The 56603-nt window shown below is 64.6% G+C and carries 53 protein-coding genes, 1 tRNA gene and 1 pseudogene (1 of these 55 running past the window's edge); 40 read left to right on the forward strand and 15 right to left on the reverse strand.

Annotated features, from left to right (window positions below; translation table 11 throughout):
• The first annotated feature begins 374 nt into the window (after nucleotides 1–374).
• From HU735_RS15030 to HU735_RS15145, 24 genes are all read left to right on the forward strand, one after another.
• Nucleotides 375–2096, forward strand: a complete 1722-nt coding sequence (locus HU735_RS15030) for a tetratricopeptide repeat protein (protein ID WP_186714149.1) — start codon at nucleotides 375–377, stop codon at nucleotides 2094–2096.
• A gap of 3 nt (nucleotides 2097–2099) precedes the next feature.
• Nucleotides 2100–2717, forward strand: a complete 618-nt coding sequence (gene lolB, locus HU735_RS15035) for a lipoprotein insertase outer membrane protein LolB (protein WP_028691147.1) — start codon at nucleotides 2100–2102, stop codon at nucleotides 2715–2717.
• 4 nt (nucleotides 2718–2721) lie between these two features.
• On the forward strand, nucleotides 2722–3582 hold the full coding sequence (gene ispE / locus HU735_RS15040) for a 4-(cytidine 5'-diphospho)-2-C-methyl-D-erythritol kinase (protein ID WP_186714150.1): 861 nt from the start codon (nucleotides 2722–2724) through the stop codon (nucleotides 3580–3582).
• Between the two features lie 20 nt (nucleotides 3583–3602).
• Nucleotides 3603–3677 (forward strand) — tRNA-Gln (locus HU735_RS15045).
• A gap of 45 nt (nucleotides 3678–3722) precedes the next feature.
• Nucleotides 3723–4664, forward strand: a complete 942-nt coding sequence (locus HU735_RS15050) for a ribose-phosphate pyrophosphokinase (protein WP_016391678.1) — start codon at nucleotides 3723–3725, stop codon at nucleotides 4662–4664.
• 123 nt (nucleotides 4665–4787) lie between these two features.
• Nucleotides 4788–5384, forward strand: a complete 597-nt coding sequence (locus HU735_RS15055) for a 50S ribosomal protein L25/general stress protein Ctc (protein ID WP_011532196.1) — start codon at nucleotides 4788–4790, stop codon at nucleotides 5382–5384.
• 79 nt (nucleotides 5385–5463) lie between these two features.
• Nucleotides 5464–6048, forward strand: a complete 585-nt coding sequence (gene pth / locus HU735_RS15060) for an aminoacyl-tRNA hydrolase (protein WP_023629555.1) — start codon at nucleotides 5464–5466, stop codon at nucleotides 6046–6048.
• Between the two features lie 23 nt (nucleotides 6049–6071).
• Nucleotides 6072–7172, forward strand: coding sequence for a redox-regulated ATPase YchF (ychF, locus tag HU735_RS15065; RefSeq protein ID WP_028691150.1), 1101 nt, complete (start codon nucleotides 6072–6074; stop codon nucleotides 7170–7172).
• A gap of 505 nt (nucleotides 7173–7677) precedes the next feature.
• Nucleotides 7678–8142 carry a phage tail protein gene (locus HU735_RS15070; RefSeq protein ID WP_186714151.1) on the forward strand — a complete coding sequence of 155 codons (465 nt, stop codon included), beginning with the start codon at nucleotides 7678–7680 and terminating at the stop codon, nucleotides 8140–8142.
• A 93-nt stretch (nucleotides 8143–8235) separates the two neighbouring features.
• Nucleotides 8236–9351: a DUF2586 domain-containing protein gene (locus HU735_RS15075; protein WP_088852559.1), complete on the forward strand. Its 1116-nt coding sequence runs from the start codon at nucleotides 8236–8238 to the stop codon at nucleotides 9349–9351.
• Between the two features lie 3 nt (nucleotides 9352–9354).
• The gene (locus HU735_RS15080; protein WP_186714152.1) at nucleotides 9355–9804 is read left to right on the forward strand and encodes a phage protein; all 450 of its coding nucleotides are present in this window, start codon (nucleotides 9355–9357) and stop codon (nucleotides 9802–9804) included.
• Nucleotides 9804–10010 carry a TraR/DksA family transcriptional regulator gene (locus HU735_RS15085; RefSeq protein WP_050703721.1) on the forward strand — a complete coding sequence of 69 codons (207 nt, stop codon included), beginning with the start codon at nucleotides 9804–9806 and terminating at the stop codon, nucleotides 10008–10010. Before HU735_RS15080 ends, HU735_RS15085 begins: the two co-directional genes overlap by 1 nt.
• A gap of 55 nt (nucleotides 10011–10065) precedes the next feature.
• Nucleotides 10066–10353, forward strand: coding sequence for a putative phage tail assembly chaperone (locus HU735_RS15090; RefSeq protein WP_050703720.1), 288 nt, complete (start codon nucleotides 10066–10068; stop codon nucleotides 10351–10353).
• A 173-nt stretch (nucleotides 10354–10526) separates the two neighbouring features.
• Complete coding sequence (locus HU735_RS15095) at nucleotides 10527–12641, forward strand: phage tail tape measure protein (RefSeq protein ID WP_186714153.1); 2115 nt, start codon at nucleotides 10527–10529, stop codon at nucleotides 12639–12641.
• A complete protein-coding gene (locus tag HU735_RS15100) occupies nucleotides 12641–12958 on the forward strand; it encodes a DUF2590 family protein (protein WP_088852557.1) in 318 nt (105 codons plus the stop codon). Before HU735_RS15095 ends, HU735_RS15100 begins: the two co-directional genes overlap by 1 nt.
• Nucleotides 12955–14127, forward strand: a complete 1173-nt coding sequence (locus tag HU735_RS15105; RefSeq protein WP_050703717.1) for a baseplate J/gp47 family protein — start codon at nucleotides 12955–12957, stop codon at nucleotides 14125–14127. The genes HU735_RS15100 and HU735_RS15105 overlap by 4 nt, the downstream gene beginning before the upstream one ends.
• Entirely contained in the window at nucleotides 14124–14648 is a 525-nt protein-coding gene (locus HU735_RS15110) for a phage tail protein (RefSeq protein WP_050703716.1), read from the forward strand. The genes HU735_RS15105 and HU735_RS15110 overlap by 4 nt, the downstream gene beginning before the upstream one ends.
• 9 nt (nucleotides 14649–14657) lie before the next feature.
• Nucleotides 14658–16673, forward strand: a complete 2016-nt coding sequence (locus tag HU735_RS27395; RefSeq protein ID WP_186714154.1) for a phage tail protein — start codon at nucleotides 14658–14660, stop codon at nucleotides 16671–16673.
• 8 nt (nucleotides 16674–16681) lie between these two features.
• The gene (locus tag HU735_RS15120) at nucleotides 16682–17392 is read left to right on the forward strand and encodes a hypothetical protein (RefSeq protein ID WP_186714155.1); all 711 of its coding nucleotides are present in this window, start codon (nucleotides 16682–16684) and stop codon (nucleotides 17390–17392) included.
• Nucleotides 17389–18312, forward strand: coding sequence for a hypothetical protein (locus HU735_RS15125; RefSeq protein WP_186714156.1), 924 nt, complete (start codon nucleotides 17389–17391; stop codon nucleotides 18310–18312). The genes HU735_RS15120 and HU735_RS15125 overlap by 4 nt, the downstream gene beginning before the upstream one ends.
• Nucleotides 18309–18848, forward strand: a complete 540-nt coding sequence (locus HU735_RS15130) for a DNA-binding protein (RefSeq protein WP_186714157.1) — start codon at nucleotides 18309–18311, stop codon at nucleotides 18846–18848. Before HU735_RS15125 ends, HU735_RS15130 begins: the two co-directional genes overlap by 4 nt.
• On the forward strand, nucleotides 18845–19549 hold the full coding sequence (locus HU735_RS15135; protein WP_186714158.1) for a hypothetical protein: 705 nt from the start codon (nucleotides 18845–18847) through the stop codon (nucleotides 19547–19549). The genes HU735_RS15130 and HU735_RS15135 overlap by 4 nt, the downstream gene beginning before the upstream one ends.
• Nucleotides 19522–20493 carry a hypothetical protein gene (locus HU735_RS15140; RefSeq protein WP_186714159.1) on the forward strand — a complete coding sequence of 324 codons (972 nt, stop codon included), beginning with the start codon at nucleotides 19522–19524 and terminating at the stop codon, nucleotides 20491–20493. Before HU735_RS15135 ends, HU735_RS15140 begins: the two co-directional genes overlap by 28 nt.
• A 198-nt stretch (nucleotides 20494–20691) precedes the next feature.
• Nucleotides 20692–20988: a cupin domain-containing protein gene (locus HU735_RS15145; protein WP_186714160.1), complete on the forward strand. Its 297-nt coding sequence runs from the start codon at nucleotides 20692–20694 to the stop codon at nucleotides 20986–20988.
• 33 nt (nucleotides 20989–21021) lie between these two features.
• Here the strand turns inward: HU735_RS15145 and HU735_RS15150 are convergent, their stop codons facing one another.
• Entirely contained in the window at nucleotides 21022–24459 is a 3438-nt protein-coding gene (locus HU735_RS15150) for a hypothetical protein (RefSeq protein ID WP_186714161.1), read from the reverse strand.
• Between the two features lie 382 nt (nucleotides 24460–24841).
• On the opposite strand from HU735_RS15150, the gene HU735_RS15155 reads away from it, so the two are divergent.
• On the forward strand, nucleotides 24842–26011 hold the full coding sequence (locus HU735_RS15155) for an MFS transporter (protein ID WP_186714162.1): 1170 nt from the start codon (nucleotides 24842–24844) through the stop codon (nucleotides 26009–26011).
• On the opposite strand, the gene HU735_RS15160 is transcribed toward HU735_RS15155, so the two are convergent.
• The 7 genes from HU735_RS15160 to HU735_RS15190 all read right to left on the reverse strand — a co-directional run bounded on the left by HU735_RS15160 (nucleotide 25989) and on the right by HU735_RS15190 (nucleotide 32935).
• Complete coding sequence (locus tag HU735_RS15160) at nucleotides 25989–26915, reverse strand: LysR substrate-binding domain-containing protein (protein WP_186714163.1); 927 nt, start codon at nucleotides 26913–26915, stop codon at nucleotides 25989–25991. The genes HU735_RS15155 and HU735_RS15160 overlap by 23 nt on opposite strands.
• Before the next feature lie 38 nt (nucleotides 26916–26953).
• Nucleotides 26954–27898: a biotin/lipoyl-binding protein gene (locus tag HU735_RS15165; RefSeq protein WP_186714229.1), complete on the reverse strand. Its 945-nt coding sequence runs from the start codon at nucleotides 27896–27898 to the stop codon at nucleotides 26954–26956.
• 9 nt (nucleotides 27899–27907) lie between these two features.
• On the reverse strand, nucleotides 27908–28114 hold the full coding sequence (locus HU735_RS15170) for a DUF1656 domain-containing protein (protein WP_050703708.1): 207 nt from the start codon (nucleotides 28112–28114) through the stop codon (nucleotides 27908–27910).
• Complete coding sequence (locus HU735_RS15175; RefSeq protein WP_186714164.1) at nucleotides 28104–30260, reverse strand: FUSC family protein; 2157 nt, start codon at nucleotides 30258–30260, stop codon at nucleotides 28104–28106. Before HU735_RS15175 ends, HU735_RS15170 begins: the two co-directional genes overlap by 11 nt.
• Before the next feature lie 67 nt (nucleotides 30261–30327).
• Nucleotides 30328–30948, reverse strand: coding sequence for an isochorismate family cysteine hydrolase YcaC (gene ycaC, locus HU735_RS15180; RefSeq protein ID WP_186714165.1), 621 nt, complete (start codon nucleotides 30946–30948; stop codon nucleotides 30328–30330).
• A gap of 36 nt (nucleotides 30949–30984) precedes the next feature.
• Nucleotides 30985–31674 (reverse strand): hydrolase, encoded by a 690-nt coding sequence (locus HU735_RS15185; protein WP_186714166.1) that lies wholly within the window; start codon nucleotides 31672–31674, stop codon nucleotides 30985–30987.
• A 259-nt stretch (nucleotides 31675–31933) separates the two neighbouring features.
• Nucleotides 31934–32935 carry a Fic family protein gene (locus HU735_RS15190; RefSeq protein WP_186714167.1) on the reverse strand — a complete coding sequence of 334 codons (1002 nt, stop codon included), beginning with the start codon at nucleotides 32933–32935 and terminating at the stop codon, nucleotides 31934–31936.
• 220 nt (nucleotides 32936–33155) lie between these two features.
• Here HU735_RS15190 and HU735_RS15195 point away from each other — a divergent pair, with 220 nt between their 5' ends.
• The 4 genes from HU735_RS15195 to HU735_RS15210 all read left to right on the forward strand — a co-directional run bounded on the left by HU735_RS15195 (nucleotide 33156) and on the right by HU735_RS15210 (nucleotide 36912).
• The gene (locus tag HU735_RS15195) at nucleotides 33156–33545 is read left to right on the forward strand and encodes a nuclear transport factor 2 family protein (protein ID WP_186714168.1); all 390 of its coding nucleotides are present in this window, start codon (nucleotides 33156–33158) and stop codon (nucleotides 33543–33545) included.
• Nucleotides 33546–33632: 87 nt separating this feature from the next.
• On the forward strand, nucleotides 33633–35132 hold the full coding sequence (locus HU735_RS15200) for a cytosine permease (RefSeq protein ID WP_186714169.1): 1500 nt from the start codon (nucleotides 33633–33635) through the stop codon (nucleotides 35130–35132).
• A gap of 13 nt (nucleotides 35133–35145) precedes the next feature.
• Complete coding sequence (locus HU735_RS15205; protein WP_186714170.1) at nucleotides 35146–36576, forward strand: aldehyde dehydrogenase family protein; 1431 nt, start codon at nucleotides 35146–35148, stop codon at nucleotides 36574–36576.
• 90 nt (nucleotides 36577–36666) lie between these two features.
• Nucleotides 36667–36912 carry a DUF6429 family protein gene (locus tag HU735_RS15210; RefSeq protein WP_186714171.1) on the forward strand — a complete coding sequence of 82 codons (246 nt, stop codon included), beginning with the start codon at nucleotides 36667–36669 and terminating at the stop codon, nucleotides 36910–36912.
• A gap of 11 nt (nucleotides 36913–36923) precedes the next feature.
• On the opposite strand, the gene HU735_RS15215 is transcribed toward HU735_RS15210, so the two are convergent.
• Both HU735_RS15215 and HU735_RS15220 read right to left on the reverse strand, forming a co-directional pair.
• Nucleotides 36924–37445 carry a hypothetical protein gene (locus HU735_RS15215; RefSeq protein WP_230962643.1) on the reverse strand — a complete coding sequence of 174 codons (522 nt, stop codon included), beginning with the start codon at nucleotides 37443–37445 and terminating at the stop codon, nucleotides 36924–36926.
• Complete coding sequence (locus tag HU735_RS15220) at nucleotides 37403–37693, reverse strand: DUF1778 domain-containing protein (protein WP_186714172.1); 291 nt, start codon at nucleotides 37691–37693, stop codon at nucleotides 37403–37405. Before HU735_RS15220 ends, HU735_RS15215 begins: the two co-directional genes overlap by 43 nt.
• A 489-nt stretch (nucleotides 37694–38182) precedes the next feature.
• Between HU735_RS15220 and HU735_RS15225 the strand changes: the two genes are divergently transcribed.
• Both HU735_RS15225 and HU735_RS15230 read left to right on the forward strand, forming a co-directional pair.
• Entirely contained in the window at nucleotides 38183–38440 is a 258-nt protein-coding gene (locus HU735_RS15225) for a hypothetical protein (RefSeq protein ID WP_062572794.1), read from the forward strand.
• Between the two features lie 256 nt (nucleotides 38441–38696).
• Complete coding sequence (locus tag HU735_RS15230) at nucleotides 38697–39914, forward strand: DUF3422 domain-containing protein (protein ID WP_186714173.1); 1218 nt, start codon at nucleotides 38697–38699, stop codon at nucleotides 39912–39914.
• 26 nt (nucleotides 39915–39940) lie between these two features.
• On the opposite strand, the pseudogene HU735_RS15235 reads toward HU735_RS15230, so the two are convergent.
• The 3 genes and pseudogenes from HU735_RS15235 to HU735_RS15245 all read right to left on the reverse strand — a co-directional run.
• Nucleotides 39941–42313, reverse strand: a pseudogene (locus HU735_RS15235) (DUF3772 domain-containing protein); the annotation flags it as partial.
• Nucleotides 42314–42367: 54 nt separating this feature from the next.
• Complete coding sequence (gene ada / locus HU735_RS15240) at nucleotides 42368–43426, reverse strand: bifunctional DNA-binding transcriptional regulator/O6-methylguanine-DNA methyltransferase Ada (RefSeq protein WP_186714174.1); 1059 nt, start codon at nucleotides 43424–43426, stop codon at nucleotides 42368–42370.
• A 28-nt stretch (nucleotides 43427–43454) separates the two neighbouring features.
• Entirely contained in the window at nucleotides 43455–44150 is a 696-nt protein-coding gene (locus HU735_RS15245; protein ID WP_186714175.1) for a DNA-3-methyladenine glycosylase, read from the reverse strand.
• Nucleotides 44151–44318: 168 nt separating this feature from the next.
• Between HU735_RS15245 and HU735_RS15250 the strand changes: the two genes are divergently transcribed.
• The 3 genes from HU735_RS15250 (at nucleotide 44319) to HU735_RS15260 (ending at nucleotide 48349) form a co-directional block, all read left to right on the forward strand.
• Nucleotides 44319–44834, forward strand: coding sequence for a sigma-70 family RNA polymerase sigma factor (locus HU735_RS15250; protein ID WP_186714176.1), 516 nt, complete (start codon nucleotides 44319–44321; stop codon nucleotides 44832–44834).
• The gene (locus HU735_RS15255; RefSeq protein WP_186714177.1) at nucleotides 44827–45777 is read left to right on the forward strand and encodes a FecR domain-containing protein; all 951 of its coding nucleotides are present in this window, start codon (nucleotides 44827–44829) and stop codon (nucleotides 45775–45777) included. The genes HU735_RS15250 and HU735_RS15255 overlap by 8 nt, the downstream gene beginning before the upstream one ends.
• A gap of 97 nt (nucleotides 45778–45874) precedes the next feature.
• Nucleotides 45875–48349: a TonB-dependent receptor gene (locus tag HU735_RS15260; RefSeq protein ID WP_186714178.1), complete on the forward strand. Its 2475-nt coding sequence runs from the start codon at nucleotides 45875–45877 to the stop codon at nucleotides 48347–48349.
• 37 nt (nucleotides 48350–48386) lie between these two features.
• On the opposite strand, the gene metE is transcribed toward HU735_RS15260, so the two are convergent.
• A complete protein-coding gene (gene metE, locus HU735_RS15265; protein ID WP_186714179.1) occupies nucleotides 48387–50675 on the reverse strand; it encodes a 5-methyltetrahydropteroyltriglutamate--homocysteine S-methyltransferase in 2289 nt (762 codons plus the stop codon).
• A 382-nt stretch (nucleotides 50676–51057) separates the two neighbouring features.
• Between metE and HU735_RS15270 the strand changes: the two genes are divergently transcribed.
• The 3 genes from HU735_RS15270 to HU735_RS15280 all read left to right on the forward strand — a co-directional run bounded on the left by HU735_RS15270 (nucleotide 51058) and on the right by HU735_RS15280 (nucleotide 53157).
• Nucleotides 51058–52545 (forward strand): methylenetetrahydrofolate reductase C-terminal domain-containing protein, encoded by a 1488-nt coding sequence (locus HU735_RS15270; RefSeq protein WP_186714180.1) that lies wholly within the window; start codon nucleotides 51058–51060, stop codon nucleotides 52543–52545.
• Between the two features lie 92 nt (nucleotides 52546–52637).
• Nucleotides 52638–52877 (forward strand): type II toxin-antitoxin system RelB/DinJ family antitoxin, encoded by a 240-nt coding sequence (locus tag HU735_RS15275; protein WP_186714181.1) that lies wholly within the window; start codon nucleotides 52638–52640, stop codon nucleotides 52875–52877.
• On the forward strand, nucleotides 52867–53157 hold the full coding sequence (locus tag HU735_RS15280; RefSeq protein ID WP_186714182.1) for a type II toxin-antitoxin system RelE/ParE family toxin: 291 nt from the start codon (nucleotides 52867–52869) through the stop codon (nucleotides 53155–53157). The genes HU735_RS15275 and HU735_RS15280 overlap by 11 nt, the downstream gene beginning before the upstream one ends.
• Nucleotides 53158–53159: 2 nt before the next feature.
• Here HU735_RS15280 and HU735_RS15285 read toward each other — a convergent pair whose 3' ends face one another.
• Nucleotides 53160–53933, reverse strand: coding sequence for a carbon-nitrogen hydrolase family protein (locus tag HU735_RS15285; protein ID WP_186714183.1), 774 nt, complete (start codon nucleotides 53931–53933; stop codon nucleotides 53160–53162).
• Between the two features lie 199 nt (nucleotides 53934–54132).
• On the opposite strand from HU735_RS15285, the gene HU735_RS15290 reads away from it, so the two are divergent.
• The 3 genes from HU735_RS15290 to HU735_RS15300 form a co-directional block, all read left to right on the forward strand.
• Nucleotides 54133–55173 (forward strand): DMT family transporter, encoded by a 1041-nt coding sequence (locus HU735_RS15290; protein WP_186714184.1) that lies wholly within the window; start codon nucleotides 54133–54135, stop codon nucleotides 55171–55173.
• A gap of 42 nt (nucleotides 55174–55215) precedes the next feature.
• Nucleotides 55216–55683, forward strand: a complete 468-nt coding sequence (locus tag HU735_RS15295) for a hypothetical protein (RefSeq protein ID WP_186714185.1) — start codon at nucleotides 55216–55218, stop codon at nucleotides 55681–55683.
• Between the two features lie 283 nt (nucleotides 55684–55966).
• Nucleotides 55967–56603 carry the 5' portion of a MarR family transcriptional regulator gene (locus HU735_RS15300; RefSeq protein ID WP_186714186.1) on the forward strand. It continues 143 nt past the right edge of the window, so the window shows 637 of its 780 coding nt (coding positions 1–637); it begins with the start codon at nucleotides 55967–55969; its stop codon lies off the right edge, out of view.

Below are 56603 nucleotides of genomic sequence, written 5' to 3' on the forward strand. Positions count from 1 at the left end.
GGAGGACCGCGCTGAACGCCCCATCCTGGGGCGCAGCGCTTGACGGGCATCCATGCCCGTCACCTCCCTCCGCAAGACCTGCGTTCGGCCTCCTGAAGTCGCAATTGGCGTTGCCTGAACTACCGCGCGCTTAGAAGCAAAAGCAAAAGCAACGGCAAGGGCAAGGGCAAGGGCAAGGGCAAGGGCAAGGGCAAGGGCAAGGGCAAGGGCAAGGGCAAGGGCAGGATGCCATGAGTGGTTGCGAACCACTGCCCCGGCGCATTGTCCCTATACTCCGAAGCACCGCTTCACACCACGACCTTCGCAGGTGGGTTTGCCCTCACGCTTGTGTCATCATGCTCCGACCGCCGGTTTAGCCTCTTTAATAAGCCTCTATGAACAAATCCTACGCATTGCTGCTTGCCCTCGCCCTGCTTCAAGGCTGCCAGAGCCTGGCCCCGAAGACGGACGCCCAGTCGCCCGCCGTCGACGCCGGCAAGAGCGCGGAAAAGCCCGTGGTGTACGGATCGTTCAAGCAGGACACCCTGTACAGCCTGCTGGTGGCGGAGCTGGCCGGCCAGCGCAACCGCTTTGACATCGCCCTGGCCAACTACGTCGACGAGGCCGAAAAAACCCAGGATCCGGCCGTCTCCGAACGTGCCTATCGCATCGCCGAATACCTCGGCGCCGACGAGCCAGCCCTGGACACCGCACTGATCTGGGCTCGCAACGATCCGCAGAACCTCGACGCCCAGCGCGCCGCGGCCATCCAGCTGGCCCGCGCCGGACGCTACGACGATTCCATGACCTACATGGAAAAGGTGCTGCAGGGCCAGGGCGACACCCACTTCGATTTCCTCGCCCTGGCGGCCGCCGAGACCGACCAGAGCACCCGTGACGGCCTGATGCAGAGCTTCGACCGCCTGCTGGTGAAATACCCTGACAACGGCCAGCTGGTGTTCGGCAAGGCCTTGCTGCTGAACCAGGACGACAAGCCACAACAGGCCCTCGACCTGCTCGAAGCCCATCCGCCGAAGAACGGCGAAATCGCCCCGGTATTGCTGCGCGCCCGCCTGCTGCAGGCCATGGACCGCGGCCCCGAAGCCTTGCCGTTGCTGCGTGGGGCGATCCGCGACAACCCCGAGGACAAGCGCCTGCGCCTGACCTACGCCCGCACCCTGGTCGAGCAGGACCGCATCGACGACGCCAAGGCCGAATTCGAAAGCCTGCTGCAGCAGTACCCTGAAGACGACGAAATCCGCTACTCGCTAGCCCTGGTGTGCCTCGAAACCAAGCACTGGGACGAAGCCGAGGGCTACCTGCAGGAACTGGTCGAACGTGACGCCAACGTCGACGCCGCCCACCTCAACCTGGGCCGCATCCGCGAAGAGCGCAGCCAGCTGGCCGCCGCCCTGCGCGAATACGCCCTGGTCGGCCCCGGCCCGGACTACCTGCCGGCGCAACTGCGCCAGGCCGATATCCTCATCGCCAACGGCCGCAGCGCCGAAGCCTCGCGGATACTCGCCGAAGCCCGCGAGGCCCAGCCGGACTACGCCATCCAGCTGTACCTGATCGAAGCCGAAAGCCTGGGCAACAACGGCAAGGAGGCCCAGGCCGGTCAAGTGCTGGCGCAGGCGATCAAGCGCTACCCGGACGACCTCAACCTGCTCTATACCCGCGCCATGCTCGCCGAGAAGCGCAACGACCTGGCGCAGATGGAGAAAGACCTGCGCGCGATCCTTGCCCGCGAGCCGGAAAACGCCATGGCCCTCAATGCCCTGGGCTACACCCTGGCCGATCGCACCACCCGCTACAGCGAAGCCAAGGCCCTGATCGACAAGGCCCACCAGCTCACCCCCGACGACCCGGCGGTGCTCGACAGCCTGGGCTGGGTGGCCTATCGCATGGGCAACCTCGAGGAAGCCGAACGCCAGCTGCGCCTGGCCTTCGAGCGCTTCCCCGACCATGAAGTCGCCGCCCACCTGGGCGAAGTCCTCTGGGCCAACGGCAAACGCCGCGAAGCCCGCCAAGTCTGGGCCAAGGGCTTCGAAGCCCAGGCCGACAGCCCCATCCTGCGCAAGACCCTGCTGCGCCTGACCGGATCCGAGAGCCTGTAAACCATGTTCCTGCGTCATTGCATCACCTTCACCCTCATCGCCCTGCTCGCTGGCTGCGCCGGCTTCGGCAGCAAGGAAGCCGTACAGGGCCAGGGCAACCCGCAGCTGTGGCGCGAGCACAAACAGCAGCTCGGCAGCCTCGACGGCTGGCAGATCAACGGCAAGGTCGGCATCCGCGCCCCACGCGACTCCGGCAGCGGCACCTTGTTCTGGCTGCAACGCCAGGACTACTACGACATCCGCCTGGCCGGGCCACTGGGCCGCGGTGCGGCGCGCCTGACCGGACGCCCCGGCGGCGTGGTGCTGGAAGTGGCCAACCAGGGCCGCTACGAGGCCGCCAACCCCGAGGCGCTGCTGGAAGAGCAACTGGGCTGGCGCCTGCCGGTGTCGCACCTGGTCTGGTGGGTGCGCGGCCTGCCCGCTCCGGACAGCAAGAGCCAGCTGACCCTCGACGGCGACAGCCGCCTGGCCAGCCTTCACCAGGATGGCTGGCAGGTCGAGTACCTGAGCTATGTGGAGCAGAACGGCTACTGGCTGCCCGAGCGCCTCAAGCTGCACGGCGAGAACATCGACGTGACCCTGGTGGTCAAGGACTGGCAGCCACGCCAGCTGGGGCATTAATACAATGCAGAAACTGACCCTGCCCGCCCCAGCCAAGCTCAACCTCTGGCTGCACATCACCGGCCGCCGCGCCGACGGCTACCACGAGCTGGAAACCGTGTTCCAGTTCCTCGAGCACGGCGACGAACTGAGCTTCGCCCTGCGCGAGGACGGCCAGATCCGCCTGCGGACTGAAATTGAAGGCGTGCCCCACGACAGCAACCTGATCGTCCGCGCCGCGCGCCTGCTGCAGGCACAGTCCGGCACCCCGCTCGGCGCCGACATCTGGCTGCACAAGGTATTGCCCATGGGCGGCGGCATCGGTGGCGGCAGCTCGGACGCTGCCACCACCCTGCTGGCGCTCGCCCACCTGTGGCAGCTGGACTGGGATGAAGACCGCCTGGCCAGCCTGGGCCTGTCACTCGGCGCCGACGTGCCGGTGTTTGTCCGTGGCCACGCGGCCTTCGCCCAGGGTGTCGGCGAGCAGCTGACCCCGGTCGACCCCGAGGAACCCTGGTATGTCGTGCTGGTGCCGCAAGTGTCTGTCAGCACAGCGGAAATTTTTTCGCATCCGGAGTTGACACGTGATTCCCTCCCCCTTAAGATGCGCCCCGTTCCCGAGGGAAACAGTCGAAATGACTGCCAACCGGTAGTAGAGCAACGGTATCCTGAAGTTCGCAATGCGCTGATTTCACTGGGTAAATTCACCGAAGCCCGAATGACCGGAACTGGAAGTTGTGTGTTTGGGGCCTTCCCAAGCAAAGCCGAAGCTGATAGAGTTCTGGCCCTTCTTTCAGAGACCCAAACAGGGTTTGTGGCGAAAGGAAGCAATGTTTCGATGTTGCATCGCAAGCTGCAAGTTCTGATCAAGAAGTCGAGTTCATAAGAATTCGCAGCAACAGATACAGGGGCGTCGCCAAGCGGTAAGGCAGCAGGTTTTGATCCTGCCATGCGTTGGTTCGAATCCAGCCGCCCCTGCCATTTCTTATACTCATCCAGGTTACCCTCAGCCTTCAGGTACTGCGCGTGTCCAAGATGATGGTCTTCACGGGGAATGCCAACCCCGATCTGGCTCGGCGTGTCGTACGTCAGCTGCATATTCCACTGGGTGATGTTTCTGTCGGTAAATTCTCCGACGGCGAAATCAGTGCTGAAATCAATGAAAATGTCCGCGGTAAGGACGTCTTCATCATTCAGCCCACCTGTGCTCCAACCAACGACAATCTGATGGAACTGGTCGTGATGGCAGATGCCTTCCGCCGCTCCTCAGCGTCGCGAATCACCGCCGTGATTCCCTACTTCGGATACGCCCGCCAGGACCGCCGTCCGCGTTCGGCACGTGTAGCCATCAGCGCCAAAGTCGTCGCTGACATGCTCACTGTCGTGGGTATCGACCGTGTACTCACCGTCGACCTGCACGCTGACCAGATCCAGGGTTTCTTCGATATCCCCGTCGACAACATCTACGGCTCGCCCGTACTGGTCGACGACATTGAGGACCAGCGTTTCGAGAACCTGATGATCGTTTCCCCGGACATCGGTGGCGTGGTGCGTGCTCGCGCCGTCGCCAAGTCCCTGGGCGTCGATCTCGGGATCATCGACAAGCGCCGCGAAAAGGCTAACCACTCCGAGGTTATGCACATCATCGGCGACGTCGAAGGACGCACCTGCATCCTGGTAGACGACATGGTCGACACCGCCGGCACCCTGTGTCACGCGGCCAAGGCCCTGAAAGAACACGGTGCCGCCAAGGTCTACGCCTACTGCACGCACCCTGTCCTGTCGGGCCGCGCGATCGAGAACATCGAGAAGTCGGTACTGGACGAGCTGGTGGTGACCAACACCGTGCCGCTGTCCGCCGCTGCTCAAGCCTGTGACCGTATCCGCCAGCTGGATATCGCACCGGTTGTCGCTGAAGCGGTCCGCCGCATCAGCAATGAAGAATCGATCAGCGCGATGTTCCGCTAAGCGGAACACTCGCTGACGAAAAGCGCCCCGCCCCAACACTGGTTGTTGGGGCGGGGCTTTTTTGCCATCCCCGTCTGGCGCTGGTCGCAAACGCCTTTCGGGAGGCTAATTTGGAGAAACAAAATGACTGACTTCATCCTGAACGCCCAAGCGCGTACTGACCTGGGGAAAGGTGCGAGCCGCCGCCTGCGTCACTCCGCCAACATCCCTGCCGTTGTCTACGGTGGCGATAAAGAAGCCCAATCCCTGACCATCGTGGCCAAGGAAATCGCCAAGCTGTTCGAAAACGAAGCTGCCTTCAGCCACGTGATCGAACTGAACGTCGATGGCGCCAAGCAGAACGTCGTGGTCAAGGCCATGCAGCGTCACCCGGCCAAAGGCTTCATCATGCACGCCGACTTCGTTCGCGTCGTTGCTGGCCAGAAGCTGACCGCCAAGGTTCCAGTTCACTTCGTCGGTGAAGAAGCCCCGATCAAGAAAGGCGGCGAGATCTCGCACGTCGTTTCCGAGATCGAAGTGTCCTGCGAAGCCAAGGACCTGCCTGAGTTCATCGAAGTCGACCTGTCCAAGGCCGAAGTCGGCACCATCATCCACCTGTCGGACCTGAAAGCTCCGAAAGGCGTAGAGTTCGTTGCTCTGGCCCACGGTGATGACAAAGCTGTTGCCAACGTCCACGCCCCGCGCGTTGCCGCTGAAGCTGCTGAAGGCGCTGCCGAGTAATCCACTCGCACGCCGGCGTTGATCGGGTTACAGTGCCGCGCGCACCGTAACCCACCAACTCCAAGGAAGAGCCCCTGACGTGACCGCCATCCAGTTGATCGTCGGCCTGGGTAACCCCGGCCCCGAATACGAACAGACCCGGCATAACGCAGGGGCTCTTTTCGTTGAACGCCTCGCCAGCGCCCAGCGCGTTTCGCTGTCCGCTGACAAAAAGTATTTCGGCCTGACGGCTAAATTCAGCCATCAGGGCAACGATGTTCGCCTGTTGATCCCCACCACCTACATGAACCGTAGCGGCCAGTCCGTGGCGGCTCTGGCCAATTTCTTCCGCATCAAGCCGGAAGCGATCCTGGTGGCCCACGACGAACTCGACCTGCCTCCCGGCGTCGCCAAGCTCAAGAGAGGCGGCGGCCACGGTGGGCACAACGGCCTGCGCGACATCATCGCGCAGCTCGGCAACCAGAACGACTTCCACCGCCTGCGGCTCGGCATCGGCCACCCGGGCGACGCCAAACTGGTCTCCAACTTCGTCCTGGGCCGGGCGCCACGCGCCGAGCAGGAGAAGCTCGACGCCAGCATCGATTTTGCCCTCGGCGTGATGCCCGACGTGCTGGCCGGCGACTTCGCCAAGGCCATGCGCGAACTGCACAGCCAGAAGGCCTGACACTTTACGAAAGGGGAATACCCATGGGTTTCAATTGCGGCATCGTCGGCCTGCCCAACGTCGGCAAGTCCACCCTGTTCAACGCCCTGACCAAGTCCGGCATCGCGGCGGAGAACTTCCCCTTCTGCACCATCGAGCCGAACAGCGGCATCGTGCCGATGCCCGACGCGCGCCTCAACGCGCTGGCCGAGATCGTCAAGCCGAACCGCATCCTGCCGACCACCATGGAGTTCGTCGACATCGCCGGCCTGGTCGCCGGTGCCTCCAAGGGTGAAGGCCTGGGCAACAAGTTCCTCGCCAACATCCGCGAGACCGACGCCATCGCCCACGTGGTGCGCTGCTTCGAAGACGAGAACGTGATCCACGTCTCCAACAGCGTCGATCCCAAGCGCGACATCGAGATCATCGACCTCGAACTGATCTTCGCCGACCTCGACAGCTGCGAAAAGCAACTGCAGAAGGTCGCCCGCAACGCCAAGGGCGGCGACAAGGAAGCCCTGGCACAGAAGGCCATCCTCGAGCAGCTCATCCCCCACTTCACCGAAGGCAAGCCTGCGCGCAGCCTGATGAAGAACATGAGCGCCGAAGACAAGGCGGTGATCCGCGGCTTCCACCTGCTGACCAGCAAACCGGTCATGTACATCGCCAACGTTGCCGAAGACGGCTTCGACAACAACCCGCACCTGGACGTGGTCAAGGCCATTGCCGAGGAAGAAGGCGCGGTGGTGGTACCGGTGTGCAACAAGATCGAAGCCGAAATCGCCGAACTGGACGACGGTGAAGAGAAGGACATGTTCCTCGAGGCCCTGGGCCTGGAAGAGCCTGGCCTGAACCGCGTGATCCGCGCCGGTTACGAGCTGCTCAACCTGCAGACCTACTTCACCGCTGGCGTGCAGGAAGTCCGTGCCTGGACCGTGCGCGTGGGCGCCACCGCCCCACAGGCGGCCGGCGTGATCCACACCGACTTCGAGAAAGGCTTCATCCGCGCCGAAGTGGTGGCCTACGACGACTTCATCCAGTTCAAGGGTGAGGGCGGCGCCAAGGAAGCCGGCAAGTGGCGCCTTGAAGGCAAGGACTACATCGTCAAGGACGGTGACGTGATGCACTTCCGCTTCAACGTCTGATGCCCCGCTCCTGAAAAAACCCGCTCCGGCGGGTTTTTTTTCGCCTGCAGAAAAGCCCTACAACCCGCGCCCGCAAAGACCGACATGCATATCGGCAAATTTGCATGCCCAAATATTTCCATAAATGCATTGACTGCATATGCATTCATGCATAACCTGTATCTCAAGCCGGACAGCAACCGGTTGTGACACAGGCAGCGATGAACAGGCCTCGACTGTTCAGAGGGTTGGCAACTGGCCCGGGTGTGCAGCGTAAAGCACCACGATCAGTTTTCCGGCGGGCAGACGGCCGCGGTCGGAGTCACCAATTCGAAGCGTAACCGCATGGCGTCACCAGTCGTGGCCAGCGGTTCGACAACGCATTACTGAAAAGCCTGCATGGCGGGCTTTTTGGAATGCCGAGCATGACTTCAGCGGTTCTCCGAACCCTGTGGGAGCGGGCAATCCCCCCCACGTACTCAACGATGAATTTCTCAGCCACCTCGCCCTGTACGGAGGCCTCCCCATGAACCAGTTGAAAGCACTCACCACCTACCTGCTCGAACGCAAGCTGGTGCCTGCCGGGCAACTGCACGCCTGGGCCCAGCAGCTGGACCTGCAACTGGCCTGGACGCCGACCGAGTTGGGCCTGCACATGGGCAACCTGCGCTACCGCGCCCTGTTTGACTTCGACGACTTCAGCGGTCATCCCGGGCGCCTGATGGCGCTCGCCGGCAGCTGGCTGGAAAGCAACGACCCCGGGCGTCACCTGTTCGCCCTGCCGGCCCCGACCCTCGCCGTCAAGCAGAAGGTCCCGGGCAGCGACCTGCTCGACGTGTCGCTGGCCCTGGAGTTCGTCGAGCCTCTTTACCTGACCGAGGACGCAGCCGGCGAGATCGAGGTGTTCGGCAAGACCTGGTCATTCCAACCCTACGATCTGTGGGTCGCCGAGCAAGGCGAAATCGCCCTGCAGGCCAGTCCCCTCCCCTGACCCGATTACCCGGGCAACAACGCCCGACCCGCCCGCGACCTGATCGACAGGTCCTGGCACACCCCTTCAATCACCCCGCTAACGAGGCAACCTATGGCACTCGGTAAAATCAGCGTGAACAATCTCAACCTCGGCCAGGGTGCCGTGACCGAGATCGAACGCTACTTCCTCTTCATCGGCCCCGCCGCCAAGAACGTCGGCAAGCTGTTGACCCTGAACACGGACAGCGACCTGGACAACGAGCTGGGCGTGGCCGCCAGCGACCTGAAGACCCAACTGATCGCCGCCCGGGCCAACGGTGGCGACCGCTGGGCCTGCCTGGCCGCGCCGATCGGCGCCGAGGGCGACTGGGCAAGCGCCCTGGAGTACGCCCAGCAACACGGCTACTCGGTCGAGGGCATCGTCATCACCAAGCCGGCGACCGCCGGCGCGGAACTGCTGGCCATGCACACCGCAGCCGAACAGCTGAACGCCCGCTACGGCCGGCGCTCGTTCGTCCTGGCCGCGTCCGCCGGCATCCTGCCGACCGTGACCTGGTCGGATTACCTGCTCGAGCAGAAGGCGCTCACCGGCGATGTCGCCGCGCCGCGTGTCGTGGTGGTGCCGCAGCTGCACGGCAACGACCTGGGCGTGCTCGCCGGGCGCCTGGCCAACGCCGCCTGGAGCATCGCCGATACCCCGATGCGCGTCGCCAGCGGCCCTGTCCTGGGCCTGGGCGCGGTGCCCGCGGACAAGGACGGCGTGCCACTGCCATCGGCGGTGCGCAGCGAGCTGGACAAGGCACGCTTCTCCGTCTCGCAGACCTACCCGGACTACGAGGGCGTGTACTGGGGCGATGCCAACATGCTCGACACCGCCGCCAGCGACTTCCAGGTCCTGGAATACCTGCGCCTGGCCGACAAGGCCGCCCGCCAGGTCCGCCCGCTGCTGATCCGCCGCATCGGCGACCGTCGCCTGAACAACAGCCCCGCCAGCATGGCCGCCAACACCAGCGCGCTGATGGCGCCGCTGCGACGGATGGCCAAGGCGGTGAAATTCGCCGGCGAAGTGTTCCCCGGCGAAATCCAGCCGCCGCGCGACGGCGACCTGGTCATCGTCTGGAAAAGCCACACCCAGGTGGAAGTGTTCATTCGCATCCGCCCGCACAACTGCCCCAAGGACATCACCGCGAACATCGCGCTGGACCTTTCCCAGGACAACCAGGAGTAACCCATGGCCAAGATCAGTGGCTTGAACTTCGACATCAACGTGGGCGACCTGAAGATCCACGTTGAGAGCGCAACCCTCGACATCGCCGACAACAGCGCCGTGGCGCAAACCAAGGGCGTGCCTGACGGCTGGGTCGCCGGCAACGTGACCGCCAACGGCGAGCTGGAGGTGGACACCAGCAACTTCAACCTGATCATCGAAGCCGCCGCCAAGGCCGGCAGCTTCCGCCAGCTGGGGACCTTCGACCAGCTGTTCTACGCCAAGACCCCCACCGACGAGATCCGCGTCGAGGCCTTCGGCTGCCGCCTCAAGATCTCCAACCTGCTCAACATCGACGCCAAGGGCGGCGAGAAGACCAAGCACAAGCTGCCGTACGACGTCACCAGCCCGGACTTCGTCCACATCAACGGCGTGCCGTACCTGTCCTTCGCCGAGGTCGAGGGCCTGAGCTGATGGTGTGCCCATTCGACCGCGCCCAGGCCCTGGAACAGCTCAGGCGTGATCTGGCGATCGCCGCCGTCCGTGGCCGACGCGTGGCGACTGGGCCCAGCCTCACCCACTGCACGGACTGCGGCGACGAGATCGCCGAGGCGCGCCGCGCCCTGGGCGGCATGCGCCGCTGCGTTCCCTGCCAACAGCTACACGAGCGCGGCCGCTGAACACGGCGCCCGCCACGTTCTTTTCGATTCCCGTATTCCAATGGAGTAGTACCCCATGACCCAACGCACCGAAATCACCCTGGAAGTCGGCGACCTGTCCCTGGACTTCGCCATCGATCCAGCGCTGATGACCAAGTACATCAACGCCCTGACCCCCTCCAACAAGGTCGCCCCGGCCAACAACCTGCTGGTTACCGCCGTGAAGCCCGAGCACAAGGACCAGCTCAAGCCGCTGCTGGCCAACCCGATGACCGTTATCCAGCTGGCCGGCGCCCTGGTCGAGGAGTACGCCCCGACCGTGGAAGTCACCGTAAAAAAGCGCTCGGCCACGCAGAGCGACTGACCGAGGACGGCCTGGGCCAGCTGCTGGCCCTGGCCGAACGCTGGCTGCCCGGTGCGCCGTCCACGCCCGAGAACCTGGGCACGGCCAAGTGGCTGGAGGACGAGCACTGGCGGCGAATGGAAATCGCCATCGCCAACGGCATCGCCCGTGCATTCAATGGAGGCTGACATCCCATGAGCGCGAACAACGCAATCAGCCGGCTGGATTTCATCCTGTCGCTGACCGATAAAGTCACCGCGCCGCTGGCGAGGGTGACCCAAGGATTCAACACACTGACCGAGAAAAGCCAGGCCGCCATCAAGCAGATCAGCGAGGGCACGCAGAAGCTGCAAAGCTCTGCCGGCAGCTTTGGCACCTTCCTTGAGCCCGCCCTGGAAATGAACCGTGCCCTTGGGGATGTGCGCTCGCTCGGCGTGGCCGAGGACGCCCTGGAAGCCTTGAACAAGAAAGCCCTGATGTTCTCCATCGCCTATGGCGAGAACGCCCGGGACTTCGTCGCCTCGGCGTACAAGATCGAGGGCGCGATCAAAGGTCTGTCCGGTTCCCAGCTGGCCACATTCACCTACGCCAGCAGCGTGCTGGCCAAGGCCACCAAGTCCGACCAGGGCGTGATGGCCGAGTATGTCGGCACGATGTACAACCTGCACAAGCAGCAGGCCGACGCCATGGGCAAGGGCCAGTGGGTCAAGATCCTGGGCGGGCAGACCGCCCTGGCGGTCCAACTGTTCCGCACCAGCGGCGAACAGATGAAGGATGGCTTCAAGGAGGCCGGCGCCCAGGCCTCCGCCGCCGGCATCGGCCTGGCCGAGCAGATGGCCGTGATCGGCAGCCTGTCCGGCAGCATGGACGGCAGCGCGGCCGGCGGGCTTTACAAAGCCTTCTTCGAGAACATCGAGGACGCCTCGGACAAGCTCGGCATGAAGTTCACCGACGCCAATGGCAAGGTCCTGCCGATGCTCGACATCCTGGCCAAGCTGCAGGGCAAGTTCGGCGACCTGCGCGGCGCGGCGGCCAACGCCAAGATCACCGAGGCCTTCGGCGGTGAGGCGGCCCAGCTCATCGGCGCCCTGGCCCAGGACACCGACCGCCTGAAGAACGGCATCGACAAACTCGGCCAGGTACGCGGCCTGGAACAGGCCGAACAGATGGCCAAGGCCATGGTCGACCCCTGGCAGCAGTTCGGCGCTGCGGTAAAAGGACTGCGCATCGCCTTCGGCCAGGCGCTGATTCCCATCCTGCAACCGCTGATGACACGCCTGGTCGAGATCGCCCAGACCCTGGTCCGCTGGATCAAGCTGTTTCCCAACATCACCCGGGTGATCGCCATCGCCACCCTGGCGATCCTTGGCACCAGCGCCGCGCTGACCGTGCTTGCAGTGCTGAGCGGACTGGCCCGGATAGCCATGCTGGGGGCACAGGCCGCCTGGGCCCTGCTCAACATGACCGGTTTGAAGAGCATCTTCATGTTCCTCCGGCACGCCTTTGTGCTGTCGATCTTCCTGACAAGCCTGATCGCCATGTACGCCTGGATGGGGATCGTGAGGCTCGCCACCCTTGCCTGGCAAGGCGCGCTCTGGCTGGTGAACGCCGCACTCCTGGCCAACCCGATCATCCTCATCATCGCGGGCATCATCGCACTGGTCGCTGCCGTGGTCCTGGTCATCGCCTACTGGGACGAGCTCAAGGCCGCGTTCCTGGACAGCGCCGCCTTCCAGTGGGTCAGCGCACAGCTGGACGCACTGAGCAAGTGGTTCACCGACATGGGGGGCTGGACCGGCATGGCCAAGGCGGCCTGGGACGGCATCGTCAAGATCTTCCGCAGTTCACTCGACCAGGTGATCGAGTGGTTGAACAAGATCCCGGGCGTCAACATCGAGACCTCCTTCGCCGATCTGCCGGAAGCACCCAAGGTGCCAGGGCTTGCCAGCCAGGTCGCGCCGATCGGCGTACTGCCCATGAGCAACACGCAGCCACTGCTCAAGACCCTGATGCAGGTGCCATCAGCGGCCCCGCACACGGCTTCGATGGCACCCGCTGCCCTCGCCCCCAGCATGGCCAGCGCGCCGGTCGAGCAACTCGAGCAGCAGCGCCAGCGCATGACCCAGACCGCACTCAACCTCTCGCCGGCCAGCCCGACGAGCGTTCCCCAGGGAGGCCTGATGAACCAGATCCAGAACACCACCCAGACGCAAGACCGGCGCATGCATGTCGAGAAGGTGGAGATCAACACCAGCAAGGCCATGAACCCGCTGGAGCTGGAACAGATGATGGCAATGGCGGTGGGCTGATGAGTGACTACATCGACCTGCTGATCCACGACAACGACCTGGTCCTGGACCCCTCCCACCAACCGCTGCTGATCGAGGACCGGGCCAGCATCGCCCAGGACATCGCCCACATGATCCGCGACAGCGGCCTGCTGGTGACCCTGGTGGCCGAGCGCAGCCGCCAGCGCCAGGCCGACTGCATCCTGCAACTGGAGCTGCTGGTGGAGGACGACGAGCGCCTGCTGCCGGGTACGGCCCGCGTCCTGGAAGAGCATCCGGGCCGCTACCTGGTCACGGCGAAAACCCTGAAATTCGGTGATATCGAGGTATACTTGTGAGCGACTTGGACTTTCGCAAGGTGCTGGCCGACGCCGGCATTCCCACCACTGAGGCGGCCCTGCACCAGGCCTGGGAGGCCGAAGTGGCCGCCCAGGGCAGCAAGCTCAGCAACACCAGCGCCTACTCGCCGTTCTGGCGCGTGGTGACGGCGCTGGTGACCAAGCCGGTGCTGTGGCTGGTCGGTTTCATCAGCGACACCGTGCTGCCCAACTTCTTCGTCAAGACGGCCAGCGGCGCCTGGCTGGACAGCCTGGCCTGGGCGGTGAACGTCGAGCGCAAGGGCGCGACCAAGGCCCAGGGCCAGCTGTTGTTCACCCGTGAGAACAGCGCCGGCGAGCTGCTGATGCGCGCCGGCGTCGTGGTGCAATCCGCCGCGATCAACGGCCACGTCTACCAGCTGGTGACGGTCGAGGATGCTGTGTTCCCCGACGGCCGCCTGCAACAGTCGGTCAAGGTCCAGGCGCAGCAGGTAGGCAGCGGCTACAACCTGGCGCCCGGCTACTACGCCATCCTGCCCGAGCCGGTGCAGGGGATCGTCCAGGTGGTCAACGACGACGGCTGGATGACCTCGCCCGGAGCCGACCCCGAGCCCGACGATCAGCTGCGCCTGCGCACCCGCAACCAGTTCAGCGCGGTCAACCAGTGGCACACCGACGCGGTCTACCGCGCCATGATCGCCGCCTTCCCGGGGGTGCGCCCCGATGGCGTGTACTTCCTCCACGACGCACCGCGTGGTCCGGGCAGCGCCAACGCCTACGTGCTGTTCGACGCCGACGTGCCGGCGGAATCGTACCTGGAGCAGATCAACGCCCACGTGCGCGACCAAGGCAACCACGGCCACGGCGACGACCTGCTGGTGATGGTCATGCCCGAGACCCGCCACGACATCGCGCTGACGGTCTGGCCGCAGGCGAACCTGACGGCGAAGCGGCGCGAGGCGCTACAGCAAGGCATCACCCAGTTCATCCGTGCGGCGTTCCGCGAAAGCACGGCCAGCGACTATCGCCCGACCCTGACCTACCCACAGTCGCGGTTCTCCTTCAGCCGCCTGGCCGAAGAACTGCACCAGGCCTTCGCCGACATCGAGTCGCTGCATTTCGCCAGCGAGGACATCGTCTCGCAGCTGAGCATCGCGCGCATCGCCAACCTGCGGGTGGACCTGGTATGAGCCCGCTGAAACTGCCGTTCTGGCTCGCCGGCACCGAACTGACCAAGCTCAAGGACGCCGCCCAGGCCTGGTGGGCCAGGGTGACCGAGTGGCTGCGCTGGCCGCTGCTGCAGATGGACGCCGAAACCTGCCACCTCACCGTGCTGGACCTGCTCGCCTGGCAGCGGGACATCACCCGCTTCAAGGACGAACCGGAACGCCTGTACCGGCTGCGGGTGAAGTTCGCCTTCATCAACGCGGTCGATGCCGGCAGCACAGCAGGGCTCAAGCGCATCCTGCGCCGGCTCGGCGTGGGCTATGTCGAGATCGACGAACGCCTGGCCGGCCGCGACTGGGACGTGGTCCTGCTGCGCCTTTCCGACTCGCAGCTGTCGGAGAACCCCGAGCTGCTGCGGGTACTGATCCAGCAGTACGGCCGGACCTGCCGCCGCTACGACTTCGTCAGCATCACCCCCGTCACCCTGCGCATCGGCGCAGCTCAATTCAACGACGACCAGCAGACGCTGGTCGCCACGCTTTAGGAGTCCGCCGTGGCCAGAATCACTTTCGCGGGCGAAAGCCTGATCGCCCAGAAGCAGGGGGCCAAAGAAGTCCTGCAGATCACCCGCTTCATCTACGCCAATGTGCCCGGGCTCGATCCGAACACGCCAATCGACCGCGCCGCTACCAAGCCGCCGGCCAGCCAGATCGTGCACAGCTACGACATCCCGGCAGGCAACTGCGGCTACGTGAACCCCAACCAGGTCGTCTACAGCTCGATGCTGGGCAGCGACATCGGCGACTTCGACTGGAACTGGATGGGCCTGGAAAGCGCCGAGGGCGTGCTGTTCGCCGTGGCCTACCTGCCGCTGCAGCAGAAACGGCGCAACATCCCGCCGCTGCAGATCGGCAACAACGTCACCCGCAACATCCTGGTGGAGTACAGCGGCGCCCAGGAACTGACCGGCATCACCATCGATGCCAGCACCTGGCAGCACGATTTTACCGTGCGCCTGAAAGGCATCGACGAGCGCGAGCGCCTGAGCAACCGCGACGTGTATGGGCGAGCGTGCTTCTTCGGCGACGGTTTGCAGTTCCAGAAGGTGGGTGACAACTACCAGCTGGCAGCCGGCATCGCCTACCTGGAAGGCATGCGCCTGGAACTGCCCAAGGCCGTGCCGCTGAGCCCGCCGCAAGGCGCGACCCAGGTATGGATGCACATCACCTGGCGCCGCGAGCAGAACGATGTGATCCCCAGCTGGAAGGTGGTGTACATGCCCGACCAGCAGGATTCCGTCACGCCTGACGGCTGGGTCTACTGCATCCAGCTGGCAGACATCACCAGCGCCGGAGTCATCGCCGACAAGCGCAAGTCCGCCCCCATCGCCGGCCCGCTGGTGGACCACTTCGCCAGCCGCAAGTCGGTTGCGGACCTCGAGAACGGTGTCACCTCCGCCGGCAAGGCGCGCCAGCTGGCCGAAGCGCGTCAGATCGCGTTGCAGGGCGATGTCGTCGGGCGCGTGGACTTCGACGGCTCCAGGAACGTGGCGATCCAGGCCACGCTTGCGGACATCGGCGTGGTGCCTGGGACTTATCCCAAAGTAGTCATCAACGGAAAAGGACAAGTCATTGGCAGCGAGGCACTGCAGCCGATCGACATTCCGAACCTGGACTGGAACAAGATCACCAGCGGTAAACCAACCACGCTCCTGGGATATGGCATTACCGATGCGCTGCGCACCGGATACAGCAACCAGCTGCCCCGATTCTACTCAGATACGCCGAGTACGAACTACATACATGCTGCCCTTGAAATCCGTGAGGTGGGGCTGGTTCACAACTCCAATCTGAACTGGGAGTACGCTCCCCGTCTTGGCTTCCACTGGGGAGGCCAGGTAGCGGGTGATCTGGCGATGAACGCCCAAGGCGCGATCGCCTGGAACGGCTCTGTGCTCTATCACACCGGCAACCTCAAGCCTCAGGACATCGTTCCCGCCGGCACATTGATCCAGTCGTTCAGCAACATCCCGCCACCCAATTGCCTTCGCTGCAACGGTGCAGCTGTCAGTCGCACGGCCTATGCAGCGCTCTTTGCAGCGATCGGTGATTACTACGGGGCTGCCGACGGATCCACGACTTTCACCCTGCCTGATACGCGTGGCCTGTTCATTCGAGATGTCGACAATGGACGAGACCTTGATGCAGGCCGGGTTCTGGGAACGTTCCAAAGCAGTCAGAACCAGTACCACGCCCACTCCGCGTCTACCGGCAGCGCCGGCTGGCACGCCCACGGCGGGAGCACCACGTCGGTTGCGGGTAGCCATATCCACGCCTTCAACTACGTGAATACGCCGACCACCCAGGATATCCCTGGAATCGGCGCTGCCATGCATTACGCCGGCGTCAATTCGGCCGCCACCAACCGTATCCAACCCGCCGGCGACCATAGCCATACCCTGAACATCGTCGGCGACGGCGCTCACACCCACCCGGTAACGGTAAACCCCTCCGGCGGGGCCGAGGCGCGCCCTGTGAACATGGCCCTGTACTACTACATCAAATACTGAGGTGCCCGATGGCAAAGACGAAAACGGTCTACCAGACATCCCCGCTGGGCTTGTTCTCTGGCATCACCGAAGCGGACGAGTCGCCGCTGGAGCCCGGCGTGTACCTGATCCCCGGCGGCTGCGTGGAAACAGCCCCGCCGTCGATCCCCGAACACAAGGCCGCCCACTGGAACGGCCAGGCCTGGTCCCTGGTGGACTACTACGACGGCCTGGTGGTCTACAGCATCACCACCGCCGAGGCCCTGACCATCACCGGCATGGGGCCGGTTCCCTCGGGTTACACGGTGAAAAAGCCCGGCCCGGACCAGGTGTGGAAGAACGGCGAATGGGTGGACGACACCACCGCCGTGCTGGCCAAGGTCCACCAGCAGAAGTTGGGCGAGATCAACACCGGCTGCGCGCAGTACATCGAGGCCGGCTTCGATTCGTCGGCCCTGGGCGAGGCACACCGCTACAGCAGTTCGCTGGAGGACCAGGTCAACCTGACCGGCCTGGTGTTCAGCGGCCTGGACAGCGCCTACCCCTGCACCGGCAGCGATGGCGTGCGCCAGTTCCTGGCCCATACCCGCGACCAGTTGCTGCAAGTTAACAAGGACCTGGTCCTGTTCAAACAGTCGGCCCTGCAACACGCCGACCAACTCAAGCGTGACGCGGCGAAGGCGCTGCAGGACAAGAAACTCGGCACGCTGCGCGCCATCCAGTGGACGGTGCCGGCATGAGCTGGTCGCCCGTCACCTTGCGCTGGCCCACCGAGGCGACCCGCTGGATGGGCCAGCTCGACGCCGCCAAGGCCCTGGCCGGCAGCGAGCTGGCCAGTACCGCCCAGCGCCTGAGTGGCCTGCAGGGACTGGCCAGCACCAACCCCGGCCCGGTCGGCGCCGCGGCCAAGGGCGCGATCGAGGCCGGGCGCCAGGCCCTGGCCGAACAACTAGGCGAGGTACCCAGGTGCCTGGTGGTGACGCCCTTCCAGAGCGGTATCGGCCAGGGGCGTGGCTACCAGCGCTTCCTGTCCGCGCCGAACCTGCTGCAGCAACTGGCCAACAAGCTGACCGACGCCACCGACAACGGCAGCCCCCAGGGCGAGCAGCACGCGCTGTGCCTGCTGTTCCTGGGCACCCGCCACGACCAGCTGGCCGCCGGCCTGGCCCGCTTCAACACCCTGATGCCGATCCCCGAACTGGTGCGCGCGCAACGCCGTGCGGAACACCTGGCCCGGCTCGAAACCGAAAAATGGCAGATTCCCCAGGCCACCGCCCTGCCGCGCTGGGAAGCCTTGCCGCTGGAGCGCTGCACGGTGCTGAAGGCGGCCCAGCAGTCGCTGGCCGGGCAGATCGCGGTGCTGGAAAGCTACGCCGCCGACAGCTCGCCCATGAGCGACCTGGCCGGGCTGGCGGCGCGCAAGGCCAACCAGCAGCAGGTCCGCGACCAGCGTCTGGCCGACCTGCGCCAGCTGCTGGAAGGCGGCCAGGCCGACAGCTCGGTACGCACCCGCCTACTGGGTCCGGGCAACAACACACAACTGCGCCGCATGCTGCTCGAAGGCGATGCTCCGGGGCATGAATGGGTGATGAGCGCCGGCGTGATCCTGGTCGGCTCAGCCAAGGGCCTGAGCTTCGTTCGTGAAATGGTGGGTTTATGACACTGCTACTGTTGGACGGCCAGCCCGTCGAAGGCAAGACCCTGAAAGTCACCGGCAACCTGCGCATCGAAGCCGAGGACCTGTCCGGCCAGACCAGCAACACCGACACCGCGCACAAGGGCTTCAAGCCCAAGACCCTCACGGTCACCCTGACCATCCCCTACGTCAACGGCGCCTGGCTGCGCAGCCTGATGCGCCTGGCCGAAGCCACCGAGAGCGGCGGCCAGCTCAAGACCTACCGCATCGTCAACGACACCGCCGAGGCCTTCGGCATCCGCCAGGTGCGCTTCGCCGAGAACGTCAACGCCCGGGAGGACGACTCGCTGGCCTGCTGGCGGGTGCAGTTCGGCCTGGCCGAGAAAACCTCAAACCCAGAAAAGGTCGAGAAGCGCCGCGCCCAAAAACGCGTCAAGGCCCAGGCCGCTCCAGGGGCGGCGGTGGGCGCGAAAGAGGAGGAAGAGGAGAAGGACCCAGAGCTGACCAGCTTCGAGCGCCTGCTGAAAAAAGTGGATGACTGGCTGGGAGAGAAGTCATGAAGCTGCATCAGGTACTCAATGTCGGCGGCGAGCGTTACGACCTGGTCAGGGCGGACGTACGCCTGGAACTGCGCACCCCGGGGCGGGCGACCTTCATCGTCCAGGCCGAGGCGCCCCTCAAGGGCCTGGTCACCCTCGACATCGGCTACAACGACAGCCCGCTGCAGCGGCATTTCATCGGCTACGTCGAGCGCTGTACCAGCGCCAATGCCAGGCAGCAATTGCTGTTCTGCCGTGAACTGGCGGCGATCCTGGCCAGGCCGCTGCCGATGAACCTGCGCCACGTCGACCTGCGCGGCGTGCTCGACCAGATCGGCCAGCAGACCGGCCTGCGCTTTCGCGTGCCCGAGCGGCCCTACGCGTCGGTGCGCGCGCCGTTCTTCTACAGCCTGGCCGCCGGCTTCCAGGCCATGGAAAGCCTGGCCCAGGTCTTCGACATCCCTGACTTCATCTGGCAGCAGCAGGGCAATGGCGAGGTATACGTGGGCAGCTGGGCCGACAGCTACTTCGGCGCGCGCCCCGCGCTGCAACTGCCCATGGAGCTGTTCGACAACTACCAGGGCAACCAGAGCGCCACGATTGCGGCCCTGCCGGGGCTGCGTCCGGGCGCACCGATCAACCACGGCGAACGCGTGACCCATGTCGCGCTGGCCGACAGCCAGATGGCCATACGATGGAAGACGCAATCCGCCGCGCCGTAGCGCGCCAGTTCCCCGAAATCACCGGCGGCTATCACCTGCCGCGCTTCGGCCGCGTGGTCGCGGTGCCCGATGCGCCGACGGCGCCCGGGCTGTGCGACGATTTCCGCCCGCGCTTCGGCGTCGATGTCCAGGTGCTGCTGCCGGACGGCGAGCCCGACCCGGCGTTGCCGGTGTTCACCAGCCTGCCGCTGCCGGCGCCCATGGGCGGCCAGGAGCGCGGCATGTTCGGCTTCCCCGAGGAGGGCACCACTGTGGTGCTGTCGTTCGCCTACGGGCTGCCGCACAAGCCGTTCATCCAGCAGATCCTGCCCCATGGGCTGAGCCTGCCCAAGGTGCCGAAGGGCGACCTGGTGTGGCAGCACAGCGAGGCCTGCCAGCAGCGCGCCGACGCCGACGGCAACTGGCTGCGTCAGACCGATGGCCGGATCCGCGACAAGGCGATCGAGCGCGAGGTCGAGGCGCTGGCCAACACCGAGCAGTTCCAGAGCCATGCCCGGACGGTGGACGACCACTCGACCGAGACCGTTGGTGGGGTGAAGAAGATCGAGGCCCTCGGCGCGCTCAAGCTGCTGTCCGGCGGCTCCGCCAGCCTGGCTGCCCTCGATGACTTGCACCAAGCCACCGGGCGCGACCTGAACCTGGCGGTGGGGCAGAAGCTCAACACTGCGATCGGCGGCGACGTCCAGGAACGGATCGAGGGCCTGCGCCATAGCGTGGTGAAGATCAGCCAGCGCCTGCAGGCGCCGAAGACCTGGCTGGGCTCCGAAGCGGTGAACGTGCTGCAGGTGCTCTGCGACTTGCTCGATCTGGTCCAGGAGATGAACACCGAACTGGCCGGGCACGTGCACGGGCCCACGCCACCACCTGGCAATGCGGCGGCCTTCAGCGGCGCGGCGGTGCGGGCCCAGGCCCTGGGACTCAAGTTGAAGCCGATCACGCTGTGATCTTCAGGGCATTTCGCATTCGCGGGGCCAGCCCGCTCCCACAGGTTCAGCCTTGAGCCTGTGGGGGCGGGCTGGCCCCGCGTTGCGTTTGGGGCGCAAAAAGTTGAGTGTTCGCACGACTGACTGCCAGAAGACTTGGATTTAACCCACCGCGCAAGCAGCCCAGGCTGGACGCTTTTCCGTGAACAGGCCTACTCCATGACGCAGCAGACTCAACGCCCCAAGGCAGTCCCCACCGTGCAGGTGAATACCGACGAAGTGATCGTCACCGAATGGCGCTTCGCCCCCGGCGCCGAGACCGGCCGGCATCGCCACGGCCTCGATTACGTGGTAGTGCCGATGACCGACGGCACCTTGTTGCTGGAAACCCCGGAGGGTGACAAACACGCGCCCCTGGTGGCAGGCCAGAGCTACTTCCGCAAGGCCGGCGTGGAACACAACGTGGTCAATGCCAGCGACCACGAGATCATCTTCATCGAGACCGAATTAAAGTAAGAAAGTGGAGCCGGGCTCATCGAGACCCGGACTCTATTTGGCGCCGGAAACATCAAGCACAAAGATTTTGATGCGTGCGCGATCGGACGTTTCCAGAGTGGACTCGAGTTGCTCCAGCATCTCCTTGGCATTGCCTGGCACTCGACCGTCCGGCCCCGCTTTCACTCCCTGCATACCAAACCAGAACACACCGTATATCCCATAGCCTTGGGCCCCTGGATCGCAGGTGTAAAGCGCTTTCAACTGGTTCTCTATGGCCTTCCAGAGATCGGCATGCAAGCTGCGTTTCAACTCGACGACCAGCTTGGTGGATCCTTTTTGGACGGCGATATCGACGCGCTTGTCATCATACATATGCGCTTCCGGCTCGGCAGAGAATCCCCGTGGCTCCAGGCGAGGACGTAGGAAACTCAACAAGACGTCCCGACAGCTTTCCTCCCACTTTGGGGAATCGATTTTTCCATCGACTTCATTCCAAAAGAGCTTATGGAGGTCCAGATTGCCCCTCAAGCTGTCTGCGACATCGATCAGTTCCTCCATGACCAGAAGTTGCAGGCTGGCAATATCCTCGGTTACCCCGCCCTCAAAAAGACAGACTATATCCTTCCAGCCCCTGCGAATGTGGTGCGAGTCACGCTGCCGCGCGGCATGAATTGCCAGGGCATGCTTGATATTGTCTTGCCACCGAGCAAACCTGGAGTCCAACTGCAACGCAAGCAGGCCAGTTTTCGCATCGGGGCAATTTTTCAATGCCACATGCCCGATCAGACTTGCCATGAAGTAACTGGCATCTTCGGCCCGGGTATTGATAGGTGAGAATGTCGCCGACTCCACCTGAGCGGGGTATTGCTGGGCAACCAATCGACAAAAAGCAAAAAACTGCTGGGTAGTCAGGTTCATTGGCCCCGCAAATCCACGTGCCAGACCACTCAGGTCACGTAAGATCCAGACCACTTCGTTCCGTTCCTGATCATTCAAGCCTTTCAACGCCGGCGTGAAACGCTCGAACGACATCAACAGCCCCAAGGCAATCAGCAGTGTCTTGTTTCGCCCCTGCAACCCGTCACAGAGCATCGCCCACATAGACGTCCACAACGACGGACTATCAAGCTCTCGGTAATAAGGACGAACCATGCGATAAAACAAATTGCCACCCAAGGATACGACCGACGGCATCAGCCTTGTGACAACGTCGAGCTTGTCTGAATGGGGGATGTCCTTTGCTAACTCAAGCACCTTCGCCCCCGAGGTCAAGCCCTCGGCAAAATCACAAAAAAGGCGATATGCCATACACTCGATGTAAACATCATACTGTCGCTCACGAAACGCCTTGAACCATGGGCGCTCACCCAAGCCCCCCTGTGCCATCAATCTGAAGATCATCATCTCCAAAACAGCTGGATCGAGCGCCTCAGGCATTAGTCCCTGCTCAAGCAGGAGTTCCATTTTCGCCATGAGCCCATCCAGCCTTTGCAGATTCATATCCTCCTGGGAACTCAAATACTCCTCGTCCACTACCGGTTCGGTAATCGCCTCAGCTGTAGGTACAGCGAACGGAAAATCCTCCAAACCCTCGAAACTGGCGGCACGGTCTCGTATTCCCTGCCACACAGGATCTGAGCCTTCTCGCGAAATCATGGCATTGCGCAAGGCTTTACATTGTGCTGGGCTGAGCCAGACAGACATCGCATTCACGTGGTTTAACCAGGCAAACAGTCGGCGTTCACACAGATCAGGGGCAGTTTCAACATAACGGATAATCAACAACATCATGAAGTCTACCAGTTCATCCGTCGCTTCTTTATTCGCGGTTTTTTCAAGAAGCATCACACCCCCATCAAGGACTGCGGGAATGTCTTCACTGCTGATCAATTCATGAAGCTGCCAGAGCCTCAGACTCGAGGACTGCTGCCCTTCTTCCGTCAACGAATGGCCATAAAGCTCAAGAATGTCTTCGGCTTTCCATCCAATCATTGGGGCACGACGCAGGATTTGCGCACGCAGTCGCGTGCCTCGACGCTCACGGGATAACACCTGCATCGCCTCGCGCATTGCAGCCACGCCGCTCGCTCCGATTTTCAGTAACGCTTCGAGCGCGTAGAAACGCTCATCCAATCTCCTGTCACTACTGATCATCAGCTCGTATAGGACATTGCACAGATCAGGCATCGGACAGCCAACTCGCAAAGTATCCAGCACGAGCAGACGCAGGGTGTACGGCGTCGACGAATCGGCCATGAGCACTTCGAAGCATGACGCCAATGAAGGCTCGGCGACCCCGACCAACGCTTGAGTCGAGCGATCATAGCCTCGAAATCCAGGGTCTATTACCGCCAGCTGAGCCAGCGCGGCGAAAAGCTGCTGTTTGCTCTGCGAAGAGAACGACGCCGCATCGCCATAACTGAGAACGCCGTAGGGATCCTGGTCGATAAACAGTTGAACATGGGCTGGAAGGAAATTGCACAACCAGGCATGCACACCACGCAAATGGGAAACAGGCTGCCCCTCGGGCCCCAGTAACTGTCGCAGCCGGGTGAGTGGCACGCCATTGAAGAACAACTTCGCCAGATAGCGCGCAGCCAGGAATTCGGCAATGACCTTATGGCTTTGATGAAACGCCCCAGAGTCGTGATCAGCCAAGAACACACGGCTGCGCAAAGCAGCTCGTATAGACAGCTCACTGCACAGTGGCAGATTTTTTATCAACGGGAGTCGCGGTTCCCGTATCTCGTGGGCACTGACCCCATCGATATCAGCCAACAACTGCAATGCGCAGAGACCACCGGCAGCCAACAACAGTTGTTCATCAGACAGCTCACTCAACTTGCCGAGCAAATGCTCCTCATTGTGCTCGTTCAATAAAATCGCGCAGGCGTGTTCGAAAAGTGCCGTCCGTGTTTTTGGCCATCGAGCGTTGTTGGCCACCTCAGCCAGCAGGCGTAATGTCAGCGGATTCCCCAGCCCTTCGTCGAAGCCATGGCTACTGGCTTGCTGCAGAAAAGCCACCGGATCATCAACATTGCACTGCCTGGCCACTTCAAGCTGCTCGTCCTCGCCCAGTGGCTGCAAGCGAAGTACAGTTATCTCTTCTTCGCAATAGCACGTCGAAAGCACATTGATATCAGACTTTCCCAACCAATCAGCACTGCGGCAGGAAAGGCGTATCAAGCATTGCTCGAGCAGGCCGATCCTCTCGACAAGCTTGTCGATCGCGGGCATGTCTCCATAATGGCAGCGGTACTCGTCCAACGCATCGATGAACAATATGGTGCCCGAAACGATCTTGGCTGGATTGAGCGCCAGAAACTGGCGTACCGACAGGTACTGTCCTCCCAAGCGGCGGGCAGTCGTCTGGAACAGGTGGCTCTTCCCTGCCCCCGGGTCACCAAGCAGAACAAGACAGGCCTGCTTTTGAAACGATGAGAACGGGGCAATTTGCCCACTCAAAGTACGAACATTGCGATCATCCACTGCCTACCTCTTCTCCTTCGATCAACTTGCTCATGCCAATCAGCCATGACATGGCATGCAGCCCCGCCCGGCGCGAGCTGGCAAGCAAACTCGGCACTATATACAACTGTCCTGCCTGCAGGGCATATGTCCATCAAGGACCATTGCGCTCCGCCAAAGACCTTGCAGCGACTCTTCTCAGGCGTTGACCTACACCCGATCACCACGACGTTGCGATACCGGCAGAGACTTTATGACCGGCACACAACTCGCTACACTCCCCAATGCTTGAACCGGGATAACCGAAGCACTGCCTCGAAACCCGATGGACCTGACCACTGCCGGTCAACCGTCGGGACAAATGGGTCCGGACCTTGGCCGGCCCGTTTATCGGAGGCAACACATGAGCCCGCGTATCTGGCTGCTGGCCCTGGCGACATTCGCCACGGGCATGGCGGAAAACATCACGGTCGGCATCCTGCCGGCCCTGGCCGATGGCCTGCAGGTCCCGCTCGGGGTCGCCGGGCAACTGACCACGGTCTTCTCCCTGAGCTTCGCCCTCGCCGCCCCCTTCTCTCCCCTGCTGACCACCCGTTTCCCGTTGCGCCGACTGCTCTGCATCACCCTGGCCCTGTTCGCCTTGTGCAACCTCGCTGCGGCCCTGGCGCCGGGCTATGCTGCGCTGCTGCTCGCCCGCATCGGCATGGCCACGACCAGCGCCCTCACCTGCCTGACCTGCACCCTGATGGCCACGCGCCTGGTGCCCGAAGCCCTGCGTGGCCGTGCCATCGGCGTGATCTTCATGGGCATCTGCAGTTCACTCGTGCTGGGCGTGCCCGCCGGAATGCTGCTATGCGACGTCCTGGGCTGGCGCGGGGTGTTCGCTGGCCTGAGCCTGCTGGCGATAGTGGTGCTGCTGATGGCCTGGCGCGGGCTGCCGCAACTGCAGAGCAGCGAACGCATCGCCCTGGGCAGCTACCTGCGCCATCTGCGCGACAGTCGCCTGGTGGCCGCCCAGGGTGTGTCGCTGTTGATGATCGCCGGGCACTTCACGGTGTTCGCCTACCTGGCGCCTTATGCCCGCCAAGTCGCCGACATCCCCGTGCAATGGCTGGCGGCCCTGTTCGCCATCTTCGGTATCGCCGGCGTCTCGGGCGGCTATGTCGGCGGCTGGATGGCGGACCGGCTCGGCGCCGGTCGATCCATCGCCCTGGCGCCAATGCTCTATCTCGCCAGCCTGCTGGTACTGCCCCTGAGCGTCGGCACGCCCTGGCTGTTCCTGCCGGCGATGATGCTCTGGGGAGGGCTGAGCTGGACCACCTCGCCCGTAGTGCAGAGCTACCTGGCGACCCGTGGCCCGGACACCTTCCCGGCGGGCATGAGCCTGAACATGTCGGCCATGCACCTCGGTGTAGGGCTTGGTTCGGCTATTGGCGGCGTGGTGATCACCGGGGCGACGCTGGCGGCCACCCCCTGGGCCGGCGCCGCGCTGACCGCGTTGGCGGCAGGCCTGGCGTTCTGGTCGGCCCGCCCACCCGCAGAGCCTGGTTTCAGCGAGCGCGAACCGGCGTAGCGGCCTGCTGCTCCTGCTCGAAGGCATCGGCCAGGTAGTCGATCAGCTTGCGCACCGCGGGCATCAACCCGCGACGGGAAGGGAACAACGCCACCACCTCCCCTTCCCGTGGCGCCCAGTTGTCGAGGACATGCACCAATCGCCCGGCGGCAAGGTCGTCGCGCACCGCCTCCTCGGGCAGCAACACCGCGCCCACCCCGGCCAGGGCGGCCTCGCGCAGCACCGCGAGGTCGTCCGACACCACGCGGGGGCGATGGCGCACGGCAGCCTCGGCGCCTGCGGGCCCGACCAGCATCCAGGAGGCGTCCTGCACGTTGGCGCCCCAGTTCAAGCTCGGCAGAACCTGGAGCCCTTCCGGCGACAGCGGGCGCCCGTGTTCGGCCAACAGGCCCGGCGCGGCCACCAGGCACTGCCGGCTCGGGGCCAGGCGACGCATCACCAGCTCGCTGCTTTCCAGTGGCTGGTGCTGCACGCTCAGCACCAGGTCAAAGCCCTCGCCGATCACATCCACCCGGCGGTTGTAGCTCTTGACCAGCAGTTCGACCACCGGGCATTGCGCCATGAAGCTCGCCAGCATCGGCGCCAGGCGCGAATCGAGCAACGCGGTGCTGCTGGCCAGGCGCACGATGCCGCGGGGCTCGGCGCGGTTGCGTTCGACCGCATCCTCGGCGGCGACGGCCTGTTCGAGCATGCCCAGGCAATGGCGGTAATACTCCAGCCCCACCTCAGTCACCTGGAACTGCCGCGTGGAGCGCTGGATCAGGCGCACGCCGAGGCGCTCCTCGAGCTTGGCCACGCGCCGGCTGAGGCGTGACTTGGGCAGGCCAAGGATGCGCCCGGCGGGCGCGAAGCCGCCGTGCTCCACCACCTTGGCATAGAGATAAAGGTCGTTCAGGTCGAACATCGGCAACACTCGTCCACGGCTCACTGCTGCATCATCCGTCATTCTTCGAGGATCGTCACAGTGGCGGTGGTCCCGGCCCGCAAAGCAGGCGCCTCGGCATCCTGCGGTTCCAGGCGCAAGCGTACCGGCACGCGCTGGGCCAGCTTGACCCAGGTGTAGTTCGGGTTGACGTTGGCCAGCAGGCGGTTGCCCGGCTGGTTCTCACGGTCGGTGATGGCGTAGGCGATGCTCTCCACCGTGCCCTGCAACACCTGGCCATTCATCAGCACGATGCGCGCCCGGCTGCCGACGGCGATGCGCGGCAGCTTGGTCTCCTCGAAGTAGCCACTGACATGGAACGAATCGCTGTCCACCAACGCCAGCAACGCGGCGCCCGGTTGCGCGAAGTCGCCCTGACGGGTCAGCAGGTTGGTGACATGACCGTTGACCGGCGCCAGCACTTCGGTGCGCTGCAGGTCAAGTTGCGCCTGTTCCAGCGTGGCTTCGGCCAGTTGCACATTGGCTTGCGCCAGGCCGAGGCTGGACTGCTCGCGCAGCAGGTCGGCCTGGGCCACAGCCACATCAGTCTTGGACTTTTCCCACTCCTCGGCGGAAATGGCCGACAGTGACTGCAGCTTGCCGCGACGCTGTTCCTCGCTGCGCCGCTGCTTGAGCAACGCCTGGTTGGCGACGATGTTCGCCTGCGACTGCCCCAGGGCTGCCCGTGCCACCTCGACCGCGCGCCTCGCATGCAGCACGGCCAGTTCATAGCGCGCCGGGTCGATGCGCAACAGCAGGTCGCCCTTGTGCACGAACTGATTGTCCCGCACCGGCAGGGCGACGATTCGGCCACTGACCTCCGCCGCCAGGGTGACCACATCGGCCCGCACCCGTGCGTCGCGGGTCCAGGGCGCCTGGGTATAGTGGGTCCAGGCCAGCCAGCCCAGCACGATGGCAACGGCCAGCATGACCAGGGTCAGGCTGCGCGACAACAGCGGCTTGATCGACGACATCTACCTGCTCACTCCCATCCACAACAACAGGGCCGCGCAAATCGCGGTGTACAAGGCACCCTGGAACAGCGCCGGATGCCAGACGAATGCCAGCACGCCCACCCGGCGCAACAAGGCATCGACCAGCAGAAACAACGGCAGCGCCAGCAGCAGCGCCTGGGCGATGGGCGGCAGGTAGACCCCGCCCACCTCGAAATCAATGGGCATTGGCCACCTCCGGCAACAGCCGCGATCGTTCAGCTTCCAGCACCTGGCGATAACGCGCCAGCAACTGCCCGGCCACCGCCAGCGCCACCCGCAGGATGAACAGTCGGCGCAAGGCGTCACGCCCCATCTGCCCTGGCGCGCCATGCAGGGCATCGAGCAACTGCGCCTGATCGTCCAGTTCCCGCAACAGCGGATCGAGCGCCACCGCGCCCTGGCCACCGACGAAGTCGGCGACGCCCTGCAGGCTTTCCCGCAAGCGTGTCCGGGTCGCCGCCGGCAACGCCAGGTCACTGTTGCACAAGGCGCGCGCCTGGCCCAGGGCGATGGCCAGCGCCGGGCATACCAGCGCACACTCGACACGCTCGCGCGAGGTCATGTCCGCAGCAGCCGGCAACAGACCGATCAGCGCCGACAGGCGATCAAGCAGCAGGCTCTCGAAGGCGAACTGCCCGGCCAGCGAACCGTTCCCGAGCACCTGGCGGCGCACATCCTCACGGGTCTGGCGAAACAATCGGGCGATGCGTTTCTGCGCATTGAACGGAAAGACCAGCGCAAACACGGCCATCGCCAGCACCCCGGCCACCAGGTAGCCACCGGCGAACTCGAACCACTGGATATCGCTGTTGTGATAGGCCCCGACATTCTGTGGCCCGATCATCAACAGGCTGATCAGGCCGATGCCCATGCCGATCCCCGCGGTCATCGGGTTGGCCAGGCCGACCGCCGCCAGGTACAGCAACGGTGCCAGGCACAGGGCAAGCATCTCGAAGTCGGTGAACAGCGGCAGCAGGGCGAACTGATAGAGCGCGGACAAGCCCATGCCCACCAACAGCCCGCGGTTGTAGTTCTGGCTGGCCAGCAGCGGTCGGGGCAAGGTCGCCATCAGCGAGCACATCACGCCCATCAGGATCACCGCCGAACGCGCGCCATCCCAGGCGCTCTCGATCCACAACCCGCCGATCAGCAACAGGGCCAGGCAGGCGCGCACGGCGTTCATCGCCGCCAGCGGCCAGTCCAGGTGCAAGGCGCTGGCGCGCCCCTGCTGCTGGGGACAACTGGCCAGACGGCCCTGCTGGATGGCCTCGTTCAGCTCGATCAGCTCGTCCAGTTGCTGCAGCAGGCGCGCCTGCTCCCAGCGCAAGGCCCAGGCCAGGGCGCGCAGGTGCGGGGGCAGTGGCTCATTGAGAAATTCCGCACGGTCGGCGGCGTCATCGAACCCCTTGTGCAGGGTGCGCAGGGCCTCGCGGTCCGCTGCCGAGAGCGCCATACCGTCACGCGCCAGCGCATCCAGGCTCGCCAGTTCGGCGTCGCGCAGCAGCTGGATATCCGCGGGCAGCGGCCCCTGCCAGTGCGCCTTGATCAGCTCACGCTGCTGACGCAGCACCAGCAGTCGCGAAACCAGCAGCACCAGCTGGTTGGCGAACAGTTGCACCAGCCCATCGCCGCTGCGCAGGTGCGGGGCATCGAAGTACAGGTGCCGACGCAACCCTTCCAGCGCGCTGACCTCGGCGATCAACCGGGCCTGACGCTGACCGAATGCGGCCTCGTCCTCTTCGGTGCGGATCACCTCGGCGGCATGCTGGGCGATCAGTTTCAGCAGGCTGTCGACTTTGGCGAAATAGCTGTTGGCCACGGCCTGCGGACGGGCGCTCAGCAGGCTGACCACGGCCACGCAGGCCACCGCCAGCAAGGTCTCGGTAACCCGTGTAACGGCCAGCATGAAGGTGCCCTCGGGCTCGGGTACGGCCAGCATGGCCACCACCACCGCGGTAAAACCGCTGAGCACGAAGGCATGGGAATCGGTATAGCGCAGCAAGGTGCCACCGGCGGTGCACAGCCCCAGCCACAGCGCCAGGCTGACCAGCAGGGTGTACGGCATCTGCGCGAACAACGCCATCAGCAGCACGGCCACCGCCGCGCCGACCACGGTGCCGAGCACCTGCGCGAGGCTGCGCTTGAGGGTCATGCCGGCCAGCGGCAGGCTGATGATGATCACCGTCATCAGCGCCCATTTCGGTTGTTCCAGGTCGAACACGAACGCCAGGTAGAGACACAGCAGGCCCGCCACCACCGTACGCAGCGCGAACAGCAGCACATCGCGCCCGGGGCGCAGGGCAAGCCTGAAATAGGCAATCAGTGGAGCCATCCATTACCTCGTAACCGACAGGACGGGCCCGGGCCCGGGGCCCCGCCACCGGGGCCCGGACACACCGTCACTTGGCCAGCTTGCTGTAGCTGGTCATCAGGTTACGGTAGTCGGGAATGTGGTTGGAGAACAACGTGCCCAATCCTTCGATGTCGTTGCGCCAGTCACGGTGCAGCTCGCAGGCCACGCCGAACCAGGTCATCAACTGCGCGCCGGCGGCCTCCATGCGACGCCAGGCCGAGTCGCGGGTCAGCTCGTTGAAGGTGCCGGAGGCGTCGGTGACCACGAACACATCGAAGCCCTCCTCCAGCGCCGACAGCGCCGGGAAGGCCACGCACACCTCGGTGACCACGCCGGCGATGATCAGCTGTTTCTTGCCAGTGGCTTTCACCGCCTTGACGAAGTCCTCGTTGTCCCAGGCGTTGATGTTGCCGGGGCGGGCGATGTAGGGCGCCTCGGGGAACTGCTCCTTGAGCTCGGGCACCAGCGGGCCGTTGGGGCCGGTCTCGAAGCTGGTGGTGAGGATGGTCGGCAGCTTGAAGTACTGGGCCAGGTCGGCCAGCGCCAGCACGTTGTTCTTGAACCGGTCCGGGTCGATGTCACGCACCAGCGACAGCAGCCCGGTCTGGTGATCGACCAGTAGTACCGCGGCGTTGTTCTTGTCCAGACGCTTGTATTGGAATGCCATGGTGGATCTCCTTGCTTGGATGGGAAACAGCCAGGTTCAGTTGCGTTGCGAGTCCAGTTGCTCGTGACCGGTGACGACGGCCTGGGCCTTGGCGTAGCTCTCGATCAGCAGTTGATAGTGCGGGAACACCGCGCTGTAGGCCTCGGCCCACTGGGCGGCGTCCGGACGGTTCCAGGTGCGCTGCACCTCGGAGCAGACGGCGGCGGTGTCCATCGGCACCACGCCGGCCTGGACCACCCGCGCCAGGGTCACTTCCTGGGCCATCTTGGAGTAGGTGCCTGACGCGTCGATGACAGCGAACACCTGGTAGCCGGCGGCCACCGCGCTGATGCTGGGAAAAGCCATGCACACGCTGGTGATGGTGCCGGCGATGATCAGCTGCTTGCGGCCGGTGGCCTTCACCGCGGCGACGAACTCGGGGTTGTCCCAGGCGTTGATCTCACCCTTGCGGGCCACGTATTGCGCATGTGGCGCGGCCTCGTGGATTTCCGGGATCAGCGGGCCGTTGGGGCCCTGGGGTACCGAGGCGGTGGTGATGACCGGGATCTTCGCCAGGCTGGCGACCTTGGCCAGGGTGATGGCATTGGCCCGCAGCTCGGTCATGGGCATGTCCTTGACCGTCTGGAACAGGCCGCTCTGGTGGTCGATCAGCAGCATGGTGGCGTTGTCAGGGTCGATGCGTGGCACCTGGCCTTCGAAGTTGGCGACTTGCGAGAAATTGCTCATCGTTCTCTCCTCTTGGTGTGAGAACAGGCCATCCTGGCCGCCGCGGTCGGGCCGCGCCCCACACATCCACAGTGGGGACTATGAGAGTAGGCAACGCAGGCTGAACGAAGCGACCGTCAGTCGGCGGGCCGTGGGAGATGCCCGTGCGGCCTGGGGCCAAGCGGGCGACAGGGCTAACGGTAGAGAGGAGAGGCGCGGGCCGGTAGGCCCATGGGTGAACCCTCAGAGTTCCATCTGGAGAACAATGAGGCGGGCACCGTTATCGTGAGGTACGACGATATTGCTGCATCGGACTGCGCGGAGCTGCCGGATCGGTCATTTCGATCAGACCGGCCGCCAGCGCTGGTTTGAGGTAGTTCGCTCTGAAGGTATGCCGATGAGATAACGCGAGACGCTCCATCAGTTCATTGGCGCGCAGCGCGACACCTGGTTTCAGAACCTCCAGCAATCGCGCTACTTGGTCGGTTACTTGGTCGGTTACTTGGTCGGTTACTTGGTCGGTCTCGCTGGCCTCGGCCAACGCCTTTCGCAGTGCCTGGAGCATGAACTCGACAAAGGGCGTGGCCTCGCCAGCCTGATCCGCAGCCGCCAAGGCACCGTAGTACGCCTCCTGCTGGGCACAGATCACCGACTCCACCGGCAGGTAGGCGAGTACCGGGCGCCAGCGGCTCAGTATCAGCGTCTGCCACAGACGCCCCATTCGCCCGTTGCCATCGGCAAAAGGATGGATGAACTCGAATTCGTAGTGAAAGACGCAGCTGCTGATCAACGAGTGCCAGTCACTGGCGCCCAGCCAACGCAGCAGGTCATGCATCAGCGGCTGCAAGCGACTGGCAGGCGGTGCCATGTGCAACAGGCGCTGGCCGCGATAGATGCCGACACCTCCTTGGCGAAACTGACCGGCGTCGTCGATCAACCCCATCATCAGCAGCTTGTGGGCAGCCAGCAGATCAGCCTGACGCTCGGGTAGCCAGCCGCTCATCGCTTCATAGGTGGCAAAGGCATTGCGCACCTCCTGGATTTCACGCGGCAGGCCGAGTACCCGCTTCCCTTCCAGAACCGCAGTGACCTGTTCGACGCTCAGGGTATTGTTCTCGATCGCCAGCGAGGCCTGGATGGTACGAATGCGGTTGCCCCGCCGCAGTTGCGGGGTAAGCGCCACTTCCCGATTGGCCGTAAGTGCCCCCACCTGCTCGCTGATATCGGCAACCAGCGCCAGCATGCGCGGTGTCACGGTCAGTGGCGGCAGATACTGGCTCATGGAGAATGTCCATCGGGTCTGAAAGCGTGGGAATGATCGTGAAGCTTGATGACGTCAAGGCTGCCAACACCTTAGCCAGTGGCAACACCCGGGTAAAGCACAGCACCCCATTGGTTCACGATTTCCTGAACTGATTATTTGCCCATAGCGATTTTTCCCCCCGCCCGCCCCCACCAGAATCGCTTCACCAACAATCACAATAAACCGTGAGGCCACTCCCGTGGACCAGACACTCCAGGTACGGCAGGCCGCCGCCGACCTCGTCGCCGCCTTCGCCAGCAACGACACCGCCCGCTACTTCGCCTGCTTCAGCGAAGACGCCACCTTCCTTTTCCACACCGTGCCGCAACCGCTGCTGTCACGCCGCGCCTATGAAGATCTCTTGGCGAGCTGGCAGGCGGACGGATTCGCCGTGCTCGGCTGTGAATCGAGCAACGCACAGGTGAGCCTGCAGGGCGACGTGGCGATCTTCATGCACGATGTGGCCACGCGCCTGCGCGTCGCTGGCGAAACCCTCGACCTGAACGAGCGCGAAACCATCGTCTTCCGCCTGCACGGTGAACGCTGGCTGGCCTGTCACGAGCACCTGTCGGTCATCTCGCCGGCCTGATCCCCTTTCAAGCGGCCCTGCCGCACTGCCATCGCACCCACAACAAGGCCGTCCGACGGCCGACAACATTCGCGCTGGAGCATCACCATGAGCCACTCGACCGGTATCGAGACCAATGGCGTCGAACAGATCCCCGACGATCAACGCGACGCCGCCCCGCTGGACCTGTTCCGCCTGATCTTCGGCGGCGCCAACACCTTCGCCACCGCTGTGCTGGGCAGCTTCCCGGTGCTGTTCGGGCTGTCGTTCCAGGCCGGCGTCTGGGCGATCCTGCTCGGCGTCGGCGTCGGCGCGCTGATCCTTGCGCCGATGGGCCTGTTCGGCGCGCTCAACGGCACCAACAACGCGGTATCGTCCGGCGCCCACTTCGGCGTGCACGGGCGCATCGTCGGCTCGTTCCTGTCGCTGCTGACCGCCGCGGCGTTCTTCTCGCTGTCGGTGTGGAGCTCGGGCGATGCCCTGGTCGGCGGCGCCAAGCGCCTGGTCGGCCTGCCGGAAACCGACCTCACCCTGGGCCTGGCCTACGGCCTGTTCGCGGTGCTGGTGCTGGTGGTGTGCATCTTTGGTTTTCGCTTCATGCTGTGGGTCAACAAGATCGCGGTGTGGGCCTCGAGCCTGCTGTTCCTGCTGGGCATCTTCGCCTTCGCCGGGCCCTTCGACGCGGGCTACGCCGGCAGCGTCAACCTCGGCCAGGCCGGCTTCTGGGCGGCGTTCGTCGGCGCGGCGATCCTGGCCATGAGCAACCCGGTGTCGTTCGGCGCCTTCCTTGGCGACTGGTCGCGCTATATTCCGCGCGAAACCGCCAAGTCGCGCATCATGCTGGCAGTGATCCTCGCCCAGGCCGCCACGTTGATCCCGTTCCTGTTCGGCCTGTGCACCGCCACCCTGGTGGCCAGCCAGGCACCGGACTACATCGCCGCCAACAACTACGTCGGCGGCCTGCTGGCGATCTCGCCGGGCTGGTTCTTCCTGCCGGTGTGCCTGATCGCGGTAATCGGCGGCATGTCCACCGGCACCACGGCGCTGTACGGCACCGGCCTGGACATGTCCAGCGTGTTCCCGCGCCTGCTCAGCCGCGCCGCCGCCACCCTGCTGATCGGCGTGCTGGCCATCGGCTTCATCTTCGTCGGCCGCTTCACCTTCAACCTGGTGCAGAGCGTGTCGACCTTCGCCGTGCTGATCATCACCTGCACAAGCCCCTGGATGGTGATCATGATCCTCGGCCTGATCACCCGCCGCGGCTTCTACCACGCCGACGACCTGCAGGTGTTCACCCGTGGCCAGCAGGGCGGCCACTACTGGTTCGACCATGGCTGGAACTGGCGCGGCATGGGTGCGTGGATCCCCAGCGCGGCCATCGGCCTGTGCTTCGTCAACCTGCCGGGGCAGTTCGTCGGCCCGCTGGGCGAGCTGGCCGGCGGTATCGACCTGAGCCTGCCGGTGACCCTCGGCATCGCCGCCGTGCTGTACCTGCTCCTGCTCAACCTGTTCCCTGAACCCGCTGGCGTGTACGGCCCACAAGGCCCGCGCTGGGTGCGTTGCAAAAGCACGCCCGTAAAGCCTGTGACCACTGCCGAAATGGCCTGACTGGAATCCGACCATGACCACACCTCACTACATCGACGGCCGCTGGGTCGAAGGCCAGGGCAGCGACTGCATCGTTGTGCACAACCCGTCCGACGGCCAACCGTTCGCCGAACTGATGGCCGCCAGCAGCGCCCAGGTCGACCAGGCCGTGGCCGCCGCGCGTCGCGCCCTGGCATCGTGGAAAACGGTCAGCGCCGCCGAGCGCGCCACCTACCTGCGCGGCTTCGCCGAACAACTGGGCCAGCGCCGCGACGAGCTGATCGCCCTGCAGATGCGCAACAACGGCAAGCCGCGCCACGAGGCCGAAATCGACCTGGACGACGCCATCGCCACCTTCGCCTACTACGCCGACCTCGCCGAGCAACTGCCGGCGAAGAACCGCGACGTGCCCCTGGCCGCGCCGGGCTTCACCGCCCGCACCCGCCTGGAGCCGGTGGGCGTGGTCGGCCTGATCGTGCCGTGGAACTTCCCGCTGGTGACCAGCGCCTGGAAGCTCGCCCCGGCCCTGGCGGCCGGCTGCACGGTGGTGCTCAAGCCTTCCGAGGTCACCCCGCTGATCGAGCAGGCCTACGGCCAGATCGCCGAAGTGCTGGGCCTGCCGGCCGGCGTGCTGAACATCGTGGGCGGCAAGGCCGAGACCGGCGCCGCCCTGAGTGGCCATAACGGCCTGGACAAACTGTCGTTCACCGGCAGCAACGGCGTCGGCAGCCAGGTGATGCGCGCCGCCGCGGCCCAGTGCCGGCCGGTGACGCTGGAGCTGGGCGGCAAGTCGGCCATCGTGGTGTTCGATGATTGCGATGTCGACCAGGCGGTGGAGTGGATCGTCGCCGGCATCACCTGGAACGCCGGACAGATGTGCTCGGCCACCTCGCGCCTGCTGGTGCAGGACGGCATCGCCGATGCCCTGCTGCCGCGCTTGCAGGCCGCGCTGGAAGCCTTGCGGGTGGGCAACCCGCTGGCGGAAGAAGTGGACATGGGGCCGCTGACCAGCCAGGCGCAGTGGCTCAAGGTCGCCGGCTATTTCGCCACCGCCCGCGAAGAGGGCCTGAAATGCCTGGCCGGCGGCAAGGCGCTGGACCGCGACGGCTGGTTCGTCAGCCCGACGCTGTACGTGGATGTGCCGGTGAGCAGCCGCCTGTGGAGCGAGGAGATCTTCGGCCCGGTGTTGTGCGCGCGGCGCTTCGGCAACGAGGCCGAGGCCATCGCCCAAGCCAACGACAGCCGCTTCGGGCTGGTGGCCACCGTCTGCTCCGCCGACCTGGAGCGCGCCGAGCGCGTGGCCGACGCGCTGGAGGTCGGGCATGTGTGGATCAACTCGGTGCAGGCTGTATTTGTCGAGACCTCGTGGGGCGGGACCAAGGGCAGCGGGATTGGGCGAGAGCTTGGGCCTTGGGGGCTTTCGGGGTATCAGTCGGTGAAGCATGTGACGCGGTGTTTGGGCTGACAGCTACAATGACGAAAAGGCCCTTGCCGGCTCGAACGGCAAGGGCCTTTTGCTTTACGCTGATAGTGAGTCTGCAAGAGGAGTGATTCCATGGAATATGACGATCAACTCATCGAGGATGCCGTACTGGCCCTGCTGGCGACGTTCAGCTTCAACAACGGCAATGCCTGGAAGGGCTTTGATTTTCAGGTGATGAACAAACTGCACGAGAAGGCGTTCATCACCAAGCCTTGGGGTAAAGCAAAGTCAGTCTGGCTTACTCCGGAAGGAATGGAGCGTGGCCGGATGATTGCCGATCAGCTATTCACGAAACCTGAAAAAAGTGATCGGACATAGATCAGCAGCTGTCACCGCAGAGCAAGCATCATCGTCTTTGGTGACAGCTGTGGACAGGATGTGAACCCCGCAGCGTTGGCATAGAAACGCTCCAGACGCGCATCAAGTGGATGCACGATCATTGCAACACATCCGACGATCTCGGATGCCACCAGAGCTCTCTCGACAGCATCCTGCAAAAGGTCGGTGGCGACCCCTTGCCCAGCAGCTCTCAGAGTTACCCCCATTCGCCCCAGCACCACCACCGGCAAGTCATTTGGAGCATTGCGTCGCACGCTTGCAGAAGAACCATGGGCCCGCGCCACAGATCCCGTCGATAGCGTGTAGTAACCGGCCACAACTGACGTGCCCTTGAAGCAGGTGACATACACCACTGCGTGCTTCGCTATCTGCGCCTTGTAAGCCTTTTCTCGAAGGTAGCCATTGATCGACGCCTCTCCACAGTCGAACTGACCTAGCTCATGAAACGCTTCGAGCTTCTGCGGAGCGCTCAGCTCCAGCGCTTCGGCCTTACCAACAGCTTCTTCACGCATTCATTGCTCCTGATGGGGTTGTCTTCAAGCGCCTGGGTGAATTGATCGAAGGCTTCGTCATCAAGCAGGAACAACCGGCGCTCCATCAGTACTTCCTCAGCGCGTCGGCAAGCCGCATCGATAACGAAGCTGGTGCGGTCACCGCCCACAATCTCCACGGCGGCATCGATGAGGTCTCTGCGATGCTCGGCCACCCGCATGTTCAGCGGTACGGCCTTGCTCCGATCCTTGATCTGTAAATCGCTCATTGGTGACTCCCAGCCCATTCCACGGGGCACTGAATCGACGAAGGATGTCGACCAGACAAAGACTACTCTTGCGTAACGCAAATGTATAGCCAGATATCAATTTGCGTTACGTCCAGATTGCTCATGTCACGCTTAGATTGACCTTGTTCCCTTTGGCTTGCACGTCAGAACATTCCGAGATTGAAACCAGTTGCTTCAGCTCGAGTGGACTTGGGAACTATCCTACGCACGCTGCCGACGCGTCTGAATTGTCGAGGACCAACAGCAGGACTAACTTCCCTAGGTCGTCTTACCGGCGACCAGGGGTGAGAGCCTGCCACCGTCGAAATGAAGCACGCAGCACTGCCATGGCGGCTGTGCGCGGGCAGGCCCAGGCCTGGCCGGCATTTGCTCATTTCGACCGGTCTCTCACCCCGCGTACGGCTGCCACCCTCATCCTGTGAGAGGGATCTGGAGGCGGCACCTTTCCAATCGAAATGAGTGCTTCCCATGAAAAAGATCGTTCCTGATCCACCTCCTGCCAAACCGCTCAACCGCCCCTTCTTCACCATCAACGACGATATGCCCACCACCGAGGCGCTGCTTCACGCCATCCAGCTGATGCGTGGTATCGAAGACACCATCGACGAGTACTGCTGCGCCCTGGCCGGCGAACCCGGGCTGGGAATGCTGGTGAACGCCGCGCACAACGTGCAGATGGGGCGGGCGTTGGCGGAACATGCGCTGAACCGCTGCTCTTGCGGCTGACGCCAGGAGACCAGCCCTGCACGATCCCTGTAGGAGCGGCCTTGTGTCGCGAAAGGGCAGCGAAGCGGCCCCAGATATCAGCGCTGGGCAAAGATCGCCGGGGCCGCTTTGCGGCCCTTTCGCGACACAAGGCCGCTCCTACACAGGCAGGTGTAATTCCCGAACCCGCGGCCCCGGCACCCCGTGACTTTTGCCCCGCCCTGCGAAGTCACACCTCCTGGTAGCCCCACAATCACAACACCAGGCCAGCCCACCCATGCATCCTCTTCGCACCGCCCTGCACAACGAACTGCACGCCCGCCCGTCGCTGTATTTCGACGACCCGGCGCATGTCTACCACCTTGCCGTGCTCGGCGACGCCAACGCCTGCCAGGCCCTGCTGCAACGCTGCTGCCCCGAGGCCCCCGACACCCATGCGGCCCAGGGCATCACCCGGCTGGACGGCCACCCGTTCAAGTGGGAACGCCACACCGAATTCTTCACCCTGACCCTGGTGGTGCCCTGCACGACCCACGACAGCGACTGGCAACCCCTGCCCGCCGTGCTCGCCGAGGCCATCGCCCCACAGGCGGCGCAGGTGATCAACGCCGTGCAGGTGCTGGTACGCGACGAGAAGGACCTGGACCTCGCCCGTTATGGCTTCAAGGACCCCTGCGGCTCCAGCGTCGGCGGTGGCGATGCGGTGGTGTGGAGCGATTTCCGCCTGACCGAGGACGGCACCAACCGCTTGCTGTTCATCAACCGCCGGCTCAACGCCTATCGCCAGGGCCGCATGATCCGCCGCCTGCTGGAGATCGAGACCTACCGCATGATGGCCTCGCTGACCCTGGACACGGCCAAGGCCCTGAGCCAGGAGCTGGACGACTTCGACGCCACCCTGATGAGCCTTTCCGAACGCGGCGCCAGTAGCGCGGCCCACGACTCCAAGGCCCTGCTCGAAGCCATCGCCCACCTGTCGCGCCAGGTGGTCGACCGCACGGTGCAGACCCGCCACCGCTTCGGCGCCAGCCAGGCCTATGCGCAACTGGTGTTCGAACGCCTGGGCGAGCTGCGTGAGAGCCATGTCGCCGACTGCCAGCGCCTGGGGGTGTTCATCGAGCGACGCTTCAAGCCGACCCTGCGCTACTGCGTTGCTACCGAGCAGCGACTGGAGCAGCTGGCGAAGAACGTCGCCAACCTGGGCGACCTGCTGCAGGCGCGGGTGCAGGTGGAGATGGAGGAGCAGAACGCCGAGATCCTGCGCAGCCTCAATGCCCGGGCCGATGCCCAGGTGAAGATCCAGCGCGCGGTGGAAGGCTTGTCGATCATTGCCATCACCTATTACCTGCTGAACCTGTTCAAGCTGCTGTATGGCGGGTTGAATGTGCTGGGGGCGGGATTGACGGCGCGGGAGGCGATGCTGGGCATGGCACCGGTGGCGGGGTTGGTGCTGCTGGTAATCCTGATGAGGATCCGACGGGCCAAGCAGCATTGAAAACATCGCGGGGCCAGTCGCCCATTCTCCTGCACCAACACCATGCTCTGCGGCGACGACAGGGCGATGCCCTCGTCACGCAAGCGCCCGAGGATGGTGAACAGCAGGTCGCTGCGCGTGCTCGACACCTGCCGCGGCGAGGCCACGTAACCGCTCACACCGATCACCATGCCACTGCTGGTCAAATCCTTGAAGGTCACCGACGTGGCCGGCGCATCGAGGATCGACTCATGCTCCTTGTACGCCGCCAGCAGCAGCTCGCGCACATGGCTGGCATCGGTTTCCAGCGGCAGCGTAAGGGTCACGCTGACCACCCCCAGGGCATTGGCCATGGTCACGTTGCGCACGTTCTGCGAAATGAACTGCGAGTTGGGCACGATCACCGTCGAGCGGTCGGACATCTGGATCTCGGTGGCGCGCACGTTGATCCGGCGAATGTCACCCTCGACACCGGCCAGGCTCACCCAGTCGCCCACCTTCACCGGACGCTCGGTGAGCAGGATCAGGCCGGAGATGAAGTTCTGCACGATCTGCTGCAGGCCGAAACCGATACCCACCGACAGCGCACTGACCACCCAGGTCAGGCTGGTCAGGTTGATGTGCAGGGTGGACATCACCAGCATGGCCAGGAACAGGAAGCCCAGGTAACCGACCAGGGTCACCAGCGAGGCGCGCATGCCGGCGTCCATGTCGGTCTCCGGCAGCAGGCGCTCGCTCAGCCAGCGCTTGACCACGCGGATGGCGAACCAGCCACCGAGGAAGATCGCCACGGCCAGGAAGATGTCCTGGGGCACGATATTCAGGTTGCCCAGCACCTTGCCGCCGGTGCCGTCCCAGTCCGCCAGGCTCAGCAGCAGTTCGCCCGGGCTGGTGCCCGAAGGCATGAACACCAGCAGCGCGGCGGCGAACAGCAGCAGCGTGCGGCCGATACCCGCCAGCACGGTGCTGGCCTGGGCCTGGTGGCGTTGCTGCAGGCCGAGCGCCGAGGCCAGCGCCAGGCCACCAGGCTGGCGAGGCGACAGCAGGGTTTCGCACAGGTCGCCGAACACCGTGACCAGCAGGTAGGCACAGACCACCACCACGCTGATCCACAGCAGCTTGGCGGTGAGGAAATAAGCCAGCGTCAGGTAACCGGCAAGCAGGGTCAGCAGGATCGCCAGCACCCACACCACGATCACGAACGGGATAAGCCCGGCCAGGCCCTTGGGCCGCTCCAGGTCATGCTGGCGGTGGGCACGGCGATAGCGCAGCAGGGCCACGACGAACAGCAGCGACACCACCAGCGCGGTCAGGCCGTTGGTGGCCAGGGTCAGCGCCAGGCTGGTGCCGATCACGCTGTTGATGCGCTCCTGGGTGAGCAGCACCATCAACGCCAGGGCCAGGACCTTGGGGAACCAGCCCAGGGCGCTGGCCACTTCGTCGGCGATCGGCGGCAGGCGCCAGGACGGGCGCTGCAGCATCAGCATGGCGCGGCCCAGGCCCGAAATGAAGGCACTGAAGATCACCAGGGCGAGGATATGGTTGGTCAGGCTGGCCAGGTCCGTACCAAGGTCGGCGCTGCTCTCCAGACCCCAACGCAGCAGCGACACGGAGCCGGAGATGGTGCCCAGGGTTGCCAGGCTGACGCTCAGCGCCAGGGCGCTGCGGCGCAGGCGGCCTTCGGGCAGCCAGCGGATCATGGCGTCGGCCAGCAGGCGCTCCAGCACCCGGCGCACCAAGGTCCAGACCAGCACCGCCGCCACCAGCGCGGTAATGAACAGCCAGCGGTGCTCGGCGCTGAAGGCGCTGGCCATGGCGTCCGACACCTCGCCACGCAGGTCGCGCAGGCGCGCCACGTCGTCTTCGGTGGGGCGGATCAGGCTCGACCAGAACGCCGGGCTCAACGGGCTGGCGGCGCGACTGGTGATCTGCGAGTTGAACAGGCTGCGGCGTAGGTTGACGATCTGCGTCGACAGGTCACGGGCCGACTGGGTCAGCGTGGTGGCGTCCTTCTGCTCGGCGACCAGCTTGTTCTTTTCGTCAGTGAGCTGCTTGCGCTGGCGAGTCAGGCTCTCGGCCTCCTCCTCCAGCGGCGGGCCAAGCACGTTGAGCTGGTCGTCCAGGCGCTGCACGTCGGCGGTGCGCTGGGTGACCAGCACATCGGCCTGGCGTTGCACCTGCAAGGCCGACTGGCGCAACTGCGCGAGCAGGTCATCATTGGCGTTGCTGGTGACGCCCTGGCGGATCTGGTCGAGCCGTTCGCTCAACTCCTCCAGGCTGGCGTTCTCGTCCAGCACCTGCTGCTCGGCCACGGCCAGGCGCGATACCGGCGTGGCCGGCGCGGCCCAGGCCGGTACGGCCAGGCACAACAGCAGGGCGAAAATCCCCGCATAGAATCGGTCAAGGCTGACACGCCTCATCGAATGTTCCTCTACACAACTCGACAGGGCGTGAATTCTACGCGGTCTGGAGGCTCAGGAGAGTGCCGTCTCTCGGTCCAGCAGCTGGCGCTTGCGTTCGATACCCCAACGGTAGCCGCTGAGGTCGCCGTCGCGGCGCACCACCCGGTGGCAGGGAATGGCCACGGCGATCGCGTTGGCCGCACAGGCCTGGGCGACGGCCCGCACGGCCTTGGGCGCACCGATGCGCTCGGCGATGTCGGTGTAGCTGACCGTGGTCCCCGCCGGCACCTCGCGCAGCGCCTGCCAGACCCGCTCCTGGAACGCGGTGCCCTGCACATCCAGGGGCAGCGTCAGGCCCAGGGCCGGGGCCTCGACGAAGCCGATCACCTCGGCCACCAGCCGCTCGAAGGCATCATCGCCACCGATCAGCTGGGCCTTGGGAAATTTGTCCTGCAGGTCTTTGAGCAAGGGTTCCGGCTCGTCACCGAGCAGGATCGCGCAGATGCCCCGTTCGCTCTGGGCCACCAGGATCGCCCCAAGTGAGCACTGGGCCAGGGCGAAACGGATGGTCGCGCCCTGGCCGCCGGCACGGTATTCCTTCGGGCGCATGCCCAGGCGCTCGCCGGCGCTTTCGTAGAAGCGGCTGTTGGAGTTGTAGCCGGCGTCGAAGATGGCTTCGGTGACGCTGCCGGCGGCGTCCAGGCGCTCGCGCAGACGCTGGGCGCGGAAGGCCGAGGCATAGGCCTTGGGGGTCAGGCCGGTCTCGGCCTTGAACAGGCGGTGCAGGTGGAACGGGCTGACGTTCAGCTCGCTGCCGAGCTGGTCGAGGTTAGGCGCGGTCTCGCTGGCCTCGATCAGGCGACAGGCGCGGGCCACCAGTTCGGTACGGCGGCTGCCCTGCCCGCCCTTGCAGCGCTTGCACGGGCGGTAGCCGGCGGCCTCGGCCTGGGTGGCGTTGCCGAAGAACTCGACGTTCTCGCGCTTGGCCAGGCGCGACTTGCAGGCGGGCTGGCAATACACGCCGGTGGTGCGCACGGCGTAGACGAAATGGCCGGTGGCGGCTGTGTCGCGGGCCTGCACGGCGTGCCAGCGTTCGGCGTCGGTGGTGTAGGTGGTCGGGGCGGGCTTCATCAGGGGCCTCTCCTGGGATTCGATACCGTCAGCCTGGCAGGGTGGATGATGCGTGGAACTCCGATTCTTGCGGTGTTTTCACGGGCCCTATCGCGGGGCAAGCCCGCCACAGGTACCAGGCCGCCACGGTGCGATACGGGCTCCACGCCCCGCCCAATACCCGCATTTGCGCAGGCGTCGGTGCCTTGTCCACCCCCTTCATGCGCCGATACCCCTCGCGCACGCCAAAATCATCCACCGGCAGGATATCCGATCGCTCCAGGCTGTAGATCAGCAGCATTTCCACCGTCCAGCGCCCCACCCCGCGCAACGCCACCAGGCGCTCGACCAGTGCGGCATCCGACATATGCAGCGCCTCTTCCCGGCTGGGCACCACGCCCGCCACACGCGCCTGGGCAATCCCGTGAACCGTGGCGATCTTGCTCGCGGAAAACCCACAGGCACGCATCGCCTCCGGCGTCACCGCCAGCAACTGTTCAGGCGCGGGAAACGCCACATCCGCGAACAGCGCCAGCAATCGCCCGAGGATCGCCTCGGCCGCCCGCGCATGCAACTGCTGGTAGGCGATGGCCCGCACCAACGCCTCGTACGGCTCGCGTCCGGGCGTGGCACGGTGCAGGCAAGGCCCCACGGCGGCAATATGCCGCGCCCAGTCCGGATCCTGCCCGGCCAGCCAGGCGGCGGCATCGTCAAAGGCCTGCGGGGAAAGGTCTGCAAGGATCATCAAGGGCATTCGCACAAGTCACGATCCCCTAGCCTAGCCCAACCGTTCATCGGTGAAACGCTCAATCTTGCGCATCGAATTACTGGCATACCATTGCTCCGCCCGCCGCGCCACGCATAGAATTGAGAACTATTAACAATCACATTATCCGGGCAGGCTCTCCAGACGATGCAGATCGAAGACACGCTGAAACCGGCCGAGGTCGATCTGCTCTATCAGGCGCACCACCGCTGGCTACGCGGCTGGCTCGGTGCCCGGGTCGGCTGCCGTGAGCACGCCGCGGACCTGGCCCAGGACACTTTCGTGCGCCTGCTCAAGGCGCGCCAGGTTTCACCGCTCAAGGAGCCACGGGCTTACCTGAGCAGCATCGCCCGCGGCCTGATGATCGACCAGTTCCGCCGCCGCGCCCTGGAAAAAGCCTACCTCGAGAGCCTGGCCAGCCTGCCCGAACAGGAGGCACCCAGCGAGGAACAGCGCCTGCTGATCCTCGACACCCTCGAACGCCTCGACCGCGCCCTGCAACGCCTCAAGCCACGGGTGCGCCAGGCGTTCCTGCTGGCCCAGCTCGACGGCCTCACCCTCACCCAGGTCGCGCAACGCCTGGACGTCTCCCGGGCCACGGTCGAGCGCGACCTGGCCAAGGCCCTGGGTGTCTGCTACCGGATCCGCTACGCCGATGCCTGACCAGAACCCGACCCAGGCCCAGGTCGACCAGGCCATCGAATGGCTGGTGAAACTGCGCTACGACAGCCCCGGCCCACGCACCGAACAGCAGTTCCAGCGCTGGCTGGCCAGCCACCCGCAGCATGCCCAGGCCTGGCAGCGGGTCAGCAGCCTCGGCGACGAACTGGCCAGCCTGCCCGCCGAGCTGAGCCGCCAGACCCTGGCCGGCAGCGAACGCCGCCGCATGAGCCGGCGCGACCACCTCAAGCTGCTGTCGCTGCTGGCGCTCGGCGCCAGCGTCGGCTGGGCCGCGCGCGAACCTCTGGGCCTGCCCGCGCTGATGGCCGACAGCCGCACCGCCACAGGCGAGCGCCGCGAACTGCTGGCCAGCGACGGCAGCCTGATCCGCCTGAACACCGCCAGCGCCATCGACCTGCGCTACAGCGCCGAGCAGCGCCGGCTGACCCTGCTGCGCGGCGAGGTCAGCTTGGACGGCAACGCCAACGACAACCGCCCGTTCAGCATCGACACCCGCGTCGGCGCCCTGAGCACCCAGGGCGGCCAACTGCTGCTGCGGGAAAATGTCCAGGGCCTGCTGCTGGCCGTGCGCCAGGGCGAGGTGACGCTGTTCCCCACCTCTGGTGCCGCGCATCGGGTCAAACCCGGCGAGGTGCTGCAGGTGTCCGCCCAGGGCGACTTCCAGCCCGCCACCCTGCACGGCGACCCCTGGGGCTGGACCGACGGCGTACTCAGCGTGCAGCAGATGCCCCTGGGCGAGTTCATCGACGAACTGTCGCGCTACCGCCCCGGCGTGCTGCGCTGCGCGCCGGAGGTGGCCGGGTTGAAGGTCTCCGGCACCTTCCAGCTGGCCGACAGCGACCAGATCCTGCTGCTGGTCGCCCGCAGCCTGCCGGTGCGCGTCGACTACCGCACGCGCTTCTGGGTGAGCATCGGCGCCGCCTGAAAACATCGCAAAAAAATAAATGAGGTGGAATCTCATTCTCGTCCGGCCTGAAGGAAACAAGCCCGAACAGTGGTCTGCCAACCTTCAGGAGCGCTTCATGATCCGCCCGTGTTCCCCCCGCAACGCCACCCTGCGCCATGCCATCCGCGCCGCCGCCCTGGGCCTGGGCGTGGCCTGCGCCGGCCTGCCGCCGACCCTCGCCCTTGCCGCGCCCGCCAGCCAGAGCCAGCAGCGCGACTGGAACATCCCGGCCGGCCCGCTGGCCGCCGCGCTGGACCAACTGGCGCGCCAGGGCGGGCTGAACCTGTCGTTCGACGCCGGCAGCCTGCAGGGCAAGACCACCCAGGGCGTGCAAGGCCGGCATGACAGCGCCCAGGCCCTGCAGATCCTGCTGCGGGGCAGCGACGTGCAGGTCCAGCAGGAAAGCGACAAGAGCTTCCTGCTGCTCCCGGCCCTGGACGTCGGCGACGCCCTGCAGCTGGGCGCCACCAGCATCTCCAGCAACCGTCTGGGCGAGACCACCGAGCACAGCGGCTCCTACACCACCGGGGCGGTGACCATCGGCAAGACCCCGCAAAGCATCCGCCACACCCCGCAGTCGGTGACCGTGGTCACCCGCCAGCGGATCGACGACCAGAACATCACCAACCTCACCAACCTGCTCGAACAGACCCCCGGCGTGGTGGTCAACCTCACCGACAGCGAACGGGTGCAGTACTACTCGCGCGGCTACCAGATCGACGCCATCCAGTACGACGGCGCCACCGTGGTGCAGAGCAGCGGCGGCGGCTCGTTCATCCAGAGCGACTCGGCGATCCTCGACCGCGCCGAGGTCCTGCGCGGCGCCACCGGCATGCTGCGCGGCGCCGGCAACCCCTCGGGCACCGTCAACCTGGTACGCAAGCGGCCCACCTATGAATTCCAGGGTGAAGGCAGCGTCACCCTCGGCACCTGGGACGCCCAGCGCTACGTCGCCGACCTCTCCGGGCCGTTGACCGAAACCGGCAACGTGCGTGGCCGGGTGATCGCGGTGCACGACGAGAAGGACCACTTCCAGCAATCGCGCCAGGAGCGCAAGGACGTGCTGTACGGGGTGATGGCCTTCGACCTCGACGACATCACCACCCTCACCACCGGCCTGGAATGGACCCAGCTCGATGCCACCGGCGCCTGGGGCAACCTGCCGGCCGACTACGACGGCTCGCCGCTGCCGTTCGGCCGCAGCACCTACCTGGGCGCCGACTGGAACCGCTGGAACCGCAGCAACCTGCAGACCTTCGCCGAGCTCGAGCACCGTTTCGACAGCGACTGGACGCTCAAGCTGATGGCCCAGCGCACCCACTTCGAGCTGGACGACAACGGCTTCAAGCAGACCTACTTCAGCCGCGCCACCGGCACCGCCAACCCGACCCGCAACCCTTACCTGATGAGCTACCAGGTGACCGAAGGCGATGGCGGCGAGAGCCTGCAGAACAACCTCAGCGCCACCCTCAACGGCCCGTTCGATTTGCTTGGCCGCACCCACGAGCTGATGCTGGGCGTCGAGCGCATCCGCAACGACTCCTACGCCTCGGCCACCAACAACGTGCAGTCGGGCGTGTTCGACATCCGCACCTGGGACCCGAAGACCAGCCTGGCCAACCCGCACATCAATATCACCGCCCACCCGGTGCGCACCCGCACCACCCAGGAAGGCGCCTACGCCACCTGGCGCATTTCCCTGGCCGACCCGCTGACCGCGATCATCGGCGCCCGCGCCAACTGGTACGACTACGAGCAGGAGAACAACACCAAGGCCAGCGGCAAGTTCAGCGTCGACAACGAGATCGTGCCGTACGCCGCGCTGATCTACGACCTCAACGAGAACTTCAGCACCTACGCCAGCTACACCGAGATCTTCAACCCGCAGACCAACACCGATGCCGCCGGCTCCGTGCTCGAGCCGGTCACCGGCGAAGCGTACGAGACGGGGATCAAGGGCGAGTTCTACGAGGGCCGGCTGAACACCTCGCTGGCATTCTTCCGCATCTACCAGGTCGGCAACGCGCTGGACGACCTCAGCGGGCCGAACCCATGCCTGCCCAACTACACCAGCGGCTACTGCAAGGTCGCCGCAGGCAAGAACCGCAGCCAGGGCTTCGAACTGGAGATCTCCGGCGAAGTGCTGCCGGGCTGGAACGTGACCGGTGGCTACACCTACAACACCACCGAGTACCTCAAGGACACCACCGGCAACAACGGCAACCCGATCCGCACCACCGACCCCAAGCGCATGCTGCGCCTGTTCACCAGCTATCGCCTGCCGGGCGAACTGCAGGCCTGGACCGTGGGTGGCGGCGTGCAGGCGCAGAGCGACATCTACAACCGCAGCGGCAGCGCCGAAGCCTCGCAGTCGGGCTACGCGGTGTACAACGCGATGGTCAACTACCGCTTCAACGACAACTACTCGCTGCAGCTGAACGCCAACAACCTGTTCGACAAGAAGTACTACCGCCAGGTGGCGCCTACGCCGACCGGCTACTACTGGGGCGATCCGCGCAATGTCTCGGTGACCCTGCGCGGTACCTTCTAAAGCGCATTGGCTGCCGCATCGGGAGCCAGCGCGGTTTTCAGACTGCGGCGCGCAACGCCCGCGCCGCCGCCACCATGTTCACCAGCGCCGCTTCGGTCTCCGGCCAGGCGCGGGTCTTCAGGCCGCAGTCCGGGTTGACCCACAGGCGCTCGGCCGGAATCCGCCGGGCCGCCTTGCGCAGCAAGTTGACCATCTCCTCCTTGCTCGGCACCCGTGGCGAGTGGATGTCGTACACCCCCGGGCCGATCTCGTTCGGGTAGTCGAAGCGCTCGAAGGCCTCCAGCAGCTCCATGTCCGAACGCGAGGTCTCGATGGTGATCACATCGGCATCCATCGCCGCGATCGACTCGATCACGTCGTTGAACTCGCTGTAGCACATGTGGGTGTGGATCTGCGTTTCATCACGCACGCCCGAGGCGCACAGGCGGAAGGCCTCGGTGGCCCACTCCAGGTAGCGCGGCCAGGCACTGCGGCGCAGCGGCAGGCCTTCGCGGAAGGCGGCCTCGTCGATCTGCACGATCTTGATGCCGGCGGCTTCCAGGTCGACCACCTCGTCGCGGAGCGCCAGCGCCAGCTGACGGGCCTGCACTTCGCGGCTCACGTCCTCGCGGGGGAAGGACCACATCAGCATGGTCACCGGGCCGGTCAGCATGCCCTTCATCACCTTGCGGGTCAGGCCCTGGGCGTACTTGATCCAGTCCACGGTCATGGCCTTCGGGCGGCTCAGGTCAGCGAAGATCACCGCCGGCTTCACGCAGCGCGAACCGTAGCTCTGCACCCAGCCGAAGCGGGTGAACACATAACCGTCCAGTTGCTCGGCGAAGTACTCGACCATGTCGTTGCGCTCGGCCTCGCCGTGGACCAGCACATCCAGGCCGAGGTTTTCCTGGATCTGCACCGCATGACGGATTTCGCTGTGCATGGCCTCGATGTAATCGGCCTCGGTCAGCTTGCCCTGCTTGAACGACTGGCGCGCCAGGCGGATCGCCGAGGTCTGCGGGAACGAACCGATGGTGGTGGTCGGGTAGGCTGGCAGGTTCAGCCCGGCACGCTGCTTGGCAATGCGCTGCTCAAAAGCGGTTGCACGCTGGCTGTAGGCGGGCTTGATCGCGGCGACGCGGGCCTGCACCGCCGGCTTGTGAATGCGCGGCGAGGTGGCGCGGGCGTGCTGCACGGCGCGGCTCTGCGCCAGCGCCTCGACGACATCGGCCGCCTCGGGCTGGTTGAGCGCCTTGGCCAGCAGCGCCACTTCCTGGCACTTCTGCACGGCGAAGGCCAGCCAGCTCTTCAGTTCGTCATCGAGCTGGTCTTCACGCGCCAGGTCCACCGGGCTGTGCAGCAGCGAGCACGACGGCGCCACCCACAGGCGATCCCCCAGGCGCTCGTGGGCATGGCGCAGCACGTCCAGTGCCTTGTCCAGGTCGCAGCGCCAGACGTTGCGGCCGTTGACCACGCCCAGCGACAGCACCTTGTAGGCTGGCAGGCGGTCGAGGATGGTCGGGTACTGGTCCGGGGCGCGCACCAGGTCGATGTGCAGGCCATCGACCGGCAGGTTGGCGGCCAGGCCGAGGTTGTCTTCCAGGCCGCCGAAGTAGGTGGCGATCAGTTTTTTCAGCGGGGCGCGCTGGAGGATGTTGTAGACGCGCTCGTAGGCGTTCTTCCAGTCCTGCGGCAGGTCGAGGGCGAGGATCGGCTCGTCGATCTGCACCCACTCCACGCCCTGCACGGCCAGGCGGTTGAGGATATGGTCGTACAGTGGCAGCAGGCGATCGAGCAGTTCCAGCTTGTCGAAATCGGCGCCCTTGGTCTTGCCCAGCCACAGGTAGGTCAGCGGGCCGATCAGCACCGGCTTGACCGCGTGGCCCAGGGCCTTGGCTTCCTCGACCTCTTCGAACAGCTGTTCCCAGCTCAGGGCGAACTGCTGGTCGGCGGTGAATTCGGGGACCAGGTAGTGGTAGTTGGTGTCGAACCACTTGGTCATTTCCTGGGCGTGGGCGCCGCCACAGCAGTTGTCACTCACGCCGCGAGCCATGGAGAACAGGGTTTGCAGGGTCGGCTTGGCACCGTCCTTGGCACGGAAGCGCTCGGGGATCACGCCGAAAGTCAGCGAGTGGGTGAGTACCTGGTCGTACCAGGCGAAGTCGCCCACCGGCAGCAGCTCGATGCCTGCGGCCTTCTGCACCTGCCAGTGCGCCGCGCGCAGGCCACGCCCCACGGCACGCAGGCCGGCTTCATCCAGCTCGCCCTTCCAGAAGGCCTCCTGGGCTTTCTTCAGCTCGCGGTCGCGGCCGATGCGCGGAAACCCCAGGTTGTGTGCCAGTGCCATGTTGTCGTCCCTCGAGCCTTGAAGTGAATGAGGGCATTCTGGGCGCGAGGCGAAGGTGAGACAAACTCATTAAATTTGAGATGAACTCAAAATCTGTTCATCATGAATGAAATGATGACCCCTGTAGGAGCGGCCTTGTGTCGCGAAAGGGCCGCAAAGCGGCCCCGGCGATCTATGCATGAATGCTGAAATCCTGGGGCCGCTGCGCAGCCCTTTCCGACCGGTCCGACGCCTCGGCAAGGCCGCTCCCACAGGAATCTGGGCCGCCTGACAGAACCTTGTGAATGTCTCAACCAGCACAGTACTCCGCGCAATCAGACATGCCCCACCCGCCAATCTGCCGCACACTGCCACCCTGCCCCAACCCGGTAGCCCGCACCCCATGAGCCTGCTGAAAACGACCCTGGACGCCAACGCCTTCGCCTGCATCCTGGAATTCGTCCCCAAGCCCGGCGCCGAGCGTTTCGCCACCCTCGAAACCCTCATGGCCCGCACCCGGCTGTGCGGCTGGCCGCTGACAGTGGCCATCGGCGACCGCGTCGGCAGCGCCCTGGACATGTCGCCGCTGGAGGCCTTCAGCAGCCTCTCGAAGCCCGTCCCCGCCCTGCTGCACTTCTCCGGCAAGGACCGCGAACGCCGCGACCTGCTGGCCCAGTTGCAGCGCATGGACGCCGCCGGCCTCGACCAGCTCCTGCTGCTCACCGGCGACCGCCTGCCCGGCCACAACCCGGGCGAACGCCCGGTACGCTACCTGGAATCCGTCGCCGCCCTACAGATCGTCCGCCAGGCCCGCCCCCACTGGCTGCTGGCCGCCGCGCTCAACCCATTCAAGTACCAGGAAGCCGAGGGCGGCGCGCAGTACTGCAAGGCCGAAAAGAAACTCGCTGCCGGCGCCGACCTGTTCATCCTGCAGCTCGGTTTCGATATCGACAAACACCAGGAAGCCTTCGACTGGATGCAGCGCCAGCCCCGGCCCAAGCCGCTGATGGCCTGCATCATGGCGCTGACCGAAGGCCGCGCCGGGATGCTCGATCACGTCGCCGGGGTAACCGTCACACCGTCGATGCGCGCGCTCTTGGCTGCCGAAACGGCGGTGTCCAAGGCCTACGCCAGGGAACGCGCCAACCATCGCCTGGCCTTGCAGGTGATCGGCCTGAAATTGATGGGCTATGCCGGCGTGCACCTGTCCGGTATCCACGAGGTGGCTCAGTTCGAGGCGCTGGAGCAGGCCATCGACGCGCTGCAAGCGCAGTTCAACTCACTGCAGGACTGGGCCCCGGCCTGGGAAGCGGCCTGGCAGGCACCTGGCCTGACGCCGGTCACCTTCCAACCACCCGGACATGCCTGGCGCTTCGGGCAACGGCAGATCACCGCCGCCAACAAGGAAAAAGTTCGCTACCACCTGCTGTCGGCGATGCACCATCAGCTGTTCAGCCGCACCACGACCTTGAGCAAGGCCTTCGGCTGGGCCGTGACCCGGCCACTGTGGGCCAACCCCACGGCGGCGCAGTGGCTGCATCAGTTGGAGCGGCGCATCAAACGCCCGCTGGTGGGGTGCGATACCTGCGGCAGTTGCCGGTTGGAGGACACCCTCTACATCTGCCCCGAAACCTGCCCCAAAGGGCTGGCGAACGGCCCCTGCGGCGGGACCAACCTGGACCGTTGCGAGTTTGGCGACCGGGAGTGCGTGCACAGCGCCAAGTATCGGCTGGCGGTGAGCGTGGGCAGGACCGAGGTGTTGCGCGAGCGGTTGATTCCTTGCGTGCAGGTGGAGAACCGGCATCGTAGTTCGTGGCCGGTGTGGTTCGAAGCGGCCACCTCGAAATCGCCCTCCCTGCAGCCCGACGTCGCTCCGGAGTTCAACGAGTAATACGCCTGTCGGTAAGCTCGTTGCCACCCTTGCCCAACAGACTGCTTTGCCTCATTGTACAGACCTCTGTCATTACAAATGAGACTGCAAGCATGGCGTCCATCAATGTGCGTATCGACGACGAACTCAAGGTGCGCGCCTACCGTGAGCTGGAAAAACTGGGTGTAACCCCTTCCGAGCTGATGCGCCAGGCACTGCAATACGTCGCTGAGCGCGGGCAACTGCCGTTCAAACCCGTGTTGCTGACCGAAGAGGACGAAGCATTGCTCGCCACGGTCCGCGAACGCCTGGCCGCGCCGCAGAGGGTAAGGGTAACGCTGGATGACCTATAACCTCGATTTCGATGCACGCGCACTCAAGGAATGGCAGAAGCTCGGCGACACCATTCGCCAACAGCTCAAGAAGAAGCTGGCAACCGTGCTGCTCAACCCGAGAGTCGAAGCCAACCGTCTGCATGGCTTCCCGGACTGCTACAAGATCAAGCTGCGCAGCAGTGGATATCGATTGATCTATCAGGTCATCGACCAGGAAGTCGTGGTATTCGTGATCGCCGTGGATAAACGTGAGCGGGATCAGGTTTACCGCAAAGCAGCCGAGCGATTAGCCAAGTGATTTCAGGCTGACTCCGCGACATCGAGAGACACGAACACATCGCGTCCTTGCCATTCGCCCGACTGCCCAGAAACAACCAACAGCCGATTCCCTGTCCCTGAAGCAGCCACGACACACCGCCCCTGCTCGTCCCAGAACGCACTGCGCCCAGCCGCCGCCCAGCCGCCCGTGGTGCCGCCATGGTTGGCCATGAGCACCGCCATGGCATGCCGCTGTGCATACCCCTGCAGCAACGCGCTATCCGCCGGATACCCACCCTCCCCGATCAGCACACCCGTCGCGTACACCTGCGCACCGCGCTGCGCCGCCTGGGCGGCATGCTCCGGATGGCTGAAATCGGCGCATACCGACAAGGCCACGGACAGCCCGGCGACGGACAAAAACTCGCCGCCGCTCCCCGCACTGAAGAACACGTCCTCGCCGGTATGCAGGTGCTGCTTGGTATAGACCGCAATCGAGCCATCCGGGTGGAGAATGCAGGCCGCAATTCGCGGCTTGTCCTGGCCCGGTACCTTGAGCGGCATCCCGACCACCGTGGTCATGCCCGCTTCCTGGGCGAGCTGGCGCAGTGGCGCCAGCAGCGGCGTGTCCAGGTCCTGTGCCAGGTCACTGGCCAGGGTGGGGGCGTAGCCGGTGAGGGACAGTTCGGGGAAGAGCAACAGGTCCACGCCATGCTCATGGGCCTGGCGCATGAACGCCAAGTGCAAGGCCAGGTTGGCGGGGATGTCGCCATCACGAATGGCGCATTGGGCGGCGGCAAATACGGCTGATGGCATGGGCGTCTCCTGACAAGGTAGGCAGACTCTGCTCGGCTGCCGTTCAAAAGACAACCGTTGCATCAACGATGGGATCAGCGTGGGAGCGGGCTTGCCCCGCGATGGCTCTCCCACTCGCCCCACAGCTTGGCTCCAGCCCTTGTGCAGAAAGGCTATGATGCTCTCCTGCACGCAATCAGCCTGACAGGGCGGCCCCATCATGAATCTGAGTGTTCTCTACGCGTTGGTTGCAGCCGCGCTGTTCGGCGCAAGCACACCGCTCGCCAAACTGTTGGGTGTCGATACCCCGCCCATCCTACTGGCCGGGCTGCTCTACCTGGGCAGCGGCGTCGGCCTGACCCTCGTCCGCCTGGTGCGCGATCGCGGCTGGCAGCGGCCGGGGCTGCCTGCCGGAGAATGGCCCTGGTTGCTGGGTGCTATCTTCTTCGGCGGCGTGCTTGCACCTGTGGCGCTGATGTTCGGGCTCACTCGCACAGCGGGGGCCACTGCATCGTTGATGCTCAACCTCGAATCCGTCCTCACGGCAGTGCTGGCGTGGGTGGTATTCAAGGAAAACGCCGACCGCCGGATCGTGATCGGCATGGTCGCCATCGTCCTGGGCGGTATCGTGCTGTCATGGCCGCAGGAGACCGCGACCGCCCATGACTGGATCGGCCCGCTGGCGGTGGCGTTCGCCTGCCTTTGCTGGGCGATCGACAACAACCTGACCCGCAAGGTCTCCGCCTCGGATGCGTTGTTCATCGCCGGCAGCAAAGGCATGACGGCGGGCGTGGTCAATGGCGGCCTGGCCTTGGCCATCGGCTCGCAACTGCCGGCCCTGGGCACGCTGGGGTCGATCATGCTGGTTGGGTTTCTCGGCTACGGCGTCAGCCTGGTGCTGTTCGTCCTGGCGCTTCGCGGGCTGGGGAGTGCGCGCACCGGGGCTTACTTTTCCACGGCGCCGTTCCTGGGTGCGGCTGTCGCGATCCTGATGCTGGGTGAGACGGTGTCCGTGATGTTCCTGCTCGCCGCGGCGCTGATGGCCTTGGGTGTGTGGATTCACCTGATGGAGAATCATGTTCACGAGCATCAACATGAGGCCCTCGATCACAGCCACCGGCATACGCACGATGAGCACCATCGGCATGAGCATGACTTCGAGTGGGACGGTACCGAGCCGCACAGCCACCCGCATGTGCATGCGCCGCTTCGACATAGCCATGCGCATTTTCCGGATGTTCATCATCGGCATAGGCACTGAGCCAGTCTGCAAGCTGCTGATGCCAACTAGCACAACGGCGCGGTGCAGACCTATGCCTTCAGCGCCAGCGCGCCCGAGCTGTTCAAACAGGCTCGGCCTTACCTGCGCTCCCCTGTGAAACGCAAAGTCGCAATTTCTACCGAACCACCTCTCGGCCATGGTGTTTTCCTGGCCGGTGAAACGGCCCTGGCCAGCCAAACGCTCCTGGCCGCACCCACGCAGCCCATCTACGGCATGACCAAGCGACGTTTTGATGCGCTGCTTGCCGATGGCTCGTTGCGCCTCAGCCAATCGGTGGACGACACCCGGGCGTGGGTGGAAATCTGGGCCTACGACACCCTCGATACATCCGGCAACCGTGCCGATGCAGCTTCCCTGTTCCTGAGCCTGGACAATGCCCAAGATGAGCGCGTCCAGATGGCGCTCGATGAACTGAGGGAGCGGGTGGAATGGTTGGGGTCTGGCGTAGTGAGCGTAGGGAAAAACGCCCAAGTAACCGCTGCGTTCTAAATTCACTGGACCGCCTACTCCCTTAGGAACCGGCCAGCAGTAGCATCAGCACCCGATTGCCGAGCCTCAAGACAACCTGAAAGGTCCTTCAGGTGTATAGGAAAGGGATGAATCGGCCTCTAACCCAAAGTGGCAGATGATGGGCGTGGAACGTCGCCCCCACCCTCTCTATCACTTTCGAATCCAGCCTATGGGCAGTTACAAAACTCTTGACATAATCAGCAAGTCAGAGGCTAAAGTGTCCACGAATCATGGAATGTGGACAACCAGGACTTTTACTCGAATGAAGAGTCAAGATATTTTGCTCCTGTTCAAGATGGCGAGCCTCTATGCCCAGGAGGAGAACTTGCTGATAGACAACGAGCAACTCGACCGCGCGGCTGAGAGCGCCATGCAGGCGCCTGACTGGGAATACAACCGAGCGGGAAGGTTTTTGAGGCCGAGCGGCTCTGAATATCCCGACACTGATTCGGCGCCAGCTCTTTCCTATTCAAATGTCGCCAAGGAAGCGCGTTTGATCCTCATGGCGGGCGAAAGCTGGGAGGGCTGGACCGATCCCGTTGAACCTGTTGACGCAGCGCGCTCGTCCTGGAGTGATCGCTACTCAGTCAGGGCGCTTTCGGCATCGCTGGGCCTGAGCAAGAGCGAAGTGTCAAATGCCATGGGCAGGTGCCGCGAATCAGGCCTGCTGATCAACGACCATGTTACCGGGCTGCCGAAGGTCAATCGCCGTGAGCTTCTCAAGCTTGCCGAGCACGCGCTCAAGTACTTCTTTCCCGTACGACCAGGCGCTTTGGTTCGCGGGATACCGACCTGTTTCGCCGCTCCCGCATTGAACCGCAGCATCCGCAGTGCTGGAGAGACCCTCTACGTCTGGCCCGACCCACTGGGGGTCGAGCGCGGCCAGCTGATAGAGCCTC

The sequence above is a fragment of the Pseudomonas sp. BW16M2 genome (assembly GCF_014268865.1).
Taxonomy (GTDB): Bacteria; Pseudomonadota; Gammaproteobacteria; order Pseudomonadales; family Pseudomonadaceae; genus Aquipseudomonas; species Aquipseudomonas peradeniyensis.

What these genes read in the sequence shown, in the direction of transcription:
- HU735_RS15205 (WP_186714170.1), top strand. Translation starts at nt 35,146, where the DNA reads ATGACCACACCTCACTACATCGACGGCCGCTGGGTCGAAGGCCAGGGC.
- HU735_RS15125 (WP_186714156.1), top strand. Translation starts at nt 17,389, where the DNA reads ATGAGCTGGTCGCCCGTCACCTTGCGCTGGCCCACCGAGGCGACCCGC.
- HU735_RS15225 (WP_062572794.1), top strand. Translation starts at nt 38,183, where the DNA reads ATGAAAAAGATCGTTCCTGATCCACCTCCTGCCAAACCGCTCAACCGC.
- HU735_RS15220 (WP_186714172.1), bottom strand. Translation starts at nt 37,693, where the DNA reads ATGAGCGATTTACAGATCAAGGATCGGAGCAAGGCCGTACCGCTGAAC.
- HU735_RS15075 (WP_088852559.1), top strand. Translation starts at nt 8,236, where the DNA reads ATGGCACTCGGTAAAATCAGCGTGAACAATCTCAACCTCGGCCAGGGT.
- HU735_RS15285 (WP_186714183.1), bottom strand. Translation starts at nt 53,933, where the DNA reads ATGCCATCAGCCGTATTTGCCGCCGCCCAATGCGCCATTCGTGATGGC.
- HU735_RS15090 (WP_050703720.1), top strand. Translation starts at nt 10,066, where the DNA reads ATGACCCAACGCACCGAAATCACCCTGGAAGTCGGCGACCTGTCCCTG.
- HU735_RS15260 (WP_186714178.1), top strand. Translation starts at nt 45,875, where the DNA reads ATGATCCGCCCGTGTTCCCCCCGCAACGCCACCCTGCGCCATGCCATC.
- HU735_RS15145 (WP_186714160.1), top strand. Translation starts at nt 20,692, where the DNA reads ATGACGCAGCAGACTCAACGCCCCAAGGCAGTCCCCACCGTGCAGGTG.
- HU735_RS15275 (WP_186714181.1), top strand. Translation starts at nt 52,638, where the DNA reads ATGGCGTCCATCAATGTGCGTATCGACGACGAACTCAAGGTGCGCGCC.
- HU735_RS15085 (WP_050703721.1), top strand. Translation starts at nt 9,804, where the DNA reads ATGGTGTGCCCATTCGACCGCGCCCAGGCCCTGGAACAGCTCAGGCGT.
- HU735_RS15100 (WP_088852557.1), top strand. Translation starts at nt 12,641, where the DNA reads ATGAGTGACTACATCGACCTGCTGATCCACGACAACGACCTGGTCCTG.
- ycaC (WP_186714165.1), bottom strand. Translation starts at nt 30,948, where the DNA reads ATGGCATTCCAATACAAGCGTCTGGACAAGAACAACGCCGCGGTACTA.
- HU735_RS15155 (WP_186714162.1), top strand. Translation starts at nt 24,842, where the DNA reads ATGAGCCCGCGTATCTGGCTGCTGGCCCTGGCGACATTCGCCACGGGC.
- HU735_RS15185 (WP_186714166.1), bottom strand. Translation starts at nt 31,674, where the DNA reads ATGAGCAATTTCTCGCAAGTCGCCAACTTCGAAGGCCAGGTGCCACGC.
- HU735_RS15030 (WP_186714149.1), top strand. Translation starts at nt 375, where the DNA reads ATGAACAAATCCTACGCATTGCTGCTTGCCCTCGCCCTGCTTCAAGGC.
- HU735_RS15230 (WP_186714173.1), top strand. Translation starts at nt 38,697, where the DNA reads ATGCATCCTCTTCGCACCGCCCTGCACAACGAACTGCACGCCCGCCCG.
- HU735_RS15290 (WP_186714184.1), top strand. Translation starts at nt 54,133, where the DNA reads ATGAATCTGAGTGTTCTCTACGCGTTGGTTGCAGCCGCGCTGTTCGGC.
- HU735_RS15160 (WP_186714163.1), bottom strand. Translation starts at nt 26,915, where the DNA reads ATGTTCGACCTGAACGACCTTTATCTCTATGCCAAGGTGGTGGAGCAC.
- HU735_RS15215 (WP_230962643.1), bottom strand. Translation starts at nt 37,445, where the DNA reads ATGCGTGAAGAAGCTGTTGGTAAGGCCGAAGCGCTGGAGCTGAGCGCT.
- HU735_RS15210 (WP_186714171.1), top strand. Translation starts at nt 36,667, where the DNA reads ATGGAATATGACGATCAACTCATCGAGGATGCCGTACTGGCCCTGCTG.
- HU735_RS15245 (WP_186714175.1), bottom strand. Translation starts at nt 44,150, where the DNA reads ATGATCCTTGCAGACCTTTCCCCGCAGGCCTTTGACGATGCCGCCGCC.
- HU735_RS15200 (WP_186714169.1), top strand. Translation starts at nt 33,633, where the DNA reads ATGAGCCACTCGACCGGTATCGAGACCAATGGCGTCGAACAGATCCCC.
- ada (WP_186714174.1), bottom strand. Translation starts at nt 43,426, where the DNA reads ATGAAGCCCGCCCCGACCACCTACACCACCGACGCCGAACGCTGGCAC.
- HU735_RS15175 (WP_186714164.1), bottom strand. Translation starts at nt 30,260, where the DNA reads ATGGCTCCACTGATTGCCTATTTCAGGCTTGCCCTGCGCCCCGGGCGC.
- HU735_RS15080 (WP_186714152.1), top strand. Translation starts at nt 9,355, where the DNA reads ATGGCCAAGATCAGTGGCTTGAACTTCGACATCAACGTGGGCGACCTG.
- lolB (WP_028691147.1), top strand. Translation starts at nt 2,100, where the DNA reads ATGTTCCTGCGTCATTGCATCACCTTCACCCTCATCGCCCTGCTCGCT.
- HU735_RS15270 (WP_186714180.1), top strand. Translation starts at nt 51,058, where the DNA reads ATGAGCCTGCTGAAAACGACCCTGGACGCCAACGCCTTCGCCTGCATC.
- HU735_RS15095 (WP_186714153.1), top strand. Translation starts at nt 10,527, where the DNA reads ATGAGCGCGAACAACGCAATCAGCCGGCTGGATTTCATCCTGTCGCTG.
- HU735_RS15190 (WP_186714167.1), bottom strand. Translation starts at nt 32,935, where the DNA reads ATGAGCCAGTATCTGCCGCCACTGACCGTGACACCGCGCATGCTGGCG.
- HU735_RS15120 (WP_186714155.1), top strand. Translation starts at nt 16,682, where the DNA reads ATGGCAAAGACGAAAACGGTCTACCAGACATCCCCGCTGGGCTTGTTC.
- HU735_RS15255 (WP_186714177.1), top strand. Translation starts at nt 44,827, where the DNA reads ATGCCTGACCAGAACCCGACCCAGGCCCAGGTCGACCAGGCCATCGAA.
- HU735_RS15140 (WP_186714159.1), top strand. Translation starts at nt 19,522, where the DNA reads ATGGAAGACGCAATCCGCCGCGCCGTAGCGCGCCAGTTCCCCGAAATC.
- HU735_RS15280 (WP_186714182.1), top strand. Translation starts at nt 52,867, where the DNA reads ATGACCTATAACCTCGATTTCGATGCACGCGCACTCAAGGAATGGCAG.
- HU735_RS15130 (WP_186714157.1), top strand. Translation starts at nt 18,309, where the DNA reads ATGACACTGCTACTGTTGGACGGCCAGCCCGTCGAAGGCAAGACCCTG.
- metE (WP_186714179.1), bottom strand. Translation starts at nt 50,675, where the DNA reads ATGGCACTGGCACACAACCTGGGGTTTCCGCGCATCGGCCGCGACCGC.
- HU735_RS15110 (WP_050703716.1), top strand. Translation starts at nt 14,124, where the DNA reads ATGAGCCCGCTGAAACTGCCGTTCTGGCTCGCCGGCACCGAACTGACC.
- HU735_RS15070 (WP_186714151.1), top strand. Translation starts at nt 7,678, where the DNA reads ATGAACCAGTTGAAAGCACTCACCACCTACCTGCTCGAACGCAAGCTG.
- HU735_RS15250 (WP_186714176.1), top strand. Translation starts at nt 44,319, where the DNA reads ATGCAGATCGAAGACACGCTGAAACCGGCCGAGGTCGATCTGCTCTAT.
- ispE (WP_186714150.1), top strand. Translation starts at nt 2,722, where the DNA reads ATGCAGAAACTGACCCTGCCCGCCCCAGCCAAGCTCAACCTCTGGCTG.
- ychF (WP_028691150.1), top strand. Translation starts at nt 6,072, where the DNA reads ATGGGTTTCAATTGCGGCATCGTCGGCCTGCCCAACGTCGGCAAGTCC.
- HU735_RS15055 (WP_011532196.1), top strand. Translation starts at nt 4,788, where the DNA reads ATGACTGACTTCATCCTGAACGCCCAAGCGCGTACTGACCTGGGGAAA.
- HU735_RS15135 (WP_186714158.1), top strand. Translation starts at nt 18,845, where the DNA reads ATGAAGCTGCATCAGGTACTCAATGTCGGCGGCGAGCGTTACGACCTG.
- HU735_RS15170 (WP_050703708.1), bottom strand. Translation starts at nt 28,114, where the DNA reads ATGCCCATTGATTTCGAGGTGGGCGGGGTCTACCTGCCGCCCATCGCC.